Here is a 40969-nt window from a genome sequence, read left to right as displayed (position 1 = left end):
AGGGGTCAGGCTGAGGGGTCAGGCTGAGGGGTCAGGCTGAGGGGTCAGGCTGAGACGGACGCACGGATGCCGTTGGACCAAAAATCCTATAGGATTATTGCAGACGACCGATGTGACTCGACGGCGAGGAGAAACCAGCAATGACACGACTCTGGAACGAACCGGAAGACTTCGCGGACGAAATGACCGATGGTTTCGTTCGCGCCAACGCCCGCTGGGTGCGCCGGGTGGCCGGTGGTGTGACCCGCTCGACGGCATCCCAGTCCCCGACCGTGTCACTCGTCATCGGCGGCGGCTCCGGCCACTATCCGGCATTCGGTGGCCTGGTCGGTCACGGCCTTGCGCACGGCGCGGCCATGGGCAACCTCTTCGCCTCGCCATCTGCCCACCAGGTGGAGTCGGTCTGCCGGGCCAGCGACCAGGGCAAGGGAATCCTGCTCAGTTACGGAAACTACGCCGGAGATGTGCTGCACTTCACCGAGGCGCAGGACACTCTGCGCTCGGAGGGTGTTGACTGCCGCACGGTCCTCGTGACCGACGACATCTTCAGCGCACCGGCAAGCCAGAAGCAGAAGCGCCGCGGCATTGCCGGCGACCTGACTGTCTTCAAAGTGGCCGGCGCCGCGGCATCTGCCGGGTACGACATCGATGGCGTCGAACGGGTCGCCATCCTCGCCAACGAGCGCACGCGTTCGATGGGTGTCGCGTTCACCGGGTGCACCCTTCCCGGCGCCTCAGAACCACTGTTCACCGTTCCTGAGGGTCGCATGGCCATCGGGCTCGGCATCCACGGCGAGCCCGGAATCGATGAGGTCGACATTCCCTCGGCCGACGGTCTCGCCGAACTCTTTGTCGAACGACTCCTCTCACAGGACGAGATCCCCGAGGGTGTCTCCGCTGACGGCGCCCGGGTCGTCCCAATCCTGAACGGGCTCGGCTCGGTCAAGAACGAAGAGCTCTACATCGTCTACGACCGTATCGCCGACCTCCTCGGGGACGCCGGAATCGAATTGCTTGACCCGCAGGTCGGTGAGTTCTGCACCAGCTTCGACATGGCCGGCGTCTCGCTGACGCTGCTCTGGGTCGACGACGAACTGGAGAAGCTCTGGGCGGCCCCGGCGGACACCCCGGCCTTCCGCACGGGCTCGGTCGACGGCAACGACCTGGTGGTGCGCGGCGACATCGACGACTCGATCGCCGAGGCCGAGCTCCCGGAATCCAGCGACGATTCCCGCCGCGCTGCCGCTGCCGTCACGGAGGCGCTCTCGGCGGTGAAGGAGATCATCGCCGACAACGCAGACGAGCTCGGGCGCCTCGACGCCATCGCCGGCGACGGCGACCACGGCATCGGAATGAAGCGCGGCTCGAACGCCGCGGCAGCAGCGGCGCAGCTCGCCTTCGTCTCCGGCGCGGGTGTTGAAAGCACCCTGGCCCGAGCTGCCGACGCCTGGTCGGATCGCGCCGGCGGAACATCCGGTGCCATCTGGGGAGTCATCCTGCGCACGGTCGGCAGCCGCCTCGGCGACACCCAGCCCGTGACGGCCACCGCCATCGCCGAGGGACTCGTCGCAGCGAAGGAGGCCGTAATGGCGTTCGGGAAGGCGCAGGTCGGCGACAAAACAATGGTCGACTCGCTCGTGCCGTTCGCCGACACCCTCGCCGAGCGCGTTTCCTCCGGTGAGTCGCTGACGGATGCCTGGAGCGTTGCGGCCGATGCCGCGCAGGAGGCGGCCGACGGCACGACGGCCATGATGCCGAAACTCGGTCGCGCCCGCGCGCACGGTGAGAAGGCCGTCGGGGTGGCAGACCCCGGCGCGGTGTCGCTGTCGCTGATCGCCCTGACCATCCACGAGGTCCTGCAGCGGCGTTCCGCCGGCAGCTGAGTCGTCAACCTACACACGATCGCGGCCACGCAACCACGACCAAGCAGAAGGAGCAGGCACATGAACGCATTAAGAATCGTCGTCGGAAGCGATGACGCCGGATTCGACTACAAGGAACGGATCAAGGCCGACTTCGAAGGAAACGACCTCGTCGCATCCGTCACCGACGTCGGCGTCAATGCCGACGGGCACACGAACTACCCCACGATCGCGATCGCTGCGGCCGAGATGGTGGCGCGCGGCGAGGCAGACCGCGCCTTCCTGGTCTGCGGCACGGGGCTCGGCGTCGCAATCGCGGCGAACAAGGTCGCCGGAGTGCGCGCCGTCACCGCCCACGACAGTTACTCGGTCGAGCGCGCCGTCCTCTCGAACAATGCGCAAGTGCTGTGCATGGGCCAGCGCGTCGTCGGCATCGAACTCGCCAGGCGCCTGGCCCGCGAGTGGCTGACGTACACCTTCGACGAGTCGAGTGCCTCGAACGACAAGGTGCAGGAGATCTGCAGCTACGAAGGCGTCTGACCGTGACGAAGCGGCGCCAATCCCGGTTTCTCGTCGGGGTGAGTCTCAAGATGTACTTCACCCACGCGCGCACCATCCAGTGGTGTGCCGAGGTTGCCGAGATAGCCCGCGCCCATCCGGCGACGCAGGGAGCGAGCGCGGCAGCCGATCTCTTCGTCATCCCGAGCTTCCCCTCGATCCCCCAGGCGCACGAGATTCTGGATGATGTCGCGAGTATCGGCGCGCAGGATCTTGCCGAAGCGGACTTCGGCGCCTACACCGGCGAGGTGAGTGGCGCAGAGCTCGCCGAGATCGGCTGCCGTGTCGCGTTGGTCGGCCACGCTGAACGCCGCCGGTTGTTCGGTGAGACCGACGACGCTGTCGCGGCCAAGACCACTGCTGCACTGCGTAACGGCCTCACACCCATTATCTGCATCGGCGAAGCGGAGGCCGGCGAGCCCGCGGATGCCGCGTCAGAATGCATCCGTCAGCTGGAATCAGCCATAGCGCCCGCGCGCGCCGCCGGTGTCACCGGTCGTGTGATTGCCGCCTACGAACCGTACTGGGCGATCGGCGCAGCAGAGCCGGCGTCTGACCAGCACATCCGTGGCGTGTGCGACGCGCTGCGTGCGTATCTCGCCGAGTGGAATGACTTCCCCGATTCCGCTGTCATCTACGGCGGGAGCGCCGGACCCGGGCTGCTGACTCGGATCGCCGACTCCGTCGACGGGATCTTCCTCGGCCGCTTCGCCCACGATCCAGCCGCCGTTGCCGCCATCCTGGATGAGGTCTCCGCGCTCACCGGCGCCCTCACCGGACCAAGCACACCTGCCTGATACCATCAGAGACCCGGAGGTGTGAATGTCTGAGACCGCGTATCCGCTGGGCGGATCCTCTGGCCTCGAGCGTAAGGGACTTCGCGACCGCGTTTACGACCTTGTGCTCGACATGCTGATGAGTTCCGGTGTTGAGCCGGGCACGAGGCTTTCGATCGATGCCGTCGCGCGCGACCTCCAGGTATCTCCGACTCCTGTTCGCGAAGCCCTTGTGCAGTTGGAGCGCACCGGTCTCGTGACACGCGAGCCGCTCAAGGGTTACCGGGTCGCCCCCTCGATCTCCGATGGTCAGCTTGAAGCCCTGTTCGACACCAGGATCGTGCTCGAGGGCGGCGCCACCGAGCTTGCGGCGCGTGATGCAGCGACACTGGTACCGCTTCTGGAAGTCGCCCTGGACGAACACCGTGCAGTGACGAAGAGGGTTCGGGACGCCGCGTCGGACGACACGCTTTCTCTCACACTCCTGCGGGAGTATTTCACCGCGGACTGGAACTTCCACCATCTCATCTTCGAAGGTACGCACAACCCCTTCCTGATCGACATGTCCGAGGCCATCTCGACGCGCGTCCACCGCATGCGACAGACCGTGATGAGTGGCGTGACCGACGCGGACGACGCTGTTCGGGAGCACACCGGCATCCTCGATGCCTTCCGGAGCGGCGACCCCGCTCGCGCGGCGGCGGCCATGCGCGACCACATCGAAAAGGTACGCACCCGCTCGCGAGCAGACGCAACCACAGAGCCATACACCCACGCCCATACCGAGGCCATCAGCTGAGCCGGCACTCGCCGGAGAACGCGGAAGCGGGGTCAGATCCAGTAGATCTAACCCCGCTTACGCGTTCAGCCCGGAGCTAATGCACCCGTGGCGCCTTATCGACCAGGAGTGCGTCAGACTTCGACGTGAAGTACTTGGTGCCGAAGAGCATCAGCGCAGCGAGGAAAGCGAATACGCCGAGTGAGACGACGCCCCACACACCACTGTCCGTCGGAACTGCCTCGTTGAAGCCGGTGCGCATCAGCGGTGCGACAAAACCGCCGAGGTTGCCGAGCGAGTTGATCAGGCCGATGCCGGCCGCTGCCGCCGTTCCGGTGAGGAACGCGGCCGGATATGACCAGGTGATCGGACCGACCGACAGGAAGCAGGACACCGCGAGTGTGATGCAGAGGATGCCGACGATGGGAAGTCCGCTCGCGCCTGCCCATCCGGAGCCGATGATGAACACGCCGGTACCGATGTAGAACCACGTGCCCCAGTTGCGGCGACGGATGACCGTGCTCGCGTACTTGCCGACGAAGTAGCAGGCGAACAGGCCAACAAACCACGGAATGGCGGAGACCAGCCCGACCTGCCAGCCGACCTCCTGGCCGATCAGGTTCGACACCTGCTGAGGCAGGTAGAACGTCGTTCCGTAGACGGCGATCTGCAGGCAGAAGTAGATGATGGTGAAGTACCACACCTTCCAGTTCGACATGGCGCGCCAGATACCGGACGGGCCGTCCTCTTTACGAACCGCGTCTTCCTTCTTCATCACGGTCAGAAGGGCTTCCTTCTCCTCGGCGTTCAGGAACTTCGCCTGTTGCGGACTGTTGATCAGCAGGAACACCGCAGCGATGCCCGCGATGATAGCGAGTATGCCCTCGGAGAAGAACATCACCTGCCAGCCGTGCCACGGGGTGACCGCGTCGCCGAAGCTGATCAGGCCGCCGCTGAGTGGGGCTCCCAGCATCTGGGAGAACGGCTGGGCCAGGTAGAAGATGGCGAACATCTGCACCCGCACCTTGTTCGGGAACCATTCGGCCAGGAACATGATGACGCCGGGGAACAGTCCGGCCTCGGTGACACCGAGCAGGAAGCGGAGCACGATGAACATCGTGTCGTTCGTCGTGAAGGCGAATGCCGCGGCGACGATCCCCCAGGTGATGGCGATGCGCGCGAGCCAGAACCGAGCTCCGAACTTCTTCAGCAGCAGGTTGCTCGGAATCTCGAACAGCGCGTAGCCGATGAAGAAGATGCCGGCGCCGAGGGCGAACGCGCCGTCGGAGACGCCACGGTCGATGCGCAGCGCCTCTTCGGCGAATCCGACGTTGGTGCGGTCGAGGAAGGCGACGAAGTAGAGGATGACGAGCATCGGCATCAGATGCCGGGCCGCCTTCGAGATTGCCGATTTGAGCGCCGGGCTGTGTAGAGCCTCCGGCACGTCGATCAGCTTTGGTGAGGTAGACAAATCCGCTCTCCTTTGAGTGAGGGTGTTGCTTATGGGTGACGAAGTTGGCGGTGCGCCGTCGGCCGTTGCGGCGACGCCTCGATCAGGTGAACAGTGAGGGGCCGATCATCCAAACTCCGACACCGACGAGGATGACGCCGATGACAAGGAAGAGGATGCGACCTTTTGACCAGGGGCCGGAGATACCAGACATGACCGGGGCCTCAGTGCATGTAGAGGCCGCCGTCAACGTTCAGGGTCTGGCCCGTCACGAATCCTGCGTCCTCGCTGATGAGGTAGGCGATTGCTGCGGCGATGTCCCGCGGTGTTCCAATGCGGGAGAGCACGCCGTCTGCGGCCATGGCTTCCTTCCGTTCGTCGGTGAGGGTTCCGCCCATGATGTCGGTGTCGATCGGCCCTGGTGAGATCACGTTGACCGTGATTCCGTCGTGGCCGAGTTCGCGTGCGACGCTGCGGGAGAAGCCGATGACACCGGCCTTCGCGGCCGAATACGCCGTCTTGCTGAAGGTGCCGCCTCCGCGCTGGGCGGAGACGGAGGAGAGATTCACGACTCGGCCCACACCGTTTTTCACCATCGATTCAACGGCGCGACGGGTGGCATAGTGCACGCCGTTCAGGTTGACTCCGATCACGCGATCCCACTCGTCTGCGGTGACCTCGAGGTACGGAACGGGCGAGGAGACGCCGGCGAGATTCACCAGGCCGACGATCTGCGGGAGTGCAGCTTCAAGTTCGTCGAACGCCGCACGCACCTGGGCTTCGTCGGCGACGTTCGCGCCGGCGCCGGCGGCGATGACACCGTGCTGCTCGGCGATCTCGGCGGCAACCGCTCTGGCCGATTCAGCATCGAGGTCGATGATGCCGATGTTCCAGCCGCGTTCCGCCAGGTAGTGCGCGGAGGCACGGCCGATCCCTCTGGGTGAGGCAGCGCCCGTCAGGATGACGGCGCGGGATTGTGGAAATTCAGTCATTTCAATTCGATTCCCTTCGATTCACTTGGATTCGATTCATTTGGAGGAGTGGATGGGAGCGGGCCCGAGCTCGTCCATCAGCTTCTTGATGGCCACGTACGCCTTGTTGCGGTAGGCGATGAGCTCGGCGGTTCGTTCGGCGGGAACGTCGAGGTAGCCGGCACCGGACTTGGTGCCGAATTTGCCCGCGTCGACGAGTTCCTTGAGTGAATCCGGTGTGGCGAAGCGTTCGGGCCAGCGGGTCTGAAGTGATGCGTAGCAGAACGAATACACGTCGAGCCCGGCCATGTCGGCAATCGCGAACGGTCCGAAGACCGGGAGGCGGAACCCGAACGTGGTGCGAACGATGGTGTCGATGTCTTCCGGTGTGGCGACGCCCTCCTCGACGAGCTGCGTCGCCTCGTGGAACAGTGCGTACTGCAGCCGGTTGAGCACGAACCCGGTCGAATCCTTGACACGGGCAGTTTCCTTCCCGGTCTCGGCGACGATCTCCTCGACGACGGCTATTGCGGCCTCCGTCGTACTCGCGTTCGGGATGAGTTCGACTCCGGGAATGAACGGGGCGGGGTTAGAGAAGTGAACGCCGAGGAAACGCTCCGGGCCGGTGACCGCCTCGGCGAGCGTGCCGATGAGAATCGTCGACGTGTTCGACCCGATGATGGCGTCTGGGCGAGCCGCTGCACTGATACGGCGAAGCGTTTCGTGCTTGATCTCGATCTTCTCTGGAACGGCCTCCTCGATGAAGTCCGCATCAGCGACGGCCTCCTCGATCGATGCGGCCACCGACAGGTTGGCCGTGATGCGCTCGACAGCATCGGCGGGGAAGAGGTCGTCCGCCACGAACTGCCGGGCCTCCTCGATGAGGCGGTCATAGTTCGACCGGGCGATCTCTTCTGATATGTCGGCGATGCGCACGGTGGCGCCCGAGAGGGCGAGCACCTGCGCGATGCCGCCACCCATGTATCCAGAGCCGACGATGGCGATCGTACGAGTTGTCATGATGATCTCCTAAGCCTTGGGAAGCAGCGTGCGGATGTACTTCTGGTTGGTGGCGCACATGCCGAGGCTGTCGCCGCCGTAGTGCTCGGCCAGTATGATGCCGTTGAAGCCGAGTTCGACGGCATCGCGGAACACCTGGCGGTAGTTGATCAGCCCAGACTCCATGCTGGACGGAACCGACGTCGCCCAGCTTCCGTCGCCCGCTTCGTCCCGCGTGTAGTTCTTCACGTGCATGTAGTTGGCGTACGGCAGGGTCGTCGCGAACAGCTCGCGCCAGTCTTCGACGGGTCGGTGCAGACGGATGAGGTTGGCCACGTCGGGGTTGAGGCCGACGTTGTCGAGTCCGACGGCTTCGACGAACCGCACCGCACTGTCTGCGGTGCCGAGGTAGGTGTCTTCATAGAGTTCGAGCGCCAGCGGCAGCCCGACGGAGGCGGCGTGTTCGCCAAGTTCACGGATTCGCTTGACTGCGGCATCCCAGACGTCCGGGTCGTCCGGGTCTGTGGGGCCCTGGGCAGTCCAGAACCACAACGCCTGCTTCTGCGCGTCGCTGAACGGCTGGTGCAGGCCGGTGGAGAAGACCTCCATGCCCCATTCAGCGGCCGCGTCGATCGTGCGGTGGGCGTATGCGAGGTTCTTCTCCTCGTGGCCCGGCATGATCACGCTCTGGCGCTGGAGGTGCACGGAGGGAACCCCCACGCCGTGCGCCTTCGCGATGGAGAGGAATTCATCGCGCCTGGACGCCTCGAGGTCGGCCGGCCGAACGTGGCTGTCGGCCAGTTCCGCGAGGGTGAAGCCGGCGTCGGCGACCTGGGCGAACATGTCGTCCCACACCTCCGCCGGAGCGTCGTGCATCGCGACGCCGGTTCGATCGACCGGGGAGAACCCGTGTAGGCAGGTGGCGATCGGCCAGGTTTCGGCCGTATAGGACTTCTGTTCAGTCGGCATGGCTGCTCCATTGCACTGGTGAGATGAGGGGTGCCGCTGCTGAATGACACCCTGGAAAGATCCTATAGGAAATAGCATTTGTGTCCAGTCCCTCTCGAAAAGTTCGTCAGTAAGCGGACAATATCTGTCCGCAATGGCCGGAATAATGGCCCTATGTCCGACACCACCTCCCGCACCCTCGATCTGCTGTCACTGCTGCAGACGCATCGGCACTGGCCCTGTCGCGAGCTCGCCGGTCGCCTTGATGTCAGCGAACGCACGCTCCGGCGCGACATCGAGAGGCTCAGGGAACTCGGCTACGGGGTCGAAGCGACACGGGGCGCCGTCGGCGGGTATCGGCTCGAAGCGGGCACCGGCATACCGCCGCTGCTTCTCACCGACGACGAGGGAGTCGCGATCGCGGTGGGATTGCGGTCGCAGGCCGCGGCAGGCATCCGTGACTCTGAACACACCACGCTGAGTGCCCTCGCCAAGATCGAGCAAGTGCTTCCTGCCGCGCTCCGCCGTCGTATCGAGGCACTGCAGTCGCACGCCGCGATCATTCCCGGCCAGGGCCCCGGCGTTGATGCTGAGCTGCTCGCGCAGTTGGCGCTCAGCTGTCGGGACAGCGAACGCATCCGGTTCGCCTACACGGATGCCAGGGGTGCCGAATCCACGCGAAGCACCGAACCGCACATGCTCGTTCCGCAAGGGCGACGCTGGTATCTCGTTGCGTGGGACCGGGATCGAGACGACTGGCGCACGTTCCGCCTCGACCGCATCAGCGGGCTGGCGCAGACCAGGGTGCTGTTTCCGAGCCGCGATCTTGATGCCGCCGGCGCCGCAGCGTTGGTGGCGAAATCGGTCAGCTGGCGAGAGACGACGTACACCGCAACGGTGACCATAGACCTGCCGATCGCCGACCTGCAGCAGGCGTTGGGCTGGTGGGCGCGCGACGCCTATGCCGCGCCCGCTACGGGCACCACTCAACGCTCGATCTGGCCGCTCACCAGCGATCGCCTGACAAACCTCGCGATCGCCCTGCTTTGGATCCCCGACGACGTCGACTATTCGGTCGATGGGTCAGCCGAGGTGCTGGAGTACCTGCGCCGCCAGGCCACCCGCTTCACGGCGTCCGCCTGATTCCGGGCGAACCGAGCGCTCCACCTGGCGAGAACGTCACCATCGTGTTCATAACAGCTGTAATTTTCGTCCAGCCAGGGAGACGGCGTGGACCAGGCACTTTTCGCTTCGAATAGTGAAAATCCCAGCAGTTGTGTACGCCGGTGCGCACGGAGAGGTCGATGCCGTCGACCGCGCGGTTGTCGCCAAATGTCTTGACGAGGCCGTGGGCTTCGACGGCCCAGTCTGAATTCATGATTGTTGTCATGGCTCAATCGTTCAACCGTGCGCTTACACGCCGCTTACCTGCGGCTTACACCGTTCTGACACTGCTTGTCCCCCGTCGTCACAAGAAACCTGCGCGCGCCCGCACGTACGATTGAGGGGTGACTGCGTACGTCTCAGCCCTCGACCTGTTCTCCATCGGGATCGGGCCATCCAGCTCCCACACGGTCGGTCCAATGCGGGCCGCACGTGACTTCGCCGACCGCCTCGTGGCGGGGGGCAGGCTGGCCGACGTTCGCCGGATCACCTGCACCCTCTACGGTTCACTCGGCGCCACCGGCCTCGGCCACGGAACGCCTGATGCCGTGCTTGCCGGACTGGCCGGATTGCGACCGGAGACCTGCAACCCCCAGGATGTGCGCTCGGCATGGTCGCATCTCGAAGAGGGCGACACGCTGAACCTTGCCGGCACTCATCCCATCCCGGTGGGCAAAGATGACGTGGGCTTCGAACCTCGAACGAGACTGCCCGGCCACCCGAATGCGCTGACGCTGACCGCGTGGTCGACGGATGCCCTGCCGCTTTCTGAGGAGACCTACTATTCGATCGGTGGGGGATTCATTCGCCGCGACGGCGACCCCGTCAGGCCAGTGTCTGCCGTACCGCAGCCGCTCGCCTATTCCTCGAGCGTCGAACTGCTTGCCCTGTGCGACGAGCAGGGCATCGGCATCGATGACGTGGCCAGGGCCAATGAAGAGGCGATCCACGGCCAGGTCGGACTCGACGCCGGACTCGACGCCATCTGGAACGCCATGCACGTCTGCGTCGAGGCCGGACTGAATGCCGACGGCATCCTGCCTGGCGGCCTCGGAGTCACGCGGCGAGCCGCAGCCATCCGCCACCAGCTCGAGGAGTACGAGCGACAGCCGCAGCGGGAACGCGACACGTCGACAGAGTGGCTGCACGCCTTCGCCCTCGCCGTCAACGAGGAGAACGCCTCGGGCGGGCGCGTCGTCACCGCACCCACGAACGGCGCCGCGGGGATCATCCCTGCTGTCGGCCACTACTATCTGCGTTTTGTTCCGGGGGCCGACGCCGCCGGCATCCGTCGTTACCTGTTGACTGCTGTTGCAATCGGTTCCCTGGTCAAGGCGAACGCTTCGATCTCGGGTGCGGAGGGCGGCTGTCAGGCGGAGGTGGGTTCTGCCTGTGCGATGGCATCCGGTGCCCTGTGCGCCGTTCTCGGCGGCACACCGCGCCAGGTGGAGAACGCCGCCGAGATCGCCATGGAGCATCACCTCGGCTTGACGTGTGACCCGGTCGGCGGCCTGGTTCAGGTCCCCTGCATCGAGCGGAACGCGATCGCGTCGTCGACCGCCGTTTCTGCCGCCCGACTGGCGTTGCACGGCGACGGCACGCACCTGGTGTCACTCGACACCGTCATCGAGACGATGCGCCAGACCGGACTCGACATGATGACGAAGTACAAGGAGACCAGCGAGGGCGGTCTCGCCGTGAACGTCGTGGAGTGCTGATTTTCTACGCCCAGCCCAATATGCTGGCGTGACCGGTGCCGCACAACGAGCCGCCGAAGACCTCCCGGGGGATGATCATCGCTTTACACGTCATTTTGCGCCCACACCGTTCGCTCCGCCGGGGACTCGTCCTCGCTGCGGCATCCGTTCTCGTCTTCGGTCTTGCGGGATGCGCCGGTGCACCAACGCCGGTGGTGACCGAAACGGTCACCGTCGCTCCCACACCCACGAAGACACCCACCCCGACGCCGACACCGACGCCCCCGCCACCTGCGCCACCGGTCGAAGAACCACCGCTGGTTCCCAATCCCCCGGTCGGTGAGGTCGTACCGAATGCCCCGGCTCCTGTGGTCGAGCCGGGTCCGGCCGTCGATCTCGGTGCCGGTCCGGGTGCAGAGGGAGCCGCGACCGCAGACGGCGACGGTAATCTGCTGACGTACACCGTTGTGTCCGGAGACACATTCTTTGATATCGCGCAGCGATTCGACGTGCCGGTGCAGCAGTTTCTGCACATGAACCCGTCGGTGCCAGGGCTCGGCGAAGACATCTACATCAACCAGGTCATCAATCTCGACTGGAACACCAAGCTCTGAGTGCGTTACTCCCTGTTGCGCCCGGGCGTGCGGGCGACGGATGCCCCGGCTAGCGTGGCGACATGACCGCTACCGTGCTGACCTCGCCCCTCGTCTCGACCCAGTGGCTCGCCGATCACCTCGGCACAGACGACCTCGTCGTTCTCGATGCCACGGTACTGCCCGTGAAGGCGCAGGGCGCCGGTTCGCGCTGGCTGAGCGGTCACGACGAATACCTCATCGGCGGCCACGTTCCCGGGGCCGTCTTCGCCGACATCCTCGAGGTGTTCTCCGACCCGTCAGGAAGCTTCGGCTTCGCGAGGCCGAGCACCGAGTTGTTCGAACTCGCTGCGACATCCGTCGGCATTGGCAATACCACAACCGTTGTCGTCTACGACGGGTCTGTCGGTCAGTGGGCCGCCCGCATCTGGTGGTTGTTCCGGTCATTCGGCTACGACGGCGTCGCTGTGCTTGACGGCGGACTGGCCAAGTGGAAGGCAGAGGATCGCCCGACCGACACCGGCCACGTCGAACCACGTGTCGTGGAGGCATTCAGCGCGACGGAACGGCCGGAGCTGTGGGTCGACAAGCAGTTCGTCGAGAGCGTCGTGTCGGGAGAAACGGATGCGGTGCTGGTCTGTTCACTCCCCCGCGCCGAGTTCTCCGGAGAAGCGGGCGCTCGTTCCCGCAGGGGTCACATTCCCGGCAGCGTGAACGTTCCGGCCGGACGCCTGGTAGATCGCGAGACCAATGCTTTCCTGCACGGTGACGCACTGGCCGAGCAGATCGCGCCGGCGACGGCATCCGGGAATCGGATCGTGACGTACTGCGGCGGCGGGATTGCGGCTGCCTCCGGGGCGCTTGCGCTGGCTGCCGCGGGTCACACCGACGTGGCGATCTACGACGGTTCCCTGAACGAGTGGACAGCCGACGAGTCCGCGCCCCTGGTCGTCACCGGTTAGTAGCTCGAACCCCAGATTCGGCTTTCATCCTCACGCGCTCCGGGGTTCGGGGGGGTGTTATCGTTACCGTTATGCAGGGAACGGAGCAACGACGCGTCACCGTTCACGATGTTGCCAAGCTCGCAGGTGTCAGCGCAATGACGGTGTCACGCGTGTTGAGCGGCAAACAGTCGACGTCTGCGGAGGCCGCGTCCCGGGTGCGCAGCGCAATTGAAGCGACCGGCTTCCGCATGAACAAGGCCGCAAGCAACCTGCGCCAGGGCCGCATCCTCACCACCATTGCCCTGATGGTCGACCGCCTCGACGACCCGTTCTTCTCACAGGTCATGAGTGCAGCGCAAGACGTCGCTTCTTCTCGTGGCGCCCTTCTGGTCGTGACGAGCGCGCCCAGAGCCGGGCACAATCAAACAGATACCGTCACGTCGCTCCTTGCTCGAAGCGCAGACGGACTATTGCTCTACCCGTCCCCTGAAGAGCACAACCTGGTGGTCGACGGCCAGCCAGTTGTACTGATCGCCCGCACGGCCGGAATCGCGGGAACGGATGCCGTTCTCGTAGACAACGCGCACGGTGCCAGGCTCGGAGTCTCTCACCTGCTGGAGGTCGGCCACACTCGCATCGGTCTTCTCGACTTCGGAGATTCCCCCCTGCCGACGCTTCCGGAACCCTTTGTCGATACGCGCGCTGACCGCTTGCGTGGGTTTCGCATGGCGCACGATGAAGCGGGTATTGTTGTCGATGAATCGCTCATCCGTTACGCAGGCCCCACGGTAGAAGGCGCGCGCCAGGCGACGCTCTCGCTCCTCGACCACGACAACCCTCCAACCGCATTTTTCGGGCTCAACGGGCGGATGACAACCGGCGTGCTGCACGCCTTGGGTTCCGGCCTCGCCGGTCACGGTCTCGCAGGAATCGACGACATCGAGCTTGCCGATGTCTTCGACCCGCCGATCACCGTTGTGGCGCAAGATCCACAGCTCATGGGCAGGCGCGGGGCGGAAATGCTGCTCGATCGCCTGGAGAATCCAGCGCTGCCACTGCAACGACTTGAGCTCAAGATGCGTCTGATCGTTCGCGGTTCCGGAAAACCGGCCTGATTCGCTGTTGACCCCATCGGAGTTTCTCTGTAATCTTGCGCCAGCCCTGTTATCGATACCATTCAAATGGAGAGCATTATGAAACAGCACCGTCGCTTGCTCAGCTCAGTCGTCCTGATTGTCACTGCACCCCTTCTGCTCACCGGCTGCGGCCAGTCATCGGGAGGAGACGGCGGCGAGATCGTCTTCCGGTCCTTCGACCCACCATCTGAAATCAGTGGCCTTGAACAGGCAGTGGAAAAGTGGAACGAGAACCACGAGGTCAAGGCACGTATCGAAACGGTCGCCGTCGCTGACGCACTGGCGCAATACACTCGCGAGGTCAACGGCAAGTCAGGACCGGATGTGAGCCAGACGGCGTTCACTTGGGTGCGAGACCTCGCTGAAGCCGGCCTCGTCATGAATCTTGATGAGCAGATAGCAGACAACCCACCTGGCGACGGACTTGATGACTTCCTCGGCCTGGACATCAACCAGTTGGACGGTTCCACCTATGGAATCCCGTGGACTGTGGACACGTATGCACTCGCATACAGCCCCGACGTTCTCGCCGAGGCGGGAGTTGACGAGCTTCCCGCCGACTGGGAGGATTTCGCTGGGCTCGCCGCCGATCTCACCACTCCCGACCGTGCTGGATTTTGTTTCGCCGCAAGCAGCGCCCCGACTTCAGACGTGTGGCACCTGTTGAACTACTACATGTGGTCAAACGGCACGCCACTCATCGAAGAGTCCGACGGTGAGTTCACCGTAGGAGCAACCGACTCCGAGATCGCGGCTGCCTTCAGCTATCTGAACGACTTCTTCGTGAGCGGAACATCTCCCGCGAACATGATCTCGATCGACAACTCCGGGGATCCTGCAATCAACTCCGCCCTGGCCGACGGTTCCTGCGCAATCGCCTTCATGGCGCCCGCGAACTTCAAGGTCGCGCTCGCGTCGAACGACGCGCTCGTGACCGGGTCGGTCCCGACGGGGTCAGAAGGCGAACCAACGACACATCTCGGCGGACGATCGCTCACGGTGAACCCGAACACACAGAATCCGGAGGCAGCCTGGGAGTTCGTGAAGTTCATGAGCAGTCAGGAGGTGTTCGAGGAAGACTACACGGGCCAATTCCCGGCTCAGGTCTCCCTCGTCGAGGCAATCGACTTCGGTGACCACCTCGCCGGATATCAAGCAGAACTGCCCACTGCCCGCACCTACAGCGTCTACATCGACTCGCCGTCGGCGACTTCCGAGTACTGGGGGTTGACCGCCCAGACGACGGGAAGTGTCTTCTCCGGCCAGATGGATCCGAATCAAGCGAGCGTGTCGTATCGCGAGGCGCTCGAAGGACTTGCTGGAGAATGACGAGGCTTCAATCCCGTCCATCGGGACACCCTCTCCAGAGGGGGTCCCGATCGGACGGCCTCGCTCGCCGAAGGCCGCGACGCCGACGCGACACGATCTGGCTGATCGGGCCGACCGTCGCGATCATCGTCTTCTTCTTCATCGGACCTGTGATCTACAACGGCGTGCTCGCTCTGCAGGAGGTGACACTGTTCCAGGCCGGTGGGACGGGTGGAACCTGGGTCGGGCTGGACAACTTTGTTGACTTGCTGCAGGACCAGTCGACTTACGCGATCTTCGGCAACAGCGCATTCTGGCTGACTGTCGTAACCGTGGCAGCGCGGATCGTCCTTGGTCTCGGGCTGGCGCTGATGGTGAATGCGGTGATCCTCGGGAGCGTGAAACTGCGATGGCTCGCGCGGTCTCTCGTCGTGGTTCCCTGGGCAGTGCCTCCGGTCGTCGCTATCGTGCTCTGGAAGTTCCTGCTCGACCCACGCGATGGGGCGATCAACGAAATTCTCGTCGGCACCGGAATCGTCGAAGCTGGCATTCCGTTTCTCCAGCAGGTTTCGACCGTGTGGCTCGGCATCCAGACGATCGTGGTCTGGCGCGAACTTCCGCTCGTCGTGCTGACGATCCTCGCCGGATTGCAGACGATCTCGCCCGAACAGTATGAAGCGGCCGAGATCGATGGCGCCGGATGGTGGAAGCGCCTCTGGCACATCACCCTGCCGAACCTGAGGTCGTCGATCGCCGTGATCGCCCTGCTCACCACCATCTGGACATTCAACAACTTCATCTACGTCTGGCTCTCCACCAAAGGCGGGCCAGGAACCTTCACCGAGGTGCTCGGAACCGCGATCTACCGGGAGGCGTTCGTGGACTATGACGTGGGTCGCGCGTCCGCCCTGTCGCTGCTCGCAACACTCGTGATGGCGATCTTCGCCGTCGTCTATTTCGTGCGGGTATACCAGCGAAGAGGAGAAGATTCATGAGTCGCACAGATTTACGATTTGTCGTGGCGCGCGCCCGGAGGAAGGGCAATCGAGCCGGAACAGTCCGCGGCACGATCGCCATCCTCGCCATCTTCGCCGCCCTGATGCTCTTCGTCGCTCCCGTTGCGTGGATGTTCGTCATCTCGGTACGGCCGGCCGATGAGATGGGGAACGGCCTGGCGTTACCGACGGAGATCACCTTCGAGGCCTTCGACAAGGTTGCGGACTTCGGATTCATACAGTTCTTCGCCAACAGCCTGATCGTGGGCGTCATCTCAGCCACGATTTCCGTGCTGCTCGCACTCCTCGCCGCCTATGGCTTCTCACGCCGGCGATTCAGGGGGCGCAACGCACTGCTGTTCACCGTTGTGCTCAGCCAGTTGTTTCCGTTCGTGATGCTGGTCACGCCTCTCTACATCATCTTCGGTCAACTCTCGTTGATCGACAGTTACCTCGGGATCATCATCGCGTACGTCGCCATCACCCTTCCCTTCTCGGTCTACATGCTCCTTGGATACATCGACAGCATTCCGGCCAGTCTCGACGAAGCCGCCGAGATCGATGGCGCGGGCACGCTCCGCCTGATCTTCCGGATCATCCTGCCCGTGGCGTGGCCAGGATTGGTCGCGTCATGGATCTATGCGTTCACGCTCGCCTGGGAGGAGTATCTTCTCGCATCGGTGCTACTGACCAGTCCGGACAAACGCACACTGCCCGTTGCAATGGCGGGTCTCTTCGGAGAGTTCACCACCCAGTGGGACGTGGTGATGGCGGCGGGGGTCGTTGCGACGGTGCCCACACTCATCATCTTCCTCATCCTTCAACGGCGACTTGTCGGAAACCTCGCCGGGGGGTCCGTCAAATGAACCGTTCATCAGAAAGCACCTCACCGATGACAACGCCCTCCGCAGAGCGCGGCCAGCCCAACGTCGTCCTGATCTTCATGGACGACATGACGCACTGGGCACTGACCAGCAGCCAGTGTCACACCCCGTCACTGGATCGCCTGCGCACCAGGGGTACGACATTCACCCACGCCTTCAATCAGGGGTCGATGGAGGCAGCGGTGTGCATGCCTGCACGTCAGATGCTGCTCTCCGGACTGACGTTGTTCAACGCGCGGGAACACTTCATGGATGTGCCCCATCTCGGCACGGTGATGGGCGAAAACGGCTATGCGACGTTCTTCACCGGCAAGTGGCACAACGAGGTCGAGGCCCTGGAGAACGACTACAACGAGGTCGGTCCCTGGGGACCGAACATGCTGCACTCGACGGAAATAGGCGGAGCCGCGTACCATCGTCCTTCGGAAATCGCCACTGCCACTGACGCCGACGCCGACGCCGACGCCGACGCCGACGCCGACGCCGACGCCTGGGATCCTAGGGACAGGACCCGCGGCGGGCATTGGCTGCCAAGCGAGGACGGTGGCACCGAACACTCATCTGAACGATGGACCGATGCGGCCATCGGCTTTTTGGAGCAGGTCGATCACGAGAGACCATTTTTCCTTCATCTCGCGTATCACGCTCCGCATGACCCGCGCCAATCGGATGCGGAGTTCCTCGACCTGTATCCGCATGACGACATCCGGGTCCCCCCGAACGCCTTCGGCCGGCATCCGTTCGACAACGGCGAACTCGACGTCAGAGACGAGATCCTCGCCCCCTACCCCCGCACTCCGGACTCGGTGCGACTCCATCGCCGTGAGTACTTTGCCATCCTCACGCATGCGGACCGACAGATCGGCAGACTCCTCGATGCTCTCGAACGGATTGGCGCCGAAGAGAACACCCTTGTCGTCTTCTCGGGTGACCATGGGCTGGCGCTCGGTGAGCACGGGCTGATGGGAAAGCAGAATCTCTACGACCACAGCGTGCGCGTTCCGCTCGTGCTGGCCGGGCCCGGTGTTCCTGTTGCAACGACCGATGCGCTGGTGTACTCCGGAAGCATCTTCCCAACGATCTGCGACCTCGCCGGAATTCCCATCCCGGGCCATGTCGACTTCCCGCCGTTGAAGGATGTCATTCTGGGCGAATCGCCGACTTCGGAGTCGGTCTACGCTGCCTATAAAGATGTGCAGCGTTCGATACGAACTCAGAGGCACAAGCTCATCGAATACCCGAAAATCGGCTACTCCCAGTTCTTCTCGATCAGAGACGATCCCTGGGAGCTCCACAACCTCGTCTCAGACCAGGACCAGCGCGAAGTCATCGACGAACTGCGTGGATTGCTGCGTGACACCCAACGCGGACTCGGAGACCCACTCGAGACTACCGACAAGGAATGAATCGCAGCGCCGGGGCATAGATGACGATCATCCCGTGCCCCTTCGAGGAGTCTCCTACACCGGGGACCTGGCGAGGAACACGGCCTCCGTTCGGCTTGAGGCACCGAGCTTTCGCAGGATGGCGGAGACGTGCACACTCGCGGTCTTCGCACTGATGAACAGCCGTTCTCCGATCTGGCGGTTGCTCAGGCCCTGGCCCAGCAGCTCAAGCACCTGCCGCTCGCGAGCCGTGAGCTCGGGCGAATCCGATGGCTTGCGCCGTGACGGTGCGTCACCGTCCAGGACGATCCCGGCGCGTGCGGCAACATCCCGCACAGACGCGATGATCAGACCGGCACCAAGTTCGGCCGCGCGACCGGCCGCGTGGACGAGACTCTCCTGCGCGGAGACTTTGTCGCCGGCGGCGACCTGGGCCTCGCCGAGTCGCGCGAGGGCGTAAGGGAAGAGGTGCGCGGGAACTCGGGCGTCCCCGGTTGCCTGCACCGCGCTGTTCCAGGCGTCGACGTCTGTACCGAGGCCGGAGTCACCTCCGACCTCGGCCTCGAACAACGCCTTCAACACCGAGAAGGTGGGCCAGAACGATTCCCGCTCGAGCAGCGTCCGCAACTGTGCTTCTGCACTGTCGGCATCGAACTCCGAGTCGGCCCCTGACCGGAGAGACGTCGCTCTTCTGGCGGCGACGACACGCCCCGCCACCGCGATGAGCGAAAGATCATACGCCGGCAGCGGCCGACGGCCTTGCGCGATCACGACCGACACCCGCTCCCATGCTGTGACGGGATCATTCTGCGCCAGGGCGATCTCGCCGGCGACCCGTGCCACGCCGAGGCTGCTCTGTTCCTCCATGCCGGCCAGCCTGCTCATGGCTGACCGCTGCGAGCGGTATTGCTCTGCCGCGGCATCGACATTACCGCGCCAGAGCGTCGATCGCATGCGCGCTCGTTGCAGGTACTGCGTGAACGCGATCGGCGGATCGAGGTCAAGGCTGCGTTTGATCAGGGCGTCGGCGCGATCCCAGTCGCCAAGGTCGAAGAGTGGGTCGACGGCATTCGACGCGAGGATCACTCCTGAGCTCCGTTCGACGCCGAGTTCGCGGGCGCGATCCAGTCCCTGCTTGGCAAGCTCCATGGCTTCCTCGAAACGGCCGAGCAGATAGAGCACGTCGGATGCATTCACCCGGTATCGCAGCAGTGCAGTCCTATTGTCGCCAGCGAGGATGCGTGCGCGCTCCAGGTCCGCCAGTCCCTCGTCGATGCGCCCGATCTGCACCTTGCTCACGCCCATAATATTCGACGCGACCGATGACTGGGCGGACGACCCGGCCCGCTGCGCTTCGGCGAAGCCGGTGTTCGCGAGTTCGACCGCTTCGTCAAGCCGTGCTTCCAGCATGTACCGGCCAGCCAGACCGATGATGATCGTCGCCCGAAGCTCGCCTGCTGCGCCCTCCGGAACCAGGTCGAGGGCCTCCGTGAGGATCTCGTCGGAGCCCGGCACACCGCTGTAGGCCAGGTAGAAGGCCTTGTCGCGCAGGAGCCGGGCATAGCGTGCCCAATCTTCGCGTGGACATTCATCCAGCGCCACGTTCACCATCGCCAGGGATCGCTCACCTTCCCCGGCGTTCCGCAACGCGGAGGCGGTCTGGCCGAGGAGGTCAGTTTTCGGTCGACCGGCGATGGCTTCAGCATCCGTCACCGCGTCCCAGAGCCCGAGCGCTCGCTCGCCCATTTGGGCCGCGGTGCTGTATGCGTACGACCGCTTCGCCTCGACCATGGCGTCCAGAGATGCAGGAAATGCCTTAGCGACGTCGTGCGCCTCGCTCCAGTGGTACGACGTCCAGGCGGCGACGGGCCGTTCGCCGGAGGTAGCCTCGAGCGCTTCGGCAAAGCGGGTGTGAAACCGAGTGCGCTCCCCCGGCAGGAGATCGGCGTGGATGGCTTCGCGCACCAGCGCATGCCGGAACGCGTAACTGTTCTCGTCTGCCACCAGCACATTGGCCTGCACGGCCTCGCGCGCACCGTCGTCGAGGGCTCCGGGCTCTCCGTCGAAGACGCTTGAGAGCAGATCGTGCTTCACCCGTACCCCGCCCGCGGAAATGAGGCGCAGGAGGTGCTGGGTCGGTTCGCTCAGCCGTTCGTAGCGAGCGAGCAGCAATTCGCTCAGGGTCTGCGGAAGAGAACTGCTGTCACCGCTGTCGTCGAGCCCGAGCAGCTCTTCAACGAAGAACGGCACTCCTTCGCTGCGTTCGAAGACACTCTCCAGGGCGATGGCGTCGGGCGCCCAGCCCAGGATCGCTTTTGCCTGCTTCCGCACCTGGCTTCGGCTGAGGCGCCGCAGCTCCCAGCGGTCGATGCGGCGGCCACGTTCGAGTTCGCTGAGGAAGCCGCGCAACGGATGACCGCGGGGCACGTCGTCGCTGCGATAGCTGAGCAGAATCAGGATGCGGCCGCTGACGAGCACCTTCAGCAGGAACCGAAGGAGGTTGCGCGTCGCGCCGTCTGCCCAGTGCAGGTCTTCGATGATGACCAGCAACGGCGTCTCGCGAGAGAACTTCTCCAGAAGCACGGCGACAACCTCATGGATTCGGTTGATACCGAGCTCAGGCTGGCGCATTTCGCCGGTTGTTGTACGCAGCTCGGGCAGGAGTGCCGCCAGCGCCTCTTGTCCCGGCCCCGCTGCATCGAGGACGGCCGCGACCCCCCTCGCCGCGATCAGGTCGCGGAGCACGTTCATGATGGGGGCGTATGGGGCTCCGACCGTGCCGAGATCGACGCACTGACCAACGAGCGGGAGCACTCGGTCGGTGGCTTCCTTACGGAACTCGTCCAGAAGTCGGGTCTTGCCGATGCCGGCTTCGCCGGCGATGACAATCCCCCGAGGAACGCCGGTCAGGCTGTCTGCCAAGGCTGCGCGCAGGTTGACCAGGTCGTTCTCCCGACCGATCATGGCGGGGCTCGATACTGACGATGTCATTCCTTCATCGTGCCACGAGCCACTGACTGCTGTTGGCGCGCTCCGATGGCCGGCTCGCGCCTCGCCTGCGGCCGTTGTCATGTGCGAGCCCCTGCATCCGTTGTGGTGATCGTGAACGCGGGGTGCAGGGTGGGCGCGGGATCGGCGATCAGCGCGCCTCGCCCAGCTGCGGGCACGGACCCGTTGTGGTCTTTTCTGTCCGCGCCGCACTGGGGCGACTCTCCCCCGTTGCCCACGCAACAAGTCGCGCAAACGCACCGCGCGATGCCGGGCGACCGTCGGTCTCTTCTCGCCGTTCTGCAGCCACGCGACGACGCTCGAGTTCGCGGTTCAGAAGCGGCTCTGCCAGTTTGCGGCTCGTGGTGAGTTCGTATTCGGTGTAGTACTGCATGGTGTCCTCCTTGGCCCTGTGCGATGTTTCCATCGTGGTTTCTAAGGAGGGGTGCGTGCATGGGGCGAATGCCCTATCTATCCGACGCTGGCGTCTGAGGCGTCTTAGGTACGGCACATCCTGGTTCTACGAGCTCGCGTGGATCTTTTCGATCAGATCGATAACGCGCACCGCGTCGCGCGGGTCAACGGGCACGGATGCGCCGCGAATCAGGGCATCCGCCAGGCCCGCGTAGAACTGGTCATACCGTCCGCGCTCGGTAGGCATGGCGACCAGGGACCCGTCGATGCCGGCTTTGCCCCACTCTGCTTCGGGAGTTTCGCCGAAGCCCGGGTCGGTAGGAAGCGCGCCGGACTTCAGTGCCTTCTCCTGGCCGTCGAGCCCCCAGGTCGTGTAGGCGGATTGTGACCCGAGCACGTGGAAGCGCGGCCCGGCCTGCGCGGCGAGCCCGTTCATCGAGAGATGCGAGGTGACGCCGGATGCGTGGCGCAGCGCGACGAAGGAGTCGTTGTCTGCGGCGCTGCCCTCGCCTCGTGTGGTGACCTGGGCGTACACGTCATCGACGGGGCCGAACAGCACGATCGCCTGGTCGATCAGGTGCGCGCCGAGGTCGTAGAGGATGCCGCCTCCTTGGGCGACGGTCGCCTCAGCCTTCCAGCGCTTCTTCTGCACCGCGTTCGCGTCCAGGGGTCGCCAAAACTCGAAGCGCGATTCGAAGCGGTGCACGTCGCCGAGCGTTCCGTCGGCCAGGAGGGAGCGCACCGTGAGGAAATCGCCGTCCCAGCGCCGATTCTGAAACACCGTCAACGCAAGCCCGAGCCGCTCGGACTTCTCGACGAGGGCCGTGCCCTCTGCGGCCGTCGGCGCGAACGGCTTGTCGACCACGACGGCGAGGCCGGCGTCGAGCGCCGCGTTGGCGAGCTCGACGTGGGTGGCGGGCGGCGAGGCGATGACGACGAGATCGAGGGTCTCTGACGCGGCGAACAGTTCGTCTGCGCTCAGGGCGACCCGGGCATCCGGATGCAGTCGGCTCGCCTCCGCAGCGCGCTCGGGATTCGCTGTGACGATCAGGTCGAGGGAAAACTCGGGGTTGGTCGCCAGGAACGGCGCGTGGAAGACACGGCCGGCGAGGCCGAAGCCGACCAGTCCGGTGCGGATGAGAGCCCCTGCTGGAGTTGGGGTGGCGTCGCGGTCGGTCATTCACTGACCATATCGCTCGCCTGCCCCCGCTACTCGATGAGAGTGCGCAGTGCTGAACGGATGCGGTCGGTGTCCGCTTTGCCGAGTTTGCGTTCGACCTCGGTATTGAACTCGGCGGATGCCACAACTGCTGCGCGACAGAACTCGGCGCCGAGTCGGTCGAGTCGCACGAGGGTGGCGCGCTGGTCAGCCGGGTCGGTCTCAGTGGTGACGTAGCCGGACGCCTCGAGGGCGCGAACGAGTGCGCTCATCGCCTGGCGACTGATCCCCGCTCGACCGGCGCGCGTGGAGACACGAGTACCGTCCGGGTCCAGGGTCGCAAACACCGCGACGTGGGCCGGGTGGACGGCGTTGTGTCCCTGTTCGGCCAGGCGCTCTGGCCTCAGCGAATTCTCGTAGAGCGTCACCGTACATTAGGCAGTCTCCTTGACAGATGCCCACCGCAAGCTTTTCCAAACGCGAGATCACCGAAGCCCTGGCATAGGGCCACCACTTCGCAAACAGCGCCCGCGCGTGTGCGCTAGGCTTCGTTCAGATCTGGCTACCCTGCGGCCGGTTGTGGACTGCGGACCCAAGTCCAGGCCGCGAAAGCAATGGCCAGCGTGATCGTGAACACGCCGAGCGGCACGTGCAGGGCGGTCAGTGAGCGGAATCCGGCGAAGGCTTGCAGTGACATGAGCGCCAACAGGCCGATCGTCGCAATGATCGGCCATCTCGCGTCGCGTCGGAGTCGCGCGCAGAGTATTGCTGCGATGACTCCGAGCAAGACAGCAACCGCCGCAGCGGTGGCTACTTCTCGGTGTACCGAAAATGCGCCAGGTAGTTCCGCCATGAACTTGACCGCTCGCCACGTCACAACAATGTTCTCCATCCGCGATGGTATTCGTACCCACCGCGATCTTGTTCACCAGCTCCACATAGACAAGACCGGCATGGTTCGCGTGATCGACGATCTCGAACAACTCGGATTCGTGTCTCGGACCCGCTCGACCCAGGACCGACGCAGTTCGCTGCTCTCACTCACCGAGGAAGGCATCATCGGCCTTCAACACGCGCAGCAACATACGCGAGGTGTCGCAGATACACTCTTCGGTGCCCTCAGCGCCACCGAACTCACTGCACTCCACGACGCCCTTGCCCGCGTTCTGCGGGAATCGCCGAAGAACCAGTAGGCGGTCACGTGAGTGACGAAGGACACGCCGAGGATGCTGGAACCAGTCCAACTGTGTAACGCGGTCACGTCAGATAGCGGGGACCTCGCCGCGACAGCGGGCTCGGCCGATTAGTTGACAGCGTCGGCCTCGCCAGGCGGAAGCGATTGCCAAGGCAACCACTCTCCGGCAGGGGGTAACGAGGTTCGCGCCGCCTCTACCCGCTCGTCGGGGAGGTCCTCGGTGCGGCTGCGTCCACGTCGCATCCCGACACCCGGCTCATCGATCTGGAACTCGATCCAGCGTTCAGGCCAAGGATCGAATCGCTCAGAATAGCCGCCGGACACGACGGTGCGCACGGTCGATTCGAGTTCTTCCGCCAGGCTAGTGACATCGTCATCGCAGGCATCGCAGCCGCACACGGGGAAATGGAAGTCGTGGAGTGAGCCAGCGTGAAGATATACGCCCGGGAACGGCGTGAGGACGAATGTCAGCGGGGCCATTGTCGACTCGCGGGGCACGACTCGTACTGCGCGAACTACTTCATCTGGCACGCGGAGAAGATCGAAAGCGGCGCTCGGAGTCTCCTCGACGGTCACGTCGAAGGCGTTCTGCAACCATTCGATGAGTGCGCCGGCGACGGCGTGCAGAAGCGCGAAACGCTGCAGATTACTAACTCGGGAATAGGTGTCTTCGGGCGGAGACTCTCCTCCCCATCGGTTGCCGTATTCGATCGGATCGCCCTGCTCATCTCGGAAGATCTCCACTGGGAACACTGGGCGTCGGTACACTCTCACGTTCCCACGCTAGCCACCATCATGCTCGTTGCCGAGTTCGAACGTTCTGGCACAGTCCCAAAAGCCGGCTCCTGAACGAGCTGAGCTACCGCTGAGTCGCGTCGTTGGCCAAATACGATGCTGCTCGTAGCGTGAGCCGTGGTTGTGCGCCGCGCAAACACTTGATCGCTGCCGCAGGAGACTCCGTTGGATCCACCGCTTCGTCGTGGAGGACGTTCCTCGCCCATTCGCGTGCCGCTGCTGGTGGACCCGCCGACGTTGAGGCTCCACCAAATATGCTTTCTAATCGACGCCGCGGATCCTCTTTGTCGCCAAAGATTTTTGCCGCCAGGTCACTCTGCATGAATAACTCCCTCTCAGTCCGGGCCTCTTCGTACGTATTCACAGAGTCTAGAAAACCGTGGTGAATTCGGCCTCCGCCTCAAGGCGGAGACTGTCGGTCGAGAACGCCTTCTGCACGGTGGACGGCAACCGGGACACCCGAACCGCTGGCACGCACAATTGCACGGGCCCGCTTGAGAGAGACGTGCCACGGGCAGTAGCCGTCAGCCGGCGGCGGGAACCTCCGGCTCGCCGAGGCTCAGCATCAGCCGGTTCGCCCAGTTGAAGAAGGCCGCACCATGGATGACATCGGCGATCGAGAGGTCGTCGAGCCCCTCGGAGCGCAGGGCGTGGATGTGTGCCGGCGTCAACGCGGGCGGGGTGGCGGTGAGCGCCACGGCTGCGTCGATGATGGCAGCCCAGCGCAAGTCCTGGGCGGAATCCGTGCCTTCGTCGAGCAGTCGTTGCACATCGTCACCGCGCTTGGAGTGATGGGTTGCGAACCGCGAGTGAACAGAGGCACAGAAGATGCACCCGTTGGTGCGACTCGTCGCTGCCGCTGCGAGTTCGCGTTCGGCCCGCGGAAGGCCGGACCTGGTGTTGTAGAAGATGTCTTTGTCTGTGCGTGTGCGTGCACCGAGGATGTCTGGGTCGCGTGCCAACAGCGCGAAGTACGCGGACTTCGCGCGCGACGCGTCAACGAGACCGGTCCAGTGCCGTTCGGACAGGTCGTCCTCGGCAAGCGGCTCGAGCCATGGCACCCAGCCGAGTTCTGCCTGGGTGAAAACCTCGGGGCCGGGCAGGTGGTCGCGGGAAATGGTCGTGTCGGTCATCAGAGTCCTCTCAACGTGCTGACGGATGCGGTGGTGTCGACGGATGCGGTGGTCGGCTTGTCGACAGCAGCGTTCAAATCAACACCGAGCAGCCGCAGCCCGGACACCACACGCAACTGGAAACTGAGGAACGCAACGAGCTGTGACAGGGTCACGACATCCGTTGTCGACCAGCCGGCATCGAGCAGCGTCTGCAGGGCCTCTCGGCTCGCCTCCCGCGGGCGGAACACCAGCAGGTGAGCGTGCTCGAGTGCTGCGGCCAGGCGCGAGCCGAGGATGTCGCGGTGAGCCCCCGCAACGCGATAGCGGGGCCCGTCGGTATTCTCGTCGGCGAGACGGGGCGACGGATAGTGCCCAAACGGCCCGACCGCATACCCGAGATCGAGTTCGGTGAGCACAGCGGCGGCGACACCGGTGCTGCCGTCAACGGCGCGGAGGCCGTGCTCATAAAAGGCGCGACTGACGGTGTCAGCATGGAGACCAGAGACGAAGGTCGCGACGGCGTACCGCTCCTGTTCCGACACGGTGCCGGGATACGCGGGCGTGAACAGCGCGTCGAAACTGGCCTGCGCCTGGGCGCGCGTCTCCGGGCGCTCGTGTCTGATGGCATCGACAGGAGAGCCCGGTTCGATGCCGGCCAGAAGATCGATGATGTCTGGAGTAGCAGTCATAGTGAATTCCTTCGGTGGGTGGTTGTGACGAGGCGTGGGTCAGGCGACGGATGCCGGAGTGCGGTCAGCGAGGCTGGCTCCGATTCCGAGGGCGGGGGCGACCTCACTCGCGATGAGCTCGATCGAGCGCAGCACGAGTTCGTGCGGTGGGTCGACGGAGTGCACCTGGAAGACGACATCGCTCACACGATCGAGCACGGGGTCGGCGGCCAGCGACTCGATGACCTCGTCAACCGTGCCGACGTGCGTGTCGAGACCCGCAATGAGGTCGTCGAGTGAGTCGCCGGGGATGACCTGCCCCGCGGCGCGGAAATTCGCCGCCGCACGTCGGAGTCCGACCTCGGCGTACCGGCGGGCCTCGTCTCGGTCGTCGGCCACGAACAGGGTGCGCGACGCCATGATTCGCGGCTGGGCCCCGGGCAGGAGCGCGTCGTGGTAAGCGTCGATGATCGGTTGCTGGAGTTCCGCGAGTGAGGCGCGCGGGGCATCCGTCGGCCGTGGCTGGGTGCGGGAGAGCATGAGTCCATCGCCTGCCGCGCCGGCGCGCGTGCCACCGCCGGCGGAAAAGGTCGCCTGCCAGACACGTTCAAGCAGAGCGGGCGCTGCCGGATACAGACGGTTGTCGTCGTCACCGAGTGGCAGGCCAGACCAGGCCTCGCGGAGAACCTGCAGGTGCTCGGCGAAGATGCGTCCGCGATCACTGCTCTCGTGCCCGAAGGCTGCAAACGACGACGGGGTGCCGCCTGAACCGACACCGACCTCGAGGCGGCCACCGGACAGCAGGTCGAGCACCGCGGCGTCTTCGGCGACCCGAACCGCGTTCTCCAGCGGCAGGGTGATGATGCCGGTGCCGAGCCTAATGCGCTCGGTGAGCGCGGCCACATGGCTGAGGAAGACCAGCGGGGCGGGCAGCCCACCCTCCTTCTCGTGGAAGTGGTGCTGCGCCACCCAGGCCGTGTCGAATCCGGCGCGCTCGGCCGTCTGGATCTGCTCCGTCGCGAGCCGGTAGCGCTCCCCCGCGCTCGCCTCATCGAGCAGCCGGGTGAAGAACCCGAGCCTCCTGGTTGTCATTGTGGTGCTCCTTCGATAGTGACTGTTGCTCGTGTGCGGCTTGGGTGCTCATCCGCCCGCGTGGCTAACTCAGGAGATCCTGTACGAAACGGATGAATCGGGCGCCATTTGCGGGGATTCCGACGGTTCATCCTGAATTAGCCCCCGATTCGCGCGGGTGCAGGCGCGGGTGCAGGTACAGGTGCAGGTGCGGGCACGGCGGCGAGCAGCTCCCGCGTGTAGTCGTGCTGCGGGCGCAGGAACACCTGCTCTGTGCTGCCGGTCTCCACGATGCGGCCCCGGCTCATCACCGAGACCGAGTGCGAGATCTGCCGCACGACCGACAGGTCGTGGGAGATAAACAGGTAGGTGAGGTCGAGGTCGGACTGCAACTGCCCCAGCAGGTCGAGAATCTGCGCCTGCACCGTGACATCGAGCGCCGAAACGGCCTCGTCGAGCACGATCACCCGGGGGTCGACGGCCAGAGCCCGGGCGATGGCGACCCGCTGCCGCTGCCCGCCCGAAAGCTCACGCGGCTTCCGTTCCAGTACAGCTGCCGGCAGGGCGACTCGGTCGACGAGTTCTGCAGTGCGGGCGGCACGGCCACGCCGGTCAGCGAGCGCAAAGTTTCGAAGCGGCTCTGCGACGATCTCGGCAACGCTCTGCCGCGGATCAAGCGAACCGAACGGGTTCTGGTACACCAACTGGATGCGCCGGCGTAGCTGCCGTAGCGCCTCGCCCCGCAGGGGGGCGACATCCTGTCCGTCGACCTCCACGCGCCCACTGGTGGGTTGCTCGAACCGCACGATCATGCGCGCGGTGGTGGTCTTGCCAGACCCTGACTCCCCCACGAGCGCGTGCGTCGTGCCGCGCCGAACACTGAATGACACGTCGTCGACCGCGCGGAAGGCATCCGTTCGCCGGTGCCCGAACTCCTTCACCAGGTTGCTGACCACGATCGCCGACGGGTTCTCGGCAGCGACCGCGCCGGCATCGCGCAGGTAGATCGGTGCCCGCGCCTCGCGGAATCCGGCTGGCGCCAGTGACGGTGCATTCGCAAGCAGGCGCTTCGTGTAATCGCTCTGCGGGTTGGCGAGCACGTCGGCGGTGGCTCCCTGCTCCTGAATGCGCCCGCCCTGCATCACGACGATGCGGCTCGACCGGCTCGCCGCAACGCCGAGGTCGTGGGTGACGAACAGGATCGCGGTGCCGAACTCGGCGCGCAGTCCGTCAAGCAGGTCGAGGATATGCCGTTGCACGGTCACGTCGAGCGCGCTGGTCGGCTCGTCGGCGATGATCAGTTGCGGCTCGAGGGCGATCGCGATTGCAATGAGCACCCGCTGCCTCATGCCCCCGGAGAGCTGATGCGGGTACTGCCTGGCCCGCAATTCCGGGTCTGGCAGGCCGACGCGGGCCAGCAGGTCGATAACACGGTGACGGATGCCGGCGCGCGGACCGCGGCGATGGATGCGCAGCACCTCGCCGACCTGGGCGCCGATGGTCTTGACCGGGTTCAGCGAGCTGGTCGGGTCTTGCGGCACCAGGCCGATCTGCGCGCCACGCACGGCGGCGAGGCGCTTGTCGCTCCAGCCGGAGATGTCGGTGCCGTTCAGCAGGATGGCCCCATGATCGATCTGGCCGTTGCCCGCGAGGAGCCCGATGATCGCGTGCGCGGTCGTCGACTTGCCCGAGCCGGATTCACCGACCACCGCGACGACTTCGCCAGGTTCGATCCGGAACGAGACGTCGTGCACTACCCGGGTCTGAGCGCCCTGACTGCGATACGAGACGGCGAGGTTCTGCACCGCCAGGAGCGAAGCCGCCGCGGCGGAGGTGACTTCGGTGGGCTCCGCCTGAGACAACGCGGCCTGAGACAACGCGGCCTGAGACAGCACCGCCTGAGACAACGCGGTGGTGCTCATGCGCGCTCACCGCCGATCCACTGGCTGATGCGGTTGGTGGCGAGAACCACCAGCACAACAACGATCCCTGGGAAGGTGGTCAGCCACCACGAGGTGGCGACGTAGTTGCGCCCCTCGGCGATAAGAAGGCCCCATTCCGGCGTGGGCGGCGGGGCGCCGTAGCCGAGGAAGCCGAGGGTGGAGATGGCGAGTATCGCGACGCCGAACTGGAGGGCGGCGAGCGCCACCACCGGAGCGATCGAGTTGGGTAACACGTGCCGCAAGAGCACGATCGGCAGACGGGCACCGGAGCCGAACGCGGCCTCCACGTAGTCCGTGCGTCGCACTCGCACGACCTCCGAGCGGCTCAGCCTGGCGAAAGCGGCGATCGATCCGACTCCGACGGCGATGGCCGCGTTCACCGTGCCGAAACCGAGCAAAATGATGATGGTCAGGGCCAGAAGCAGGCCGGGGATCGACAGCAGCACGTCGATGACGCGCATCAGCACGGCATCGAGGATGCCGCCGACGGAACCAGCAACCAGTCCGATACTCGTGCCGGCCACGAGTCCGACCGCCACCGCGATAAAGGCGCCGCTGAGCGAGTGCACCGCGCCATGCACCACACGGGCGAAGAGGTCACGGCCGAGGGCATCGGTTCCGAAGAGGTGCGCAATGCTCGGCGCCTGCAACTTCTCGGCCGCCACACCGCTGATCGGGTCGTAGGCCGTGAACAGGCCGGGAGCGACAACCCAGAGCAACGCGGCCGCCACTATGGCCCAGGCCAGAATCAGCCCGATCGACGGGATGCGACGGCGCCGTTTCGCGGGTGCGCCCTCGGTAACGCGCCCCCCGGCATCCGTTCTCGGCGGTTCGGTTGTCTGCTGGCCGGTTTCGGGCCAGGCCTGCTGGGCCTTCGTGGTCGGAGTTGTCAGGCTCGTCGTTCCGGCCTGCTGTGACTCGGTGATCGTCATACGGCAACACGTCCTTTCGCGGCAAGGCGGGGATCGAGCACGGGGTAGAGCAGGTCGACGATCAGGTTGACCGACACGAAGACGAAGGCGGCGAGCACCACGATCGCCTGCATCACGGGAATATCCTGCGCGGTGACGGCCTGCTCGGTCAGTCGGCCGATGCCGTTCCGCCCGAACACCGTCTCGGTGATGACCGACCCGGCAATGAGCTCACCGAAGGTGAGACCGGCGACGGTCAGGGTCGGCACCAGGGCATTGCGTGCAACGTGGCGCCACAGGATCCATTGCCGTGATGCACCCTTCGCCTGGGCGACGGCGACGAACGGCTGTGTGTAGACGGCATCGAGGCTGCGGCAGAGCACCTGGGCCAGCGGCGCCGAGATCGGCACGGCGAGCGTGAGCACGGGCAGGATGAGCGACTGCGCCTCTGTGCCGCCGATCACCGGCACCAGCCGAAGCTGGAAGGAGAACACCTGGATCAGCAGGATGCCGAGCCAGAACGTCGGAATCGAGATGAACAGGCTCGGAACGGCCAGCAGCACGCCGCGAATCCAGGCGAATCGCGTGTAGCTCGAGACGAAGGCGATCGTGACGGCCAGCACCACGGCGAGAAGGAAGCCGCCGGCGGCCAGCTTTGCCGTCTCCGGCAGCCCTTCGGCGAGGCGTTGCAGAACAGGGGTGCCGGTCTCGATCGAATAGCCGAAGTCGCCGGCGAGAAAGCCCATGAGGGTGTGGATGTACTGCAGAACGGCGGGTTCATCGATGCCGTATCTGGCGCGCACCTCGAGGATCTGTGCCGGGCTGAGGCCGAGTTCCGGGTTCTCGAACTTGATCATGATCGAGTCGCCTGGCAGCGCCTGCAGCAGCACGAAGGTCACCGTGAACGCAGCCCAGAGCACCAGCACCGCCTGGCCGATGCGGCCCGTGAGATACCTGGTCATGTCACTCTCCTTCTGTGGTGGGCTGATGCTCTGTGGTGGGCTGATGCTTTTTGGTGGGCTGATGCTCTGTGGTGGGCTGATGCTCTGTGGTGGGCTGATGCTCTGTGGTGGGCTGATGCTCTGTGGTGGGCTGATGCTCTGTGGTGTCCGTCTGGCGGCCGCCTGCGCGGCCGCCAGACGGCATCCGTTACTTCTTGTCGAGCCAGACGTCGTAGAAGCTCGGGCGTCCGACGGCCTCGAAGCCGATGCCGTGCACGTAGTTCGCGGCGCCGTATACCTGCGGTTCCTCGAAGAACGGGATCGCATAGCCCTGGTCGATGATGTACTTCTGCGCATCGGCAACTTTGGCGTTGCGGGCATCGGTGTCTGGCTCGGAGGCCAGCGCGTCAAGCAGCGCATCGAGCTCCGCATCGTTCGAGAGGATCACGTCGCGATTCTCGGTGTGGAACTGACTCTTGATGACGTCTTGGTCTGCGCGACCGACCATCGAGTGGTTGAGTGCGGTCTTCTCTGCGTCCTTGATGTCGGCGGCGATGGTTCCGGAATCGGCGGGCTTGACGTTCAGTTGCACGCCGATCTTCGTCCACTGCTGGGCGACCAGTTCCAGGGTCTGCTTCGAGAGCGGTTGCGCACCGGCGACGAACACGTTCAGCGAGAGCTGGGCGCCGTCTTTCTCGCGGGTGCCGTCTGCCCCGGCTTTCCAGCCCGCGGCATCCAGCAGCTCGTTGGCCTTGTCGGGGTCATAGGTCAGCTGATCGGAGAGATCGACGTAGCCGAGAGCGGTCGAGGAGAGCACCGACGTTGCGCGCGGGTAGTTCTTCGTGAAGATCGTGTCGACGATCTCCTGCGTGTCTGTGCCTGCCTGCAGGGCTTTTCGCACGTCGACGTCCTGCAGGATCGAGTTCGACGGACGCAGGAACAGCCCATTGTTCACCCCGCGCGTCTGCGGTGCGTAAAGGTCGAAACCGGCGCCCTCGACACTGGCCTCGTCGAAGGCTTGCACGTAGCGCACGTAGTCGGCCTGGCCGGAGAGCAGCGAACCGATGCGCACGCTGTCTTCTGGGGTGACGATGATCTTCACCTCGTCGAGGTAGGCGCGGCCCTGGTGCTCGCTGTTCGCGGGCGCCCAGTCGTAGTCGTCGCGGGCGACGAGGTCCACCTCCTTGTCGACGACCTGGCTGGAGACCGTGAATGCGCCGGAGCCGACGATGTTCTTCAGCTGGCACTGTTCCTCATACGGCAGCGCCAGGGTGGCCGGCGAGACGAGTCCGGATTGGATGACAGAGGTCCCCTGCAAAAACCCGGGCGACGGCTGCGTGAAGCTGAATGTCACGGTGTGCTCGTCGACCACGGTGCTGCCGGCGTAGTTGTTGATCGCCTCAGAAATCGGCAGCTTGAGCTCTTCGCTGCCGAGGCCGTACGCGTCGAAGTTCGCGGCGACGGCTGCGGCATCGAGCGGCGTGCCGTCTGAGAACGTGACGCCGTCGCGGATGACGAAGGTGTATTCGGTGGCGGTGTCGTTGACGGTCCACGAGTCGGCGATCCACGGCTCGATCTCGAGGGTTTCCGGGTTCTGGTAGGTGAGCTTGTCTGTGATCTGATTGAGCAGGCCGCCGTTGGGGTAGAAGCCGGTTCCCGGCGCGTAGAGGCAGGTGGTCGGCTGGTATTCGAGGTAGGTGAGGGTGCCGCCCGTGACCGGGTCGCCAGTTTCGGATGCGGCGCCTCCGGCTCCGGAGGCAGCCGGGCTCGCGCAGGCGCTGAGCATGGCGATCGCGGCGAGTGCTGCCCCCGCGATGAGTGCAGTTCGTCTTCTGAGTGACGTACTGCTTCTGTACGTGCTGCTGCTGTGTGACACGTCGTCCCTTTCGATTGCCGGATTCTGCCCGTTCCGACGTTGTGTTCGGCTTTGCCTGTCTGCTATTTCCTGGCTGCGACGATGTTGTCAAGCTGCACGCGTGAGCCGCGAGCACAAGCGTCATATGGCTACCGCGTTCGTCACGGTCCGTAATCCGCTTGACGTGACGCGCCGGGTGGCGCAGTAGCGCGCGAACGGCATCCCTTGGCAACAAACGCGGGAAGAAATATCACCGCCAGGGAATGCCGGTGGCTCTGGATAGGGTTGTCCCTGTCGGCGGGGGGCCGGTGCACCTGTCGCGCGAAAGGACCGATGAAAGACCCAGATCAGTACGACGAGAACGGCGAGCAGAACCCGGATGAACGGGAGGAAAGCCCACCCTGGTTGAGCGACGCAGAACGCCGGAGGCTCAGCAGACCGGCCAACGACCGCGCGATCGTCACCTCGCTGGCGTTCACCGGGCTGGTCGCTTCCTTCATGATGACGCTCGTGACGCCGCTCCTGCCCGAGCTACCGCACCTGCTCGACGTGTCGACGCCGGATGCACTCTGGGTCGTGACGGCGACGCTTCTCGCCGCCGCCGTCGCAACCCCGATCGGCGGTCGCCTTGGCGACCTTTACGGCAAGCGGCGAATCATCCTGATCCTGCTGGCGAGCCTCGTGCTCGGCTCGGTGATCGCGGCATTTTCGTCAACGCTGATCCCGTTGGTGATCGGACGCTCGCTGCAGGGGGCCGGGCTCGGCGTGATCGCCCTGGGCATCAGCGTCTTGCGCGACGTCTTGCACCGGGATCGACTCGGCAAGGCCGTGGCCCTGGTCAGTGCCACGCTCGGCATCGGTGGCGCGATCGGGCTTCCGGTGTCGGCTGTGATCTCGCAGTTCCTCGACTGGCACATGCTGTTCTGGGTGTCCGGGGCACTCGGCGTGATCGGCTTTGTGCTCGTGTTCGTTTACGTTCCGGTCAGCACGCTCCGTAGTGAGGGCGGATTCGACTTCGTCGGTGCTGCCGGCCTGGCGATCGGCCTCGTCGGCATCCTGCTCGCGATCTCCAAGGGCAACGAGTGGGGCTGGTCAAGCCCGCTCACCCTGGGTATCGGGCTGGGCGGAGTCCTGGTGCTCGCATTGTGGACACTCTTCGAGCTGCGTGTGGAGAGTCCGCTCATCGACATCAGGGTCGCTATGCGCCGCACCGTGTTGCTGACGAATCTCGCGTCGGTCACCGTCGGTTTTGCGTTCTTCGCGAGCGCAGTCGCGGTGCCGATGTTGCTCGAGGCTCCGACCGACACCGGTGTCGGTCTCGGCCAGTCGATGCTGATCGCCAGCCTGTGCCTGATGCCGAGCGGCCTGATCATGTGGGCGCTGTCCGGCACGGCGGCCAGGCTGACCGACCGGCGAGGGGCGCGAACCAGCCTGTTGCTCGGAATCGCGATCATCGCCGTCGGGTACGCGCTGGCGGTCGGGCTGATGACCGAGGTCTGGCACACGGTGCTCATCGCGACGGCTGTCGGATTCGGGGTCGGTTTCGCCTATGCGGCCATGCCGACCCTGATCATGGCGGCCGTTCCTGCATCGGAGACCGCGGCGTCCAATGGCCTGAATTCAGTGATGCGCACGCTGGGCTCGACAGCGGCGAGTGCCGTCATCGGACTCATCCTTTCTGCGAACGTCATCACCGTTGATGGGGTCACCACGCCGAACGCGTTCGGATTCCAGTTGAGCTTCGCTATCTGTGCAGTAGCGGCGATCATCGGTGTTGTGCTGACGCTACTGCTGCCGCGACGCCAGCCCCATTACGACACCGCGAGCCTGCCCGTGCAACGCTGACAGTCGACGCTGACGGTCGACGCTGATTGGGCAGCTGACCATCCCAGCGCTGCCCGTTCTCCCGCACTCAGCCGTTGGTCGCCGGGCTGATGTCTCCGCTCTGAACGGCCGGAGCGACCTTGGCGTCCTGGGTCGGGAACACCACCTTCTGCACGATGATGATGACGGATGCCGCAATTGGGATTGCGACGAGGGCACCGAGGATTCCGCCGATGGCACCGCCGGCAACTGCGGCGATCACCACCAGCGCACCGGGAACGGCAACCGCACGATTCATGATTCGCGGGCTCAGGATGTAGGCCTCGACCTGCAGGTAGATCAGGTAGTAGATTGCGGCGACCAGCGCGGTCTGCGGGGAAGCGATCAGGCAGATGAGGCTGTTGATCACCGCGCCGCTGAGCGTGCCGACCAGCGGGATCATCGAGCCGATGAACGCGATGAGAGCGAGCAGGGCGGGAAGGGGCGCTCCGATGATGCTGAGGAGTATGAAACTGAGGACTCCATTGATCAGTGCGAGCCCGACCTGGCCGACGACGTAGCGTCCGACTGCCTGGGTGATCTCTTCCATCACGCGCGCGAAGCCCTCGCGTCGGTATGCGGGAACAAATCGGTAGGTGGCTCGTTTCATCGATCGCAGCGATGCGAGGAAGTACAGGGTCAGGATCAGGACGATCATTGCGCCGGTGACCCCGCTGGCCACTCCGGCCCCGACCGAGAGGATGCCGCCGCCGAGCGAGAGCAGGTTGTCTGGGTTGGTGATGTAGTCCGTTGCGCCGCTCAGCGCGGCGTCGATGTCGAAGGATTCCCCAAAAAGACCCTGGGCCCACTTCACGAAGTCGCTGTTCAGGAAGTCTTGGGAGATGCTGGGGAAGTCTTCGACCAGGTTGGTGATCTGCCGCACCAGGATCGGTACGATCGCGAACAGGATGCCGGCGAACGCGCCGATGACGGCCAGCACGACCACGGTGATCGACAGACCACGTGACAGCTTCTTCTCCAGCCACGACACCAGGGGATCGAGGCCGAGCGCGAGGAAGAGGGCGACGCCGACGTAGATGAGCGTGGTCGCCAACTGGGTCACCATCGAGCCGATAAGCATCGCGACCAGAACGCCCAGTCCGCCGACCAGGCCGATACGGAAGGCGTTGATGCGGAGCGATGGCACGCCTGCTGGGGCTCCGCTGGCGGCGGCCAGGGCTCGTCCCTGCTTCGCGTCCGGGGTTGTGGAGTGTGCTCTCTTCATGGGCTGATCATATGCACTGGAAGCCAGCACACCGTCACGATTCGACGGTGTGCTGTTTCTGGTAGGGGAGCAAAATGGTTCTATGGATGCCGTTGACGCCTTGGGAGAGATCGCTTTCTGGCTGGAGCGCGACCTTGCGCCGTCGTTCAAGGTGCAGGCGTTTCGGAAGGCGGCCGTCGTCATTGCCGGCCTGGGCGCTGACGAGTTGGCCGAGCGCGCCGCCAACGGGGACCTCAAACGAATGAAGGGTATTGGCGGCAGAACCTTCGAGGTGATCACCCAGTCGATCGGCGGGCAGGTTCCGGACTACCTGGAGAATCTGCGGCAGAAGGGGGTTGCTGCGCTGGCCTCCGGTGGATCTGAGCTACTGGCGGCGTTGCGTGGTGACCTGCACAGTCACAGCGAGTGGTCGGATGGGACCACGTCGATCGAGCTGATGGTGGATGGTGCTCGGATGCTTGGTCGTGAGTACCTCGCACTGACCGATCATTCTCCGAGTCTCAGGGTCGCCAATGGGCTGAGCGCCGAGCGGCTCGCCGATCAGCTCGATGTGGTGGCGCGAATCAACGGCGACGTCGACGGCATCCGTTTATGCGGCGTTCGTTTACTGCGTGGCATTGAGGTCGACATTCTCGAGAGTGGGGATCTTGACCAGTCATCGGAGATGCTCGACCGGCTGGATGTGGTTGTGGCGAGTGTGCATTCGAAGCTGCGTGCGGACGCGGACACGATGACGAGACGGATGCTCGCCGGGATCAACGATCGTCACACCAACGTTCTCGGGCATTGCACCGGGCGGCTGGTGCAGGGGTCGCGAGGAACTCGGCCACAATCGGAGTTCGATGCGGAGCGGGTGTTCGCTGCGTGTGCCGAGCAGGGTGTTGCGGTGGAGATCAATTCGCGGCCGGAGCGGCAGGATCCGCCGGAGGAACTCATCGCCGTGGCGCTCGAGGCCGGCTGCCTGTTCAGTATCGACTCCGATGCGCACGCGCCCGGGCAGCTCGACTTTCTCCAGTACGGGGCGGAACGGGCGGCAAAGAACGGGGTTCCCGCGGACCGGATCGTTACCACCTGGCCGCTGGAGCGGCTCCTGGAGTGGTCGCACGCCCCTCGCTGACCCTCGCCATACGAACTAGCGGCTGGTGAGCACTCCCTGCTCTTCCGGTGCACTGGCATCGTCCACCCTTGGCGCGGCCAGTGGCCCGTCCACCCGCTTCTTCGTGCGGGACCGTATGCCGGCCGGAGTGACGAGGCGATGGAGAACGATGAACAGCCCGTCGGTAGCCAGCGCGAGGACGGCGACCCACAACGCACCGGCGATCACGCCGCTCATGCCGTAGGCGACCTGGTTCAGGATGATGTCGCCGAGGCCTCCGCCGCCGGCGATCGCGGCCAATGTGGCGCTGCTGACCACCAGCACCGCCGAAGTGCGCAACCCGGTGAATATTGACGGCAGCGCAAGTGGCAGCTCGACCCTGGCCAGTGTTTGCCATCCGCGGAGACCCATTCCGCGGGAGGCCTGGGTCAGACTCCGATCGACCCCGTTCACTCCGAGGAACGTGGTCGTCAGTATGGGCGGTGCCGCAAGAACGATGAGCGCAATGACGACGTTGGTGAAGCCGATTCCGACGACGCCGATCAGGATGGCGATCAGCGCGAGACTGGGCAGTGCGCGTCCCAGGTTTGAGATGCTCACCGCGATGAACTCACCCTTGTGGATGTGGCCGAGCCACAGCCCGATCGGCATGCCGATGACGATCGCGATGAGCAGCGCGGTGGAGCTAATCGCGAGATGCTCGATGGTCTTGTCGAGCAGGAGCCCGAAATTGTTGACCGAAAACCCGATGAATCCGAGAAAATCACTCATGCGTTCCTCCTTCGCAACGCCCACGGGGCGAGCCCCCTGCCGAGAAGCACCAACAAGCCGTCTACGGCGAAGGCGAGCAGCACGGCAAGGGCACCAGCTGCTATGAACTGGGTGTTGAATGGGGATTGGATCGCCTTGAGAATGGGAGACCCGAGACCCGCATCAACGATGAACGCCGCGATGGTGGCGGTACTCACGGTCAATACGCTGGCGATCCGAAGCCCACCGATAATGGCCGGTACTGCGAGGGGAAGCTCGATTCGTTTCAGGATCTGAGAGCGGGTGAGGCCCATGCCGACTGCCGCCCGCCTCGCGTCCGCCGGAATGTTGTTGAGGCCGGTGAGCGTATTGCTGAAGAGGATGAGGAGCGTATAAGCGACCAGCGCGATCTCAGCAGTCAGGACGGAGAGACCCGTGAACGGGACCAGCAGGATGAACAACGCAAGTGGAGGGATCGTATACAGCACAGCGGCGATGCCGTTGAGCGGGGCGGCGGCAACCGAGAATCGGTGTGCGACGAGGGCAGCGAGAAATGCGAGTACAAAGCCGATCACAATGGCGATGAGCGTGAGTCCGATGTGCTCGACGAGGGCCGGCCAGAAGACCGTAGGCCATTGTTGTACGAACCAATCAACGCAGAATGCGCCATTGTTGACCACACATTCGCTGGCCTGGCCGTAATCGGGAATGACCGGCTCCACCGCTGTCGTGACGCTCAAGCGTCTGCCCTCGCTCGCGAAGTCTTTGGCGGTGCGGTGGTTGTCGAACCGAGCTCGACGAGTCTCTGCACCGACAATTCGACGGCGTCCAGACCGTTCTCGCTCGTAACGATGACGGCTGTCGACTGCGAATTGAGAGCCAGGGAGAGGGCTGCCTGCATGGTCGCTGTTTCCGGAATGCGCGGCAGGTTCGAGGCCTGAATTTCGGAGCGTCGCATCAGCACCGGGCGATTCGTCGCCTGTTCCAGGGCTCGCTGGAGGGTACGCAGCGTCAGCAGCTTGAGACCCCGATCTTCGCCGACGAAGCGTTCCACGAACTCGTTAGCAGGGTGCGACAGGATCGCCTCAGGGGTGCCGTACTGTGCGAGCACGCCCCCATCCTGAAGAATGGCCATCTTGTCCCCCATCTTGATGGCCTCGTCAATATCGTGGGTGATGAAAATGGTGGTCTTGCCGATCTCATCCTTCAGCGACAGGAATTCGTCCTGGATATTCGCTCGGGTTATCGGGTCGAGGGCGCCGAAGGGCTCGTCCATCAACATGACCGGGGGGTTGGCGGCGAGTGCGCGAGCTATCCCCACCCGCTGTTGTTGCCCGCCCGACAACTCGTGTGGGTACCGCTTGGCGAATGTCTCGACAGGGGCGAGTCCCACAAGTTCGAGCAGCTCATTGGTTCGCTTTCGGATGCGGGCCTTATCCCAATTGAGGATCTGTGGGATCAGGGCTATATTTTCTGCGATTGTCAGGTGCGGGAACAGGCCGGTCTGCTGGATGACGTAGCCGATGCTTCGGCGAAGCGCGATGGGGTCGATATCGTGAATGCTCTGTTCGCCGATGCGGATGTCGCCGCTTGTCAGTTCCACCAATCGATTGACGAGCAGCAGAGTGGTGGTCTTTCCACCGCCGGACGGCCCCACAATGCAGCAGAGCTGGCCCGCTTCGATGGTGAGTGAGAGGTTATCGACGGCCGGACGGGGCTGCCCAGCGTATACCTTGGTCGCTGCGTCGAAAACAATGGAAGAAGATTGCTCTAAATCGATAGCTGTCATCAGTGGTCCCTATTCGTTTAGTGGCGAAATTCGGTTAGTGGCGAACGATCAAATGAGGTTGTTGGCGGAAAGAAACTTCTTGGCCACCTGCGCCGGGTCGAGTCGGTTGATGGCGGCAGCCTCGTTCATCGCCTGCATTGCGTCGAGTGTCAGGAGCGCGCTCAGCTGGTTGAGGGCATCCGGCACGTCATCTCCGACACGAGCCAGGGTGTCTTTGCGGATAGCCGGCGAAACATTCTGGAATCCAAAAAGTTTGAGATTGTCCTCAAGCACGACCAGGTCGGAGCGCAGCAATTGCGGATCGGTGGTGAATACGTCTGCCGCCTGAATTTCACCCCGTTCGATCGCGCCGTAGTTCAGGCCGATGCTGAGCGTCCTGAGTTTCATATTGGGGAGGTCGTAGCTCTCCACAATTCCTTCGTAGCCTTGTCGCGCTTATCCCGAATTCGGGATAAGCGCGACTATCCCGAGGAGTCTGTTATCCCGAGTCCTGCTCTGCGGGCGTGTGCAATGGCGGCCTGAGAGCTGATTTCCTCGGGATAATCGCGGCCCGCCTACGCTGGCTCATCTCTTTCGATTTTCACTGGAGGTGAGCCGGAGATGAGTGTTTCAATAGGCGAGTTAATCGCGCAGGCAGACGCGGCAATGAGTCCGCTCGGCCATGCGCCGTCGACGAGGATGCAGTACCGGTGGGCGTGGTCCCAGTTTGCGAGGTTCTGTTCCCGTGATTCGATCGACGAGTT

General features: G+C 64.4%; 39 protein-coding genes and 1 pseudogene. 16 read left to right on the top strand and 24 right to left on the bottom strand.

The features are described 5' to 3' along the window. Positions 1 to 140: 140 nt before the first annotated feature. From K323_RS0117680 to K323_RS27025, 4 genes are read left to right on the top strand one after another with little or no spacing between them, the layout of a single operon-like run. Positions 141 to 1883: a dihydroxyacetone kinase family protein gene (locus tag K323_RS0117680; RefSeq protein ID WP_022886596.1), complete on the top strand. Its 1743-nt coding sequence runs from the start codon at positions 141 to 143 to the stop codon at positions 1881 to 1883. A 60-nt stretch (positions 1884 to 1943) separates the two neighbouring features. Further along, positions 1944 to 2402: a ribose-5-phosphate isomerase gene (locus K323_RS0117675; protein WP_022886595.1), complete on the top strand. Its 459-nt coding sequence runs from the start codon at positions 1944 to 1946 to the stop codon at positions 2400 to 2402. A 2-nt stretch (positions 2403 to 2404) separates the two neighbouring features. Next, positions 2405 to 3217, top strand: a complete 813-nt coding sequence (locus tag K323_RS0117670) for a triose-phosphate isomerase family protein (protein ID WP_022886594.1) — start codon at positions 2405 to 2407, stop codon at positions 3215 to 3217. A gap of 25 nt (positions 3218 to 3242) precedes the next feature. Further along, complete coding sequence (locus K323_RS27025; RefSeq protein ID WP_022886593.1) at positions 3243 to 3995, top strand: GntR family transcriptional regulator; 753 nt, start codon at positions 3243 to 3245, stop codon at positions 3993 to 3995. A 76-nt stretch (positions 3996 to 4071) separates the two neighbouring features. On the opposite strand, the gene K323_RS0117660 is transcribed toward K323_RS27025, so the two are convergent. The 4 genes from K323_RS0117660 to K323_RS0117640 form a co-directional block, all read right to left on the bottom strand. Then, the gene (locus K323_RS0117660) at positions 4072 to 5445 is read right to left on the bottom strand and encodes an MFS transporter (protein WP_022886592.1); all 1374 of its coding nucleotides are present in this window, start codon (positions 5443 to 5445) and stop codon (positions 4072 to 4074) included. 203 nt (positions 5446 to 5648) lie between these two features. Further along, complete coding sequence (locus tag K323_RS0117650; protein ID WP_022886590.1) at positions 5649 to 6416, bottom strand: SDR family NAD(P)-dependent oxidoreductase; 768 nt, start codon at positions 6414 to 6416, stop codon at positions 5649 to 5651. A gap of 36 nt (positions 6417 to 6452) precedes the next feature. Next, positions 6453 to 7415: a 3-hydroxyacyl-CoA dehydrogenase family protein gene (locus tag K323_RS0117645; RefSeq protein WP_022886589.1), complete on the bottom strand. Its 963-nt coding sequence runs from the start codon at positions 7413 to 7415 to the stop codon at positions 6453 to 6455. A 9-nt stretch (positions 7416 to 7424) separates the two neighbouring features. After that, the gene (locus K323_RS0117640) at positions 7425 to 8363 is read right to left on the bottom strand and encodes a sugar phosphate isomerase/epimerase family protein (RefSeq protein ID WP_022886588.1); all 939 of its coding nucleotides are present in this window, start codon (positions 8361 to 8363) and stop codon (positions 7425 to 7427) included. A 153-nt stretch (positions 8364 to 8516) separates the two neighbouring features. On the opposite strand from K323_RS0117640, the gene K323_RS0117635 reads away from it, so the two are divergent. Continuing rightward, on the top strand, positions 8517 to 9485 hold the full coding sequence (locus K323_RS0117635; protein WP_022886587.1) for a helix-turn-helix transcriptional regulator: 969 nt from the start codon (positions 8517 to 8519) through the stop codon (positions 9483 to 9485). 139 nt (positions 9486 to 9624) lie between these two features. On the opposite strand, the pseudogene K323_RS30280 reads toward K323_RS0117635, so the two are convergent. Further along, positions 9625 to 9720 (bottom strand): annotated as a pseudogene (locus tag K323_RS30280) (ABC transporter ATP-binding protein); the annotation flags it as partial. Positions 9721 to 9850: 130 nt separating this feature from the next. Here K323_RS30280 and K323_RS0117625 point away from each other — a divergent pair. The 8 genes from K323_RS0117625 (at position 9851) to K323_RS27010 (ending at position 18469) form a co-directional block, all read left to right on the top strand. After that, positions 9851 to 11224, top strand: coding sequence for an L-serine ammonia-lyase (locus K323_RS0117625; protein WP_022886585.1), 1374 nt, complete (start codon positions 9851 to 9853; stop codon positions 11222 to 11224). Between the two features lie 35 nt (positions 11225 to 11259). Next, positions 11260 to 11817 (top strand): LysM peptidoglycan-binding domain-containing protein, encoded by a 558-nt coding sequence (locus K323_RS0117620; protein ID WP_169515680.1) that lies wholly within the window; start codon positions 11260 to 11262, stop codon positions 11815 to 11817. A gap of 62 nt (positions 11818 to 11879) precedes the next feature. Continuing rightward, positions 11880 to 12758 (top strand): sulfurtransferase, encoded by an 879-nt coding sequence (locus tag K323_RS0117615; protein WP_022886583.1) that lies wholly within the window; start codon positions 11880 to 11882, stop codon positions 12756 to 12758. Between the two features lie 71 nt (positions 12759 to 12829). After that, the gene (locus tag K323_RS0117610; RefSeq protein WP_022886582.1) at positions 12830 to 13855 is read left to right on the top strand and encodes a LacI family DNA-binding transcriptional regulator; all 1026 of its coding nucleotides are present in this window, start codon (positions 12830 to 12832) and stop codon (positions 13853 to 13855) included. Between the two features lie 78 nt (positions 13856 to 13933). Continuing rightward, positions 13934 to 15205 (top strand): ABC transporter substrate-binding protein, encoded by a 1272-nt coding sequence (locus K323_RS27020; RefSeq protein WP_022886581.1) that lies wholly within the window; start codon positions 13934 to 13936, stop codon positions 15203 to 15205. After that, entirely contained in the window at positions 15202 to 16179 is a 978-nt protein-coding gene (locus K323_RS27015) for a carbohydrate ABC transporter permease (RefSeq protein WP_022886580.1), read from the top strand. Before K323_RS27020 ends, K323_RS27015 begins: the two co-directional genes overlap by 4 nt. Beyond that, positions 16176 to 17045 (top strand): carbohydrate ABC transporter permease, encoded by an 870-nt coding sequence (locus tag K323_RS0117595; protein WP_084697439.1) that lies wholly within the window; start codon positions 16176 to 16178, stop codon positions 17043 to 17045. The genes K323_RS27015 and K323_RS0117595 overlap by 4 nt, the downstream gene beginning before the upstream one ends. 26 nt (positions 17046 to 17071) lie before the next feature. Continuing rightward, positions 17072 to 18469, top strand: coding sequence for a sulfatase-like hydrolase/transferase (locus K323_RS27010; RefSeq protein ID WP_022886578.1), 1398 nt, complete (start codon positions 17072 to 17074; stop codon positions 18467 to 18469). A gap of 54 nt (positions 18470 to 18523) precedes the next feature. On the opposite strand, the gene K323_RS0117585 is transcribed toward K323_RS27010, so the two are convergent. The 5 genes from K323_RS0117585 to K323_RS30095 form a co-directional block, all read right to left on the bottom strand. Continuing rightward, entirely contained in the window at positions 18524 to 21439 is a 2916-nt protein-coding gene (locus K323_RS0117585) for a helix-turn-helix transcriptional regulator (protein WP_033373515.1), read from the bottom strand. Positions 21440 to 21587: 148 nt separating this feature from the next. After that, the gene (locus K323_RS0117580) at positions 21588 to 21863 is read right to left on the bottom strand and encodes a hypothetical protein (protein WP_022886576.1); all 276 of its coding nucleotides are present in this window, start codon (positions 21861 to 21863) and stop codon (positions 21588 to 21590) included. 93 nt (positions 21864 to 21956) lie between these two features. Next, complete coding sequence (locus K323_RS0117575) at positions 21957 to 23030, bottom strand: Gfo/Idh/MocA family protein (protein WP_022886575.1); 1074 nt, start codon at positions 23028 to 23030, stop codon at positions 21957 to 21959. 29 nt (positions 23031 to 23059) lie between these two features. Next, on the bottom strand, positions 23060 to 23437 hold the full coding sequence (locus K323_RS27005) for a MarR family winged helix-turn-helix transcriptional regulator (RefSeq protein ID WP_022886574.1): 378 nt from the start codon (positions 23435 to 23437) through the stop codon (positions 23060 to 23062). A gap of 134 nt (positions 23438 to 23571) precedes the next feature. Next, a complete protein-coding gene (locus tag K323_RS30095; RefSeq protein WP_022886573.1) occupies positions 23572 to 23901 on the bottom strand; it encodes a hypothetical protein in 330 nt (109 codons plus the stop codon). Here K323_RS30095 and K323_RS30090 point away from each other — a divergent pair. After that, positions 23783 to 24202, top strand: coding sequence for a MarR family winged helix-turn-helix transcriptional regulator (locus K323_RS30090; RefSeq protein WP_342663016.1), 420 nt, complete (start codon positions 23783 to 23785; stop codon positions 24200 to 24202). The two genes, K323_RS30095 and K323_RS30090, sit on opposite strands and share 119 nt — an antisense overlap. A gap of 110 nt (positions 24203 to 24312) precedes the next feature. On the opposite strand, the gene K323_RS26990 is transcribed toward K323_RS30090, so the two are convergent. The 9 genes from K323_RS26990 to K323_RS0117520 form a co-directional block, all read right to left on the bottom strand. Then, positions 24313 to 24978 carry a DUF6226 family protein gene (locus K323_RS26990; protein ID WP_157509492.1) on the bottom strand — a complete coding sequence of 222 codons (666 nt, stop codon included), beginning with the start codon at positions 24976 to 24978 and terminating at the stop codon, positions 24313 to 24315. 545 nt (positions 24979 to 25523) lie between these two features. After that, the gene (locus K323_RS0117550) at positions 25524 to 26132 is read right to left on the bottom strand and encodes an alkylhydroperoxidase domain protein (RefSeq protein WP_022886570.1); all 609 of its coding nucleotides are present in this window, start codon (positions 26130 to 26132) and stop codon (positions 25524 to 25526) included. Next, positions 26132 to 26803, bottom strand: coding sequence for a CMD domain protein (locus K323_RS26985; protein ID WP_022886569.1), 672 nt, complete (start codon positions 26801 to 26803; stop codon positions 26132 to 26134). Before K323_RS26985 ends, K323_RS0117550 begins: the two co-directional genes overlap by 1 nt. Before the next feature lie 39 nt (positions 26804 to 26842). Further along, entirely contained in the window at positions 26843 to 27874 is a 1032-nt protein-coding gene (locus K323_RS0117540; protein WP_022886568.1) for a putative FMN-dependent luciferase-like monooxygenase, read from the bottom strand. 137 nt (positions 27875 to 28011) lie between these two features. After that, the gene (locus tag K323_RS26980; RefSeq protein ID WP_022886567.1) at positions 28012 to 29775 is read right to left on the bottom strand and encodes a dipeptide ABC transporter ATP-binding protein; all 1764 of its coding nucleotides are present in this window, start codon (positions 29773 to 29775) and stop codon (positions 28012 to 28014) included. Then, entirely contained in the window at positions 29772 to 30728 is a 957-nt protein-coding gene (locus K323_RS26975) for an ABC transporter permease (protein ID WP_022886566.1), read from the bottom strand. The genes K323_RS26980 and K323_RS26975 overlap by 4 nt, the downstream gene beginning before the upstream one ends. Next, entirely contained in the window at positions 30725 to 31669 is a 945-nt protein-coding gene (locus K323_RS0117525) for an ABC transporter permease (protein ID WP_022886565.1), read from the bottom strand. Before K323_RS0117525 ends, K323_RS26975 begins: the two co-directional genes overlap by 4 nt. Position 31670: 1 nt before the next feature. Further along, positions 31671 to 31853: a hypothetical protein gene (locus K323_RS30085; protein ID WP_169515679.1), complete on the bottom strand. Its 183-nt coding sequence runs from the start codon at positions 31851 to 31853 to the stop codon at positions 31671 to 31673. Between the two features lie 3 nt (positions 31854 to 31856). After that, the gene (locus tag K323_RS0117520) at positions 31857 to 33524 is read right to left on the bottom strand and encodes a TIGR04028 family ABC transporter substrate-binding protein (protein ID WP_022886564.1); all 1668 of its coding nucleotides are present in this window, start codon (positions 33522 to 33524) and stop codon (positions 31857 to 31859) included. A 312-nt stretch (positions 33525 to 33836) separates the two neighbouring features. On the opposite strand from K323_RS0117520, the gene K323_RS0117515 reads away from it, so the two are divergent. Further along, entirely contained in the window at positions 33837 to 35348 is a 1512-nt protein-coding gene (locus tag K323_RS0117515) for an MFS transporter (RefSeq protein ID WP_022886563.1), read from the top strand. Between the two features lie 67 nt (positions 35349 to 35415). On the opposite strand, the gene K323_RS26970 is transcribed toward K323_RS0117515, so the two are convergent. Further along, positions 35416 to 36591 carry an AI-2E family transporter gene (locus tag K323_RS26970; protein WP_022886562.1) on the bottom strand — a complete coding sequence of 392 codons (1176 nt, stop codon included), beginning with the start codon at positions 36589 to 36591 and terminating at the stop codon, positions 35416 to 35418. Between the two features lie 82 nt (positions 36592 to 36673). On the opposite strand from K323_RS26970, the gene K323_RS0117505 reads away from it, so the two are divergent. Further along, a complete protein-coding gene (locus tag K323_RS0117505; protein ID WP_022886561.1) occupies positions 36674 to 37708 on the top strand; it encodes a PHP domain-containing protein in 1035 nt (344 codons plus the stop codon). Positions 37709 to 37723: 15 nt separating this feature from the next. Here K323_RS0117505 and K323_RS26965 read toward each other — a convergent pair whose 3' ends face one another. From K323_RS26965 to K323_RS26955, 4 genes are read right to left on the bottom strand one after another with little or no spacing between them, the layout of a single operon-like run. Next, on the bottom strand, positions 37724 to 38458 hold the full coding sequence (locus tag K323_RS26965) for an ABC transporter permease (protein ID WP_022886560.1): 735 nt from the start codon (positions 38456 to 38458) through the stop codon (positions 37724 to 37726). Then, a complete protein-coding gene (locus K323_RS0117495) occupies positions 38455 to 39177 on the bottom strand; it encodes an ABC transporter permease (protein WP_051147414.1) in 723 nt (240 codons plus the stop codon). The genes K323_RS26965 and K323_RS0117495 overlap by 4 nt, the downstream gene beginning before the upstream one ends. Continuing rightward, positions 39174 to 40226: an ABC transporter ATP-binding protein gene (locus K323_RS26960; protein WP_022886558.1), complete on the bottom strand. Its 1053-nt coding sequence runs from the start codon at positions 40224 to 40226 to the stop codon at positions 39174 to 39176. Before K323_RS26960 ends, K323_RS0117495 begins: the two co-directional genes overlap by 4 nt. 48 nt (positions 40227 to 40274) lie before the next feature. Continuing rightward, positions 40275 to 40637, bottom strand: a complete 363-nt coding sequence (locus K323_RS26955) for a glycine betaine ABC transporter substrate-binding protein (RefSeq protein WP_022886557.1) — start codon at positions 40635 to 40637, stop codon at positions 40275 to 40277. Between the last annotated feature and the right edge of the window lie 332 nt (positions 40638 to 40969).

It is taken from the genome of Glaciibacter superstes DSM 21135, from assembly GCF_000421145.1.
In the GTDB taxonomy this organism is placed as follows: Bacteria; Actinomycetota; Actinomycetes; order Actinomycetales; family Microbacteriaceae; genus Cryobacterium; species Cryobacterium superstes.
The sequence above is the reverse complement of the archived record's forward strand: the minus strand, read 5'-3'. Positions and strand labels throughout refer to the sequence as shown.

Bases quoted from the DNA above. Each gene is read 5' to 3' on its own strand.
- K323_RS30095 (WP_022886573.1), bottom strand. From the start codon at position 23,901: ATGGAGAACATTGTTGTGACGTGGCGAGCGGTCAAGTTCATGGCGGAA.
- K323_RS0117635 (WP_022886587.1), top strand. From the start codon at position 8,517: ATGTCCGACACCACCTCCCGCACCCTCGATCTGCTGTCACTGCTGCAG.
- K323_RS0117615 (WP_022886583.1), top strand. From the start codon at position 11,880: ATGACCGCTACCGTGCTGACCTCGCCCCTCGTCTCGACCCAGTGGCTC.
- K323_RS26975 (WP_022886566.1), bottom strand. From the start codon at position 30,728: ATGACGATCACCGAGTCACAGCAGGCCGGAACGACGAGCCTGACAACT.
- K323_RS0117595 (WP_084697439.1), top strand. From the start codon at position 16,176: ATGAGTCGCACAGATTTACGATTTGTCGTGGCGCGCGCCCGGAGGAAG.
- K323_RS0117525 (WP_022886565.1), bottom strand. From the start codon at position 31,669: ATGACCAGGTATCTCACGGGCCGCATCGGCCAGGCGGTGCTGGTGCTC.
- K323_RS26965 (WP_022886560.1), bottom strand. From the start codon at position 38,458: ATGAGTGATTTTCTCGGATTCATCGGGTTTTCGGTCAACAATTTCGGG.
- K323_RS0117680 (WP_022886596.1), top strand. From the start codon at position 141: ATGACACGACTCTGGAACGAACCGGAAGACTTCGCGGACGAAATGACC.
- K323_RS0117585 (WP_033373515.1), bottom strand. From the start codon at position 21,439: ATGACATCGTCAGTATCGAGCCCCGCCATGATCGGTCGGGAGAACGAC.
- K323_RS26985 (WP_022886569.1), bottom strand. From the start codon at position 26,803: ATGACTGCTACTCCAGACATCATCGATCTTCTGGCCGGCATCGAACCG.
- K323_RS0117580 (WP_022886576.1), bottom strand. From the start codon at position 21,863: ATGGAAACATCGCACAGGGCCAAGGAGGACACCATGCAGTACTACACC.
- K323_RS27010 (WP_022886578.1), top strand. From the start codon at position 17,072: ATGACAACGCCCTCCGCAGAGCGCGGCCAGCCCAACGTCGTCCTGATC.
- K323_RS26970 (WP_022886562.1), bottom strand. From the start codon at position 36,591: ATGAAGAGAGCACACTCCACAACCCCGGACGCGAAGCAGGGACGAGCC.
- K323_RS0117540 (WP_022886568.1), bottom strand. From the start codon at position 27,874: ATGACAACCAGGAGGCTCGGGTTCTTCACCCGGCTGCTCGATGAGGCG.
- K323_RS0117550 (WP_022886570.1), bottom strand. From the start codon at position 26,132: ATGACCGACACGACCATTTCCCGCGACCACCTGCCCGGCCCCGAGGTT.
- K323_RS0117650 (WP_022886590.1), bottom strand. From the start codon at position 6,416: ATGACTGAATTTCCACAATCCCGCGCCGTCATCCTGACGGGCGCTGCC.
- K323_RS0117575 (WP_022886575.1), bottom strand. From the start codon at position 23,030: ATGACCGACCGCGACGCCACCCCAACTCCAGCAGGGGCTCTCATCCGC.
- K323_RS26980 (WP_022886567.1), bottom strand. From the start codon at position 29,775: ATGAGCACCACCGCGTTGTCTCAGGCGGTGCTGTCTCAGGCCGCGTTG.
- K323_RS0117610 (WP_022886582.1), top strand. From the start codon at position 12,830: ATGCAGGGAACGGAGCAACGACGCGTCACCGTTCACGATGTTGCCAAG.
- K323_RS27025 (WP_022886593.1), top strand. From the start codon at position 3,243: ATGTCTGAGACCGCGTATCCGCTGGGCGGATCCTCTGGCCTCGAGCGT.
- K323_RS0117505 (WP_022886561.1), top strand. From the start codon at position 36,674: ATGGATGCCGTTGACGCCTTGGGAGAGATCGCTTTCTGGCTGGAGCGC.
- K323_RS30085 (WP_169515679.1), bottom strand. From the start codon at position 31,853: ATGCCGTCTGGCGGCCGCGCAGGCGGCCGCCAGACGGACACCACAGAG.
- K323_RS0117675 (WP_022886595.1), top strand. From the start codon at position 1,944: ATGAACGCATTAAGAATCGTCGTCGGAAGCGATGACGCCGGATTCGAC.
- K323_RS27015 (WP_022886580.1), top strand. From the start codon at position 15,202: ATGACGAGGCTTCAATCCCGTCCATCGGGACACCCTCTCCAGAGGGGG.
- K323_RS0117515 (WP_022886563.1), top strand. From the start codon at position 33,837: ATGAAAGACCCAGATCAGTACGACGAGAACGGCGAGCAGAACCCGGAT.
- K323_RS27020 (WP_022886581.1), top strand. From the start codon at position 13,934: ATGAAACAGCACCGTCGCTTGCTCAGCTCAGTCGTCCTGATTGTCACT.
- K323_RS0117640 (WP_022886588.1), bottom strand. From the start codon at position 8,363: ATGCCGACTGAACAGAAGTCCTATACGGCCGAAACCTGGCCGATCGCC.
- K323_RS26960 (WP_022886558.1), bottom strand. From the start codon at position 40,226: ATGACAGCTATCGATTTAGAGCAATCTTCTTCCATTGTTTTCGACGCA.
- K323_RS30090 (WP_342663016.1), top strand. From the start codon at position 23,783: ATGACTCCGAGCAAGACAGCAACCGCCGCAGCGGTGGCTACTTCTCGG.
- K323_RS0117645 (WP_022886589.1), bottom strand. From the start codon at position 7,415: ATGACAACTCGTACGATCGCCATCGTCGGCTCTGGATACATGGGTGGC.